The sequence below is a fragment of the Vibrio sp. QJM3NY_15 genome (assembly GCF_057785995.1).
Genome location: NZ_CM173518.1, coordinates 1153428 through 1210781 on the forward strand (window position 1 = coordinate 1153428; position 57354 = coordinate 1210781).

Here is a 57354-nt window from a genome sequence, read left to right on the forward strand (position 1 = left end):
AAGGCCAAGTGGGTCAAGACCTTGTCGATAACACTATTCGTGATGCAGGCGTTCGTATCGTTGGTTGGGCTTATTCTGGTTTTAGGGTTCTGACAAACTCTAAAAAATCAGTGGCTTCACCAGCGGATCTAAAAGGACTAGTGATTCGTGTTCCTCGTAACGAAATCATGATTGCTTCTTACCAAGCATGGGGCGTAAACCCAACACCAATGGCGTGGTCAGAGACATTTACTGGCCTGCAGCAAGGTGTTGTTGATGGTCAAGACAACCCATACATCACTGTGCATGCGATGAAGTTCAATGAAGTACAAAAGTACGTCACAAACCTTCGCTACATCTTCTCTCTTGAGCCGCTAATCGTCAGTGAAACTGTCTTCCAACAACAGACGCCTGAAATGCAAAAGATCATTCTTGAAGCGGGTCAGGAAGCGACAGAGCACAGCTTTGCATACTTAGAAAATACTGAAAACAAGATCCGTGAAGAACTGCAAGCAAAAGGCATGGTCTTCACTGACCCAGCAGACAACGAGCAAGAGTGGATCAGTAAGGTCACTAAGTCAGTTTGGCCTAAGTTCTATTCAAGCATTGGGGGCAAAGACAAGCTAGATGACGTTCTTGAGTTACTAGGTAGAAAGTAACGATTAGATTCGCCCTATCTGCTGTTCTTCGCGACTTAATCACCTAGCGATAGAACGGTTAGATAGGGCATTTACATGGCTTTACTCGTTGATCTGTCCAGTACCTGATCTTTTTAGTACCGCGAGCGACTGGTTGTCATGTGGAAATCAACATTGGAGGTTATATGTCAGTCGCTAAAACAATAAAAAAGCACCTTAACAACATTGAGGAATATACATGTTGTTTGTTGTTAGCAAGCTTTGTCCTATTGCTGTTCACACAAATCCTTACTCGTCAGCTTTTCGATTACTCCATACCTTGGGGTGATGAAGTCGCTACTTACATGTTTGTTTGGTTTGCCTATCTAGGGGCTGTTGTTGCGGCCAAGATGTCGGCGCATAACCGAGTCAGTTTTCACTTCAAGTTCTTCCCCCCGATTGTTCAGACCGTCTGTGAAACCATCGCTGACTTCTTATGGCTGCTGTTTAACGGCTACTTTGTTTATCTCAGCTACGATTTCGTGTTCAACAAAATGAATTTGTTCTGGAAGTCCCAGACGACAGGCATCCCAATGAAATACTTCTATATGATTTTGCCGATCGCATTTTCTCTAATGATGCTGCGCATTATCTGGAACAACTATGAGCGCTTATTTAAGGGCGCTAAGAACGAAGATCCTGAAGTCAAAGAACTGCGCAAAATGACGGCACAAAAGTCATCACAGTAGTCGTCACAGAGAATAGCCGTAATAGAGAGATGTAATAATGGAATCCTATTTAACTCTAATTTTATTTGGTGGCTTCTTAACCCTGTTAATTCTGGGTGCACCAATCACAGTATCACTGGCTGGCGCTTCAATGGCGGCCTATATGTTACTCGACAAAAATCCCATCGCTTTAGTACAGATCGCGTTTACTTCGGTGGGTAACTTCCCGTTAATGGCGCTGCCGGCCTTTGTTCTTGCTGGCGCATTAATGGAGGCGGCGGGTATCTCCAAACGTCTGGTAGATATTGCAGAGAGCTTAGCCGGACCCGTGACGGGTGGCCTTGGCGCTGCAACCGTGATGGCGTGTTTGTTTTTTGGTGCTATCTCAGGTTCAGGCCCTGCAACCACAGCTGCGGTAGGCATGCTAATGGTGCCTGCAATGGTTAAGCGAGATTACGATAAGAGTTACGCATCGGCAGTAACGGCCGCATCAGGGGGCTTGGGGATCATCATTCCACCATCCATCCCGTTAGTTATTTTCGGCATCTCAGCAATGGGATTAATGGCACCGCCCGAAGCCATCGCTCAACACGGGCAATTTGCTTCTTTATCTATTCCTAAATTGTTTGTTGCAGGCGTTGTTCCTGGCTTTATCATGGCATCTACACTCGTTGTCACTAACTACTTCATTGCCAAGCGAGAAGGCTATAAAGGGTTGTCTGAGAATTGGTCATTTGGCGAAGTAAGACACGCTTTGCGCCGTGGCATATGGTCGATACTGGCTCCATTTCTGATTCTCGGAGGTATCTATAGCGGTATGTTCACACCAACAGAGTCAGCGGTTGTGGCAATTTTCTATTCGCTGTTTGTGGGTGTGTTTATTCACCGAGAGTTATCGTTCAAAAGCACCATCAAGTCATTATCGACAACCACATGGATTACCGGGCGTGTGTTGCTGATTCTATTCGCTGCAACGGTATTTGGTCGCTTGTTAATCGAACAAAAAATTCCGGTCGTGGTGGCTGAGTCATTGTTAGGTTTCACTGACAATATGTACATGGTGTGGGCACTGACTATTGTGCTATTGCTTTTCGTCGGCATGTTCATGGAAACGCTAGCCGCGATCATGATTATCGTGCCAGTGCTGTTGCCAATCATGTACATGCTCGGTGCAGATCCAACTCACGTGGGTATTGTGGTGGTGTGTACGTTATCGATAGGTTTTGCTACACCGCCGCTCGGTGAAAATATCTTTGTCGCCTCGGGAATAGGTGGAGCCACGGTCGAGCAGATCACCGCGAAGATCCATCCCTTTGTTCTTGCATCCGTGGTGGGCGTATTCGTTATCGCTTTCTTCCCACAAATTACGCTTTGGCTACCGTCCTTAGTGGGCTATTAGGAGAAGTCACTATGAATATATCAAGAATTATTCTTATTGGTTGTGCAGTGTTTGCAGTGATCAGTGGCATTGGATTGCGTGCTGAACATTCAGAAACAGTGAAAGAAAACGAGCCAGTCAATGTGCTCGATATTTCAGAGCCACATGTGGTCAGTGACGCGGAAAGAAGAGCCAAAACCCTGCTTGCGAAAGCTGTAGTGCACGTTCAAAAAGAAGGCGATGAAAGCGTTCAAGACTTCATGAGCGATGCTGAATACATAGATGGTGAGTTGTATGTATTCGCTTTGGGGATTGATGGCCAATTCCTCGCCAGTGGCGGATCTTCAATGGTGTTGGTGGGCGACAGTGTTTTAGACACTCAGGACGTTTACGGTAATCCATTTTTCCGTGAAATGATCACTAAAGCAGTACACAACGGTTTTGGTGAAGTTAAGTATCACTGGACCAATCCGACTGATCGTATGGGGGAGCCGAAAACCACCTTCTTTGAACGAGTGGGCGATGTGATCGTCGCTGTGGGTTATTACCCAGAACGTTCAAGTGCTGCTGAGGCAAAGAATTTATTGGCGAGAGCCATGACAGCGATAGTGGAGTCAGAACAAGAGAGCTTGACTGAATTCAATGACGCTGAGGGTAGCTTTGTTGAAGGAGACTTGTATGTGTTTGTGATGGACATGAGCTCCGGAAAGCTACTTGCACATGGTGTATCCCCTGAGCTTGTTGGACGTTCACACAACGAAATTCTAAGCCCTGACGATAAGCCAATTCTCACTGAGATGTTAAATCTCGCCAAAGAAAATGGCCGTGGTGTTTACACCTATCGATGGCTAAATCCCCTGTCGAGCAAAGTCGAAACCAAGCACACCTACTATCGAGTGATCGACAATAAATTGGTTGGGGTCGGTTATTACACAAAATCAAACAACACGTAAAAGTGTGTCTAATGAGCTCTCAGCCCAATTAGATAAAGGGCTGGGGGCGGAAATTCCGGTTTGTGTAAAAAATCAATTTAGTAAAATTCACACTGTGAAATTTTTGTTGTGAAATTGTTTAAAAAATACAAGTAGTATGAAATACATGGAAGCCACACAGTAAAGAACACATTTGAAAAGGGTCAATCAGGATTTTTGACCTACATGAAATTCAAAGCCGTAAGAGGGAAAGATTATGAATATGCTGACACTAGACAAAACAGAACTTCACAGAAACCATTCAACATTTATTGCTGAAGCTGTCTTTGCCGTAGAAATGGTGAAAGCAGACAAGCAACTCGAAAAACAAAAAATGGCGAAACAGTTGCTTGATACTCTATTCCCTCTAGAGGCGGGTTCACACGAAGATGCAGTGAGCTACGAGATTGATTATCGACATGTTCAGGTTTATTTCAAAAACGGCGAGCACACTGGCCTGAAAAGAGCGAAGCACTTTGTCGCTTATGCGGGTGATAAATCTAAACCATCGTCAATTCTATTTCGTGACGAGAGCGGTACCCATGTTGAAGTAACAATAGGTGCTCGTAAAGGCACTGGCAACTTAGAGTTGGTGAACATCGAAGACATTCAATTAGAGACATGCACCACGTTTGGCCAAACTGAAGCGAACCTCTCTTCTGGTATTCGCCACTGGGTTAGCTTAGTGAAGGGTGATGAAAGCGGCCGACCAAGCGCATCGAGTGAAGATAAAGAGTTCACTGAAAAGAATGGCGAAGATTACAACCTAGGCTTTTGCTTCGCGATTTAATGTACTGCCTTTGAAATGTGCAGTCTCTGTGGCGAGAAGCGTAGCAAGACATAGCACTGACATTTGAATACTGATTTCTCTTTTACCTTTGGTAATTTCCCCGCCCCTATAGCGGGGCTTTTTTATTAGAGCTATAAATAAATCAGGTTGTTGTTAATATTATCTGTAGAAAGTTTGCATGAGATTTTACGGTGCATCATTTTAATTTAACGTATTGTATTTTAAGATTTTTGTCTGTTTATTTTATTCTGTTTTTATTGGGTTAACTATCACTATCAACGGTGGTTTGGGTAACTATTGAGCTAAAACTCAGTCAAAATGCTTCGACCTGTGCTATAATACGCGCCTTGGGATTGAGCCAGTAAGTCCATTTATCACCAATCATTGTGATTTTTATCGCCTTTATTTAGGTGGTGCGGCGAGCCAATCAAGTAGTAATTGGATATGGAGAGCGTCCTTATATTCGTTGATTCGGATATGTGAACATCATAATTTATGAGTTTTAAATCAAAAAAATACAGTATCGATTCTACTGACTATCAAGTTGGTCAAGATAACGTCAGTAAATGGGGCATGGATGTCCACAACACCGTCTTCATAGCCTCAGTAGGCTTATCTCTTCTCTTCATCATCACTCTTCTTGCTCTTCCTCCAGCAGACGCTAAAGCTGCTATTGATTCTATTAAGGGTGCTGTTTTATCAAAGTTTGACTTCCTGTTTATGTGGGGAGCTAACATCATGCTAGCGTTTGCTGTTGTTCTAGCATTTTCACCGTTGGGTAAGATTCGCCTAGGTGGCGAAGACGCGACGGCGGACTATTCGATGTCATCTTGGATTGCGATGTTATTCGCAGCCGGTATGGGTATCGGGCTTATTTTCTGGGGTGTTGCTGAGCCAACCGCGTTCTTCACTAACTGGTTCGGCACACCATTAGATGCGGAACCTTTTACAGAAGCAGGCCGTGAACTAGCACTAGGTGCAACCGTATTCCACTGGGGTTTTCATGCATGGGCTATCTATGGCATGACGGCGCTTTGTCTAGCGTACTTTGTTTACAACAAAGGCTTACCGCTATCAATGCGTTCTGTGTTTTACCCAATACTGGGTGAACGAGTTTGGGGTAAAACAGGTGATGTGATCGACGTACTAACGGTACTGGTTACTCTGTTTGGCCTTGCGACTTCATTAGGCCTAGGTGGTACGCAAGCAGCAAGTGGTATTAGCCACGTGTTTGGCTTGGAAAACAACATCTACCTTCAGCAATCTATTATCGTTTTGATTATGGGTTTGGCGATCATCTCTGTTATGCGTGGCATGGACGGTGGTGTTAAGTTCCTAAGTAACCTGAACATGGTTATTGCGTTCGTATTCCTTGGTCTTATCGCTGTATTGAACTTTACGACAGTGCTTGATTCTGTGGCGACTGCAGCAACGGGCTATGTGAAAAACATCGTAGCTTTAAGCCAAAGTGCGGGTCGTGAAGACACAACATGGCTGCATGGCTGGACTGTGTTCTACTGGGCATGGTGGGTTGCGTATGCACCATTCTTCGGTATGTTCGTAGCGCGTATTTCTAAGGGCCGTACGGTTCGTGAGTTCCTACTTTGCGTACTGATTATCCCAACATTGGTAACGTCGGCTTGGATGTCGATCTTCGGTGGCGTGGCTATCGAGCAAGTAATTAACCATGTGGGACAACTTGGCCTCGACCAAGGCATTACAGACGTATCTCTAAGCTTGTTCTACATGCTAGATGCTTACTCGTTCGGTAGCATTCTGTCAGTTCTCGCAGTCGCATTGATCATTGTGTTCTTCGTTACAACGCTAGACTCAGGCTCTATCGTTATCGATGGCATGACAGCGGGTGGTAAACTAGAAGTGCCAGTGAAACAGAAAGTGGTTTGGGCGGTTATCTCAGGTGCTATCGCGATGGTGATGTTGTGGATTGGTGGTACTCAATCTATTCAAGCTCTGCAATCGATCACGATCATTGCTGCACTGCCGTTTACGATCATTCTTCTTATTGGCTGTTTTAGCTTGTTGAAAGGTCTACTGACTGAAGTAGATAAAGGACAAGAAAACGTTAGCGAAACCGCTAAATAAAGTAATCGAGTATGGGGAGTATATAGTTCGCTAATTACTCCTTATTCAGTGTTATTTCAAAGCTCTCTTGTACTGTGTGCAAGGGAGCTTTTTTATGCCCAAGAAGAAATCAAAGACAAGTAGAAAAGACAAAAAAAGAGCCACAAGTGAATCGTCACTTGTGGCTCTTTTTAGTTTTATGGAGCAGCTTTAGCTAATAGCTAATAGCTAATAGCTAATAGCTAATAGCTAATAGCTTACGCGTTCAGTTCGTGCTGAATAACGTAATCCAGAGCACCGACTACAGCAGCAACTTGAGCGTCATTACACTCTTCGTCAGTCACTTTGTCGCTGTCTGGGTAAACCTCTGTGGTTGTTCCGTACTTACAGTCGGTCACGCCGCCACATAAGCCAAGCTTCTTCATTGGGTAGTTGATCACACCGTGTTGAGTGACGTCTGAACCAATGATCTTGCCTTCGTCATCCGCAGGCGCAATGTGCGTTACTTTTTCTACTGAAGCAATTACTGCCGCTTGGAATTCTGGTTGCGGGTTTTCTGTATCGCCAACCGTGTAGAAACCATCTGGGATCATACCTTCGATGTACTCAATGCCATCACGAGCAGCGAGTGCTGGTCGGAATTCAGTTTCATCAGAATCTGTCGTCTCATGCAGGTCAACGTGAACCAATACTTCTGGCAAAGAGGCCACTAAAGCACGCAGGTTTGCTGATTCCTCTGCTGGCGTACCGTCATAGAATGAGCGGTTTGGATCAACAGCATTTGGATTCCAGCGGTTGATCACTTCGTAACCCCAAGGGCTTACACAAGGTGCTACTACAATGTTGAAGTGCGCTGCGTATTTCTCTGCTTGTGTCGCTGCAAATTTGATAGCGCCATGCACGCCACTGGTTTCGTAACCGTGAACGCCACCTGTAACGAGAATGGTCGGCTTTGACTCATCCCAGTTTTTGCTCTTAATTGCGAAAAGTGGGAAGCGAGCTTCGTCGTAGCTCAGTGCACCGTATTGTTCGATATCAAAACGGTCTGCAAGTGCTTTAATCTTTGGCACAACTTCTTGTTGGTATTCACGCTTAACCGTTCTTTGAGCTAACCATGCTTCACGTTCTGCTTGTTGCCACTTTTGTCCTGGCTTACCAATTGGGTAGGTAGATTCACTTTTCATCTATACTTTTTCTTTTATGTTCGTGAAAGATTAAGACAGATTATTCCTGTCTAACAGAGACAGCAATAGAAAACACAACTTGTGACTTTATTTTTTACAGACTCATAACTTTGATGAGTGAATTGATGATGTTACATTTCATCGATGGTTCAATCCTTTAAAAAGAGACAATAAAATGGCTGGAGCAAGTTTATTAACACTGCTAGATGACATTGCAACCGTGTTGGATGATGTCGCACTGATGTCTAAGGTGGCAGCTAAAAAAACCGCAGGCGTATTGGGTGACGATTTAGCTCTTAACGCTCAGCAGGTATCCGGTGTTTCTGCTGAAAGAGAAATCCCAGTGGTATGGGCGGTCGCAAAAGGCTCATTTAAAAATAAGCTGATTTTGGTTCCGGCGGCATTATTGATCAGCGCGTTCATCCCTTGGTTGATCATGCCACTACTCGTGATTGGTGGTCTGTTTCTTTGTTTTGAAGGGGCGGAGAAAATCTTAGAGAAGCTCTTTCCTCATGCTCATCAACATGACGAGAAGGAAGAGGATACGAGTAATGGCGAATCCATAGAGGAATATGAGAAGAGAAAGGTCTCAGGCGCGATTCGTACCGACTTCATATTATCTGCGGAAATCATTGTGATTGCGCTAGGTACCGTAACGGGTACAAGTATCCTTACTCAGATTCTTGTCGTGAGTTTGATAGCCGTTGTGATGACGATTGGTGTTTATGGCTTAGTGGCAGGGATCGTTAAGCTGGATGATTTAGGTTTCTATCTCCAGCGCACATCGAATGGGAGTATCATTAAAACCAGATTGGGTAATGGGTTAGTCGCCTTTGCACCAAAGCTGATGAAGATGCTTGCTGTGGTCGGTACAGCTGCGATGTTCTTGGTTGGTGGCGGTATTGTGGTGCACAACGTTCCTGCGATTCATCATTTAATTGAACCGATTATTATGGATTTTAGGGGACATACGATTGCGACAGCGGTGGTACCGACGTTATTAAACGGTGTGATTGGGATTTTAGCTGGCTTGATTGTCGTTGCTGTTTGGACTGCGATTGGAAAAATGCGCGGTAAGTAATCGTTAATTATTTCTTATAATAAGACAGTCTTTCATCGAAACAAAAAAGGGTCACCATAATTATATGGTGACCCTTTTCGTTAAATGGAGGGCGTTTACTTAACAGCCCAAGCGCTTATTTTACAGACCAAGCAATCGTCTCGCCGCCACGGATTGGCACAACAATGTCTGAACCGAAAGGCATCGTTTCAGCAACATTCCACTCTTCTTTAACAAGAGTGATGGTGTCTGCATTACGTGGCATGCCGTAGAAATCCGGACCATTGTGGCTCGCGAACGCTTCTAGGTTCTCTATCTTGCCTTCTAAATCGAATACTTCAGCGTACAGTTCAACCGCAGCGTGTGCTGTGTAAGAACCTGCACAACCACATGCTGACTCTTTAGCACCTTTAGCGTGTGGCGCAGAGTCTGTACCCAAGAAGAACTTCTTGCTACCGCTTGTTGCCGCTTCGATAAGTGCTAGCTGGTGTGTGTTGCGCTTAAGGATAGGTAGGCAGTAGAAATGTGGCTTAATGCCGCCAACCAACATGTGGTTACGGTTGTAAAGCAAGTGGTGAGCTGTGATGGTTGCCGCTACGTTCTCGTTAGCGTTCTTAACGAAAGTCGCTGCATCTGCAGTCGTGATGTGCTCTAGAACGATCTTCAGGTTAGGAAAGTCGTTAACAATCGGTGCTAGAACTGTGTCTAGGAACTCTTTTTCACGGTCAAAGATATCAACATCGTGAGCCGTTACTTCACCGTGTACAAGCAGCAACATACCCACTTCCTGCATCGCTTCTAACACGTGGTAAATCTTTTGAGCTGAAGTTACGCCTGAATCCGAGTTTGTCGTCGCGCCAGCAGGGTATAGCTTCGCCGCTACAACAGCGCCAGATTCTTTCGCTTTGCGAATTTCGTCAGGTGTTGTGTTGTCTGTTAGGTAAAGTGCCATTAGAGGCTGGAACTGTTCACTTGGCTGCTCTGCCATGATGCGTTCACGGTAAGCAAGAGCCATTTCGGTATCGGTTACCGGTGGGATGGTGTTTGGCATGATTAACGCTCGACCATTGTAGCGGCTGATATCGCGGACTGTATCTTTTAATACTTCGCCATCGCGTAGATGAACGTGCCAGTCGTCAGGACGAGTAATCGTAAGTTGTGTCATTGAAGGCTCCCACCATTTGAAGTGTTATGTAGTTGGAGCCTAAACTCAGCGAAATCTGTGAAAGCAATCGCTTACGTTTAGGCGACAGGATGATAGTGGAAAAGCACTTTCATTTCATCCTATTTTTAACTCTTCAGGGTTAGGAGCTTGTTTTTATGGATATTTTATTCGGTATCTATTTGTTAATAAGGGTTAGCGAGTGGCTACCCACAGACCATGGATCATTCCAGGAACCCAGAAGAAGAAAGTAAGAATGATATTAATCACCAAATCTTTCCCGGCGCCGCGAGCGAAGAACACACCTACAGGTGGAAGCAGTACACATAAGATGATAATGACGAGTTTGTTCATGATAAATCCTTTTTATTCAATGAAAGTTCAATGCGGTAATCGTGTTCATATTATAGAACGTCTGGAGAGTGTTACTGCATTGCTGCCTTAATGTATCAAGATAGAAAGCTAAACATCTCAAGATACTAGCTTAGTATCAAGTGTTTAATGCCTGCCAGTTTATCTATTTATAACCATTTGTTAGCATTGGGACAAACAACAAAACATTGGAATCGTTATGTCGCAGTCACCTTTGGATCAAAAGGCTTTGGAGCAAGAGCTTTCAGGTCAACAGCCCTCCTTATCTCAAATTAATGTGTTTCCGGTTAAATCAGTGGGCGGGATCGCACTCTCTTCTGCTTGGGTCGAAAAACAGGGTCTTACTTTCGACAGACGTTTTATGTTGGCACTGGCTGACGGGTCAATGGTTACAGCGCGTAAGTATCCGAAAATGGTCAAGGTATCTTCAAGCTTGCAGCCTGACGGTTTGATCTTCACTTATGAAGGCAAAGAGCCTTTGCGTCTAAAGTATGCAAATTTCAAGATGCAAGAAGCACCAGCAACGGTTTGGAAAGACAGCTTCAGGGCTTACACCACCAATGATGAAGCCGATGATTGGTTCAGTGATGTGCTTGGAGTTCGTGTTGAGCTATTGTTCTCTGGTGAGCAATCGAATCGTGTTCGAGAAAAACTCGGTCAGAATGTCAGTTTCGCTGATGGTTACCCAATGTTAGTGATCAGCCAAGCCTCTCTAGATGAGCTTAATCGCCGCAGCCCTGAAGCTCACTCGATGGATCAGTTCCGCACCAACTTTGTTGTTTCGAATACCGAAGCCTTTGCTGAAGATGGTTGGAAGCGTATCCGTATCGGTGAGGTTGAGTTCGAAGCGGTGAAGCCTTGTGAGCGTTGTATCCTAACGACGGTTGATGTTGAGCGTGGTGAATTTAGAGCAACAAAAGAGCCTCTTAATACCTTCTCTACATTCAGAGCTAACGAGCGTGGTGGCGTTTTCTTCGGTCAGAATCTTGTGGCTAAAAATGAAGGTTTGGTTAAAGCGGGTGATGTGGTTGAAGTACTCGAAACCAAAGAGAAAGAGCACTATGAAGACAATTGGGTTGAGTCATTACATTTAACGTGTGTTGAGCGAGAAGAGATCGCTCGTGACTTTACGACCTTTTGGTTAGAGCCTGCCAAAGAAAACCATTCATTGCCAAGTTATCAGCCAGGGCAACATCTTCCGATTGAGATGGTGATTGATGGCGAGAAGGTTTCTCGTCGTTACACGTTATCTTCTAGCCCTTCACGAGCGGGTCGTTTAGCGATTTCAGTGAAGCGAGTGGACGATGGTCAAATCTCTAACTGGTTAAATGATCACTTCCAAGTGGGTGATACTTTGGTTGCTCAAAATCCAGATGGTGCGTTCTACTTAGAAGCGAATCCAACTCACCCGTTATTGCTTTTGTCTGCAGGCAGCGGTATTACGCCAATGCTGTCGATGCTTCGCTACCTAGCCGACCATGGTCAAATTGATGACGTGGTTTTCTATCATCAATGCAGCAGCGAAGAAGACATCCCTTATCAAGCTGAGATTGACAAGATCGCCAGTGAGCACGCGGGACTTCGTGTGATTTATTCATTAAGCCAACCAACCAAAGAGTGGGATGGTTTATCTGGGCGTCTAAGCGTGTCGCATGTCGCTAAAATTGAAGAACTACACAAGCGCCAAGCGTTCGTTTGTGGCCCTGACGGCTTTATGGATAATGCGAAGAAACTGCTGATTCAAATGGGACTCAACCCTCAGCATTATCATCAGGAAGCGTTTGGTGTGGCTCAATCGACCGAGGAAGCTGTGAAGCAACTTCAGTTGAGTGTGAATGGCTACTTGTTCGAAGGTAATAATCAGTCAACCTTGCTAGAGCAAGCAGAGTCGGCCGGGGTATCTATTGCTTCAAGTTGTCGCGCGGGTTTCTGTGGCGCTTGTAAAGTGACCCTTGAGTCAGGGCAAGTTCACCAACCTGATGTACCAGCGCTGCAAGAGCATGAACGTAACATGGGTCAGATATTGGCGTGTTGCAGTGTTCCGCAAACTGATATCGAAGTTGTCGATTAACGTCTCGTTAGATCATTAAGAAAAACGCATTAAAAAACACTAAATAGAAAAGGCCGGAAGTTCGCAAATGAGCTTCCGGCCTTTTTGATTCTGAGACTAATTTAAAAATTAATCGTAGATCGTTGGGATTGGTTGACGCTTGTGCTGAGTTGCTTTGTAGATGCCAACTAAGCGATCGGATACGTCTTGAGGGACTTCTTTGCCTTCAAGGAAATCATCAATCTGATCGTATGAAAGGTTCAAGGCTGCTTCATCGGCTTTCTGTGGATCAAGCTCTTCGAGATCAGCTGTGGGTACTTTCTTAACAAGTTGCTCTGGAGCGCCCAGCGTTGCTGCAAGCTCACGAACTTGGCGTTTGTTCAAACCAAACAGTGGTGCCAAATCACATGCGCCGTCACCGTGCTTAGTGTAGAAGCCAGTGATGTTTTCCGCTGAGTGGTCAGTACCAATCACAAGACCGCCAACGTAACCAGCAATTTCGTATTGTGCGATCATGCGAGCACGAGCTTTCACATTGCCTTTCACAAAGTCGATTTTTGCAGAATCTGTTGGTAGTAAGCCTGTGCCTTCTAAAGCCACGTGAGAGGCTGCGTGAAGCCCGTCAACACCCGCTTTAATGTTTACAGAAACTGATTGAGAAGGCTCGATGAAAGACAAAGCAAGTTGTGCTTCGTCTTCATCTTTTTGCTCGCCATAAGGTAGGCGAACCGCGATGAATTGATAATCGTTGCTGCCAGACGTTTCATTTAGGCTGTTAACGGCCATTTGCGCTAGGCGACCACATGTCGTTGAGTCGACACCGCCGCTGATACCTAGGATAAGAGACTTACATCCAGATTGTTGAAGTTTAGTTTTGATAAAATCCACGCGACGAGTCACTTCAAAGTGAGGGTCGATAGAAGGTAGTACGCGCATTTCGTCACGAATTAACTGTTCCATTCGTATTCCTTTCCTGCAAGCAAATTAAAAATCTAGTGTTATCATACCTAAATCATCCGATTTAAAAACCTCTTTGCACAAGCTTAGAAAGAGAAGGCAGCAATAAACCATGGAAAAAATAGCCATTTTCGGTAGTGCGTTTAATCCACCGAGCTTAGGTCATAAAAGTGTGATTGATTCACTGGCTCACTTCGACAAAATTCTACTCGTTCCAAGCATTGCTCATGCTTGGGGAAAAGAGATGCTAGACTTTGATACGAGATGTCAGTTAGTTAACGCATTTATTAGCGATCTTTCACTGGATCAAGTTGAGCTTTCTTTGATCGAAAAGAGTTTGTTTACCCCAGGTGAAAGCGTGACCACTTATGCTGTGCTCAATGAGCTTCAAAACTTACATCGTGACGCGGAACTCACGTTCGTTATTGGGCCTGACAACTTCTTTAAGTTTTCTTCTTTCTATAAATCAGATGAGATTACCGAGCGATGGTCTGTGATGGCTTGCCCTGAAAAAATAAAAATTCGAAGCACCGATATACGCAATGCTTTGCAAAATGGGAGCAATGTTGCAAAACTGAGTACAAAGTCAGTTACAAAGATATTGCAAGACAGTGGACTGTATACAATAATGTAAATTCACTAATTCAAGAGGTCTGATGACTATGCTAAAGCGCGCGATACCAGCGACGATGATCATTGCAGCATGCAGTATGCCTGCTCAAGCTGATTGTGATTTCTTTAGTTTAGATTCGATCATGCTGACTTCTGATGATGAAAACAGCTGCTTAGACTTTTCTTCGAGTATTGAGTCTTTTGGCCAACGCATGATGGAAATCAGCGGGCTAAGTGATGAAGAGCCTGAAGCTCCAGACTATTGGTCTGATTGGGTTCTTCAAAGCAAAGACACGCCACTGTTAACTCAGAGCCTTGAATCCAACTATGTTGGTTTGGGTATGTGGTTCCCAGAAGATCTTGAAGATGAGCAGTATGATATGTCGACTGAAGAGTGGTTGATGAATCATGGCCTTCAGCTGAGCATCGGTTTTGGCGAGAAAGTCGACGGGCAACCTCGTATGCGTTTTGATTACCGCTGGCATGATTCACGAGATGCAGACCTTATGATGCAGGTTGAATTGCCATTCTAGATAGCTAGTCATTAATCTACGTTTAAATGCTAAGAATTAAAAAAGCCGCAAAAACTGAGTTTTTGCGGCTTTTTAGTATCTAGTTTGTTGCTTTCAATATCACCTATCACCAAGCTATAAATCTTCACCGAAAACAAGCATGCACAGTTGTTCGAACTCTTCTTCTTTCCCTGAGAACAAATCATCAATCACAAGCGCACGTTTTTGACCTGATTGCATGCGTTTCTTCGCTTCGCGCATGACCATCACCAAGGTGTGTTCTTGTGGCAGATTCGAATCATCAATGTTCCACTGATTGAATCGCTGAGACAGAGCACTTTCACAAAGCAGTGGTTTAAACGACAACACTTCTTGCTTCAATACAGAAAGCATATCTTTAAACGCTTGTTCCGTATTATTGGCATTGGAAGTACGAGCTTTGGTTTGCTCTAGCTTTTCTAGTAGCGCCGAAGAGAGGTTAGTTTGCGTGATGTAACCCGCTTGTCTTGGGAATGAATCCGTCAAGCGAACAGAAAAATCGACACGATTAACCTGTGTATTCGGGAAGTAGGTCAGTGAAGTTAAGCAGTCATAAGGAACCCAAATGCTTTGACCGGGTTCAACTGCGTACTCTTGTTTACCGAGCTTTATTAAAACCAAACCACTCTGAACCGATACAAGGCTATGTTTTAGTACTTTCTTGCGAGGTGTAATCACCAAGTGTGAAAAGTAAGCCGATGTATATTCAATAGCGAAGTTCATAGATAGTACCTTAGTTTTGGGACGTCAAGATTACCGCTAATCTTAAAGAATGCCAACAATAACAGGGGATTTTCAATCTTTCTGGTCTGACCTTGTCAAAAGTATGGGTTCTGTAGCTGCGAGAAGTCAAAACAACGCGTAGAATGAGCCAGCTATTTATTATATGAATTAAAAAATGACCTCTCCGACCGATCCATATGTTGATATTCGTCCTTACGGCGATGATGAAATCCCAGCGGCACTAAACCGTCTTATTAATGATGAAGAATTTATCAGTGCGATCCTGCACTATCGTTTTTCAAACCATGCGTCTTGGTTTAAAGCATTAATGAGCCCGATCTTACGCGTTTACTTGAAAATGAAATGGAGCAAGCTGACCAGCGTTGAATCCATTCAGATTGAAGTTAAAAAGTACTTACGCGACACGCTAGCTAAGACGACCAATGGTGTGACATACACTGGTGTAGAGTCACTGGATGCGAATCAAGCTTATTTGTTTGTTTCTAACCATCGTGATATCGCTATGGATCCTGCACTTGTTAACTACGCTCTGCATCAAAATAACCACCAGACTTGTCGCATTGCTATTGGTGACAATCTGCTGAAGAAGCCATGTGCGACTGAATTGATGCGTCTGAACAAAAGCTTCATCGTAAAACGTTCTCTAAAAGGGCCACGTGAAATGATGAAAGCGCTAGGGCAGTTGTCTTCGTACATTAAGCACTCTTTAGAAACAGGTAACTCTATTTGGATCGCTCAGAAAGAGGGTCGTGCAAAAGACGGCAATGATTTCACAGAGCCAGCAATTCTGAAGATGTTCCATGTTGAGGGGCGTAAGCAAAAAATCGCATTTCCTGAGTACGTGAAATCATTGAAGATCGTTCCGGTGGCTATTTCATACGAAAACGATCCATGTGACACAGCGAAAGCAATAGAGCTTTTTGAAAAAGACGTAAACGGCAGTTACGAAAAAGGTGAGTTTGAAGATATCGAAAGTATCATTCAAGGTATCATCGGTAACAAAGGACGTGTTCATGTCGGTTTCGGTCAAGTTATCGACCAAGATTTTGAAACGCCAGAAGCGCTTGCTGAAGAGATCGACCGCCAGATCCATGACAACTACAAACTTTTTCCTGTGAACCTGCTGGCTGCAGAAAAAGATGATGAGTCTATTACAGAAGTCGTTAAGAAAGAGTTTGAAGAAAAGTTATCAGGCTTACCTAAAGGTGCTCGTCAGTACTTAATCGATAGCTATGCGAATCCAGTGAAGAACATTGGCTAGTTCGCTATTGGTTAGTGCGCATAGCCGCTAACCAACAAAAGATTGAATTGAAAAAGGAGCTTTAGGCTCCTTTTTTGTATCTGTGTGTTGGTATTTTTCTCTAAACGCCAAAAATAAATAACCAATGAGTCGGGCTGAACTTAGCGAGCAACCGCTCCACCAAGATCTAAGTTGGTTGGCCACGTGGTAATGGTATTACCACCGAGGTAGATGTTTCCTTTCACTGTCATCGTATCGGGAAATTCAGTAATCGCAGAACCGCCTATATATAAGTCCCCATCAATGACTATCCCATTCGGGAGCTCCGCCAAAGGAGTGCGAATCACACTGAGGTCGCCTTTCACTCGAAAACCGTTAGGCAATCTTTGAAGCGGCGTATCGGTCAGGTTAATAAACCCTCCAACTCTGACACCTCTCGGCCAACTGGTGATTTGGCTGCCAATCAAGTCGGCATAGCCTTTAATCTTTACTCCCGACGGAACTCGGGCGAGTTGGCTGTTCCCGCCTTTAAGGCTGCCGTTTACTTCTAACCCTTTGGGTAGGCGTGTTATCGCAGTATTTTCTATATTGAGGTTGCCATCGACCACTAAACCCGTAGGAAGCGACGTGTAAGGTTTATTTCGTAAATATAAGTTTCCGTAATTATCGAGATGGTTCAATATTTGATACTGATCGAGTGGTTCTGCGGCTACATTTGTTATGGTTAAAGAACCAATAATAAGTGCAATTATTCGGAGCATAACAAGCTTCTTATTACGAAAGACGTTAACACTATAATGAAAAAACTATTCTCGCATAGTGTTTTACTCATTTGTTGGTAGGTAAAAAGGTATAGAGCACAATGAAAGGTGAATCTGTGATTGAAATAAAGCGTCAAATTCTAAAAGGTTTTGTGATTTTAACCTCTGTGTTTTGTTCAGTATCAGCGAATGCTAATAAAATAATATCCACGCCGGCTAAGGCTGCTGTCGTTGTCACTCAGAGCGATTCACAGCAACGAGTTTGTTATTATGATGATAAGGCATATAGTCTTGGTGCTGTCGTTGAAGTTTCAGGTGTTTTGATTCGATGTGCGGCTGAAAATGATTTTGAGACCAATGGTGCACTAGGGTGGATTGAAATTATAAAAAAAGACGAGTAATAAACTCGTCTTTTAGTGATATGAATATTAGTGCTTAAATTAACGCGCTAGAGAGCGAGTCTTAAGTTCGAAAATAATCTTCTCGGCACTTACTTCAAATTTAAAGCGTGCATGTAATTCCGTGCTCTCTTCTGTCATCTCTGAAGCTTCAAACTCGACATTGCTAGACACTTGCTTAGCTAACTCAACGTACTTAGCAAACTCAGTTTCAATAAGGGCTTTAGAGCTACCGTAAACAGTTACCTCAGCAACCTCATCGCCTTCTTTAATGATGAAACCGATCTCACCTGCGCAGCCGCAAGCCTCACATACATCATTGTTACCAACATCTTGGCTCATAAATAATCCTCTTACAAAATCTGAGGTTATTCTAACGAGCAATTTGATCTGTATCTACAAAAATTAAAATCTTTGAACTAATTTACACTGGTATGCTATGTTGTTTGAACAGAGGTGAAATTAATATGAACATTCGCGGCGCAAAATATCTATGTGATCTTGATCATGTTTTGCTGAAGATTAATGTTATTAATTTGTCAGAATATCATTCACTTAGTTGCGTCAGGAATGATTTTATAAGACTATCTATCGCTTGATAGGTATTTATACAATGAATTTTTCGTTGGGTATTTCATATTCTAAGTCGTTATTTAAAATTACCGGCTTAGGATCGTAAGGTGGTTATTCGAAGAATAATTAGACTAAGCGTCCAAAGAGGCGTCACTGTCGAATTGTTCGTACATAGTATTTGTGTGAATGTAGTTATAAATACTTGCGATAAAACACCTTGCTCACATAATGCTGATAACGATTTGCATTCTGACTTCAATTGACTGAGTTAGATGGATTTACAAAGAGAAGAGCCTGAATATGCCAAAGCGTAGTAAAGAAGATACAGAAATCACTATCCAGAAAATCATGGATGCCGTTGTAGACCAGCTATTAAGATTGGGTTACGACAAGATGTCATACACGACGTTGAGTCAGCAAACGGGCGTTTCTCGTACAGGTATAAGCCACCACTTTCCAAAGAAAACAGACTTTACAGCAGCGCTAGACGGTCGAATCTTCAAGATGTTCATGGAACACATTGATTTCGAAAATGGTCTTGATGCATTCTCTGCTAGCTGGGTTACAGCACTTGAAGACGCTGAATTCCTAGCAATCTTACGTTTACTTTTCCATCATATCGTTACTGCTGAAAGTGCACATGAGTTTGCGGCAAACGGTATTGATCGTCTTTACAAGCTAACTGAAACTCAATTTGGTGATACTAGCGGTAAAGAACTAGAGTGGTTGATTGGTAAATCATTGATTCGTATGAGCCAATAATCAACACACAATGAAAGAAGCTCCTGAGGGAGCTTTTTTTGTGCCTGTCATTTCACTTCTCCTATCACTTCTTTTCGTTTTTCTGCCGTACGTATACCGTTGTACCAATCTTTGCATTGGTGTTGAATGGAGTTATTTCTTTTCTTTTTATATGCTTACGTTCACGCCTTATACTTTCACTCCAAGGCGAAAAGCTAAGTAACACCAATTGATAATGTTGATTTCTAGAGCCTCAAACGTTCAGGGTGAGACGTTTTAGGAGTTATTGCTGTGGTAACTAACAAAATTGAGTTTAAGACGAGAGAGGGGCTATGAGCCAATAAAAAGCCTCGAACAGATCGAGGCTTAGAATGACGTCATTGTTACTAGGAACGGATACTCAAAATGAGAAGATCCTAAACCGAACTTATTGGGCGGGGTGAATTTGAGGGAAGCTCATGGTTGGGTGCTTTTCTACAATACTTTTGTAGCCGTACACATCTTCAATCATCGAAGGTTTAAGCGCATCCCAAGGGTTGCCATCACACACCAAATTGCCATCTTTCAATACCACTAATCGATCGGAATACTGCGCGGCTAAGTTGAGATCATGCAAAACTACGATAACCGCGGCATTGTGGTTATCGGCTAACTCTCTCGCGATCTTTAAGGTGTTGTGCTGGTGGGCAAGATCCAGTGCTGATGTAGGTTCATCAAGCATTAAGATGCATTGGTCACCAGAATAGTGAAGCTGGGTTAGCACTCGAGCCAAGTGAACACGCTGTTTTTCACCGCCAGATAGCGAAGGGTAGAGCCTTTCACTTAAGTGAGTCACATCAGCAATATCCATTTTTTGGCTAGCGATGTTGGTGAGGTTCTTGTTGGACTCTTGCAGAGGAATACCACCAAGCTCGACAACTTCATGTGCCAAAAATGGGAAGGTCAACGTACTATGCTGAGGAAGCATAGCTAAGTGCTTTGCCAACTTTTGAGAAGGCCACTTGTCTTTGGTGTGTCCAAAATATTGAATATCACCGGTGCTCGAAATCTCTTGGCATAACGCCTTAAGCAGCGTGCTTTTCCCTGCGCCATTTGGCCCAAGCAGTGTGGTTACCTTTCCGGCTTCAATCTCAATAGAAACACCATCTAATATCACTTTACTACCGAACTTTACTTCGATGTCGGTCGCTTTTAACGCTGAAGGAAACATTAAAGGATTCTCCCTTTCTGTTGAAATAGAAGGTACAAGAAGAATGGAGCACCGATAATCGCAGTGACAATTCCCACTGGTAGCTCTGCTGGTGCAAGTACCACGCGTGAGAACATGTCTGCAGCTGTTAATAGTAATGCACCTAATACCGCTGAGAGGGGCAACAAAATTCGGTGATCTGGGCCAGCTAACATGCGACCTAAATGAGGGATAACAAGGCCGATGAAGCCAATCATGCCAGATAGGCTAACGGTGACGCCAACGCCTGCGGCCGTCAGTAGAATCAATCTTCGCTTAAGCTTCTGTACTGGGATACCAAGATGCTGCGCTTCTGATTCCCCAAGTAGCAGCGCGTTCAGTGACATAGCTTGACGATAGAAAATAACAAACAATCCAACGAGCGTGACAGCAGCAAGCAAAATGCCAGACCACTTAGCACCCGCTAATGAACCCATTGACCACAATGAAAGATCACGCAGCATTTGGTCATCAGCAATGAAATTCAAGAAGCCAATACCTGCGCCTGATAGTGCACTGATCGCTACACCCGCTAACAACATGATGGTGACTGAAGTGCCGAATTTGCCTGTACCTAGCTTATAAACGAGCAGCGTGGTTAAGGCTCCGCCTAGAAAGGCAAATATAGGCACAGCTGCAAAGTTCATGAAAGCGGGGTATTGCAGTGAAAGCTCAGAGAAAAGCACGATGGCTAATGCGGCACCCAATGAAGCTCCGGCAGACACGCCGATGATTCCTGGTTCGGCGAGTGGGTTTCGAAATAAGCCCTGCATTACCGCGCCACACAAAGCGAGAATTGCGCCGATTAGCATGCACAATATCGTTCTGGGTAAGCGAATTTCTTGAATCACCAAATTGATGTGAGGTGCTAAGTCATTATTTGGTTGGAGCAGGCTGGCTGCGCTGTCAGCCAAGCTAATGTTCATTGGCCCAACAGTGATCGAGTACAGCGCGACGAAGACTAAGGCAGCTCCTAAGCCTAACATCGATGTTTTCAGTGGGACGGATCGTAGCAACATAAAGAGCCTCAATGTCTATCACCAACTTCAATACTTATCACCGACTTCGCAAAAAATGAGACGGTGATGAGCATTAAGCAAGCAACAGTAGAAATAGGGTAGTCGAGTTATAGCGGGTAGATAAGTTATAACGGATAGATAAGTGCGTTTAATCGCTTCGCTTCAGAAAGGCTTTCAAGGCCAAGCCCTCCAACTAAAGCGCTGCCCTTCACAGTAATGATTTGCTTGTTCATGCCTGCTGGCGTCGCCGCTAGCATAGGTAACGATTTAAGAATGGCATCAGCGCCGCCCATTTTCTGGTAGCTACGGCCGCTCACTAAGATGACATCAGGCTGCATTTCTACCAGTGATTCCATCGACAGTGGTTTGTAAGACGTTAGGCTTTGAGCAGCAGGGTTAACACCGCCAGCCAATTCAATGATCGCGTTGGGTGAAGTCTCACCACCGGCAACGTTCGCAGGACGACCTTCATGCAACAACAGGAACAACACTTTCTTCGCTTCGTTGTTGGGTACTTGGTTTGCTTTCAGTGCCGCAATCTTCTGATTTACTTCTGCTTTAACTTGTTCTGAGTGATCTTCGGTATGGGTAATCTTAGCGATTTGGTCGATACGCTTTAGTAGCCCCTCAACGTTCGCTTCAGTGTTTACGATCTCGACATCGATACCCACAGACTTCAATTGAGAAATGGCGTTGTCTGGCCCCATCTCATCTGAGCCGATGAGTGTCGTTGGTTCTAAGGCAATCAAGCCTTCAGCAGACAAGTTTCTGTGGTAACCAATCTTCGGCAGATTCTCTGATTGAGGGAAATGGCTTGTCACATCAATCGCCACTAACTGCTCTTCAGCGCCTAATGCCAAGACCAATTCAGTAACGGCACTGCCTGCACTTATGATTCGAGGTTGTTCTACGTCATTGGCCATTGCCGTTGGCGCAGTCAGTACCAAACTCATTGCGGCCACTGAAAGGAGATGTCTCTTGGTCTTTAATTTATTGAGCACGTTTAATTTGTTCATAATCATTTCTTTATATTATCTATTTGTTTCGCGAAGATTCTCAGTGAGCAGTCCGTTCGCATTGTGAGTTCGAATCTATAGAGGTCTAGCTCTGGCTATTTGTTCTTAGTAACTAGAGCTTAACCTCATGAAAATAGAGCGTTGTTCTAGCCATCTTCGGTGAGCAATTGGGTTGCGGGTATTCCATTCTCTTGAAGAAACGACAGCAACTTCACTAGGTTCTCAACATTGGCAGCTTTATCTGCGCCAATGATGATCGGCTTTTTATCCGCTGAACCTGTTTCTTCGAGTAATGCAATTTTGAAGTTTTCCCAGTCGATGTACTCTCTGCCGTTAATCGCCCAGTAAGGTTCGCGATCTAAGATATTGACGCTTATCGAATCTTTATGAACTTCAGAAACGTTCTTAATATCAGAGCTTGGTAGTTCGACTTCTAGTGACTCCAACTTCACCGATGCTGTCAGAAGCAGGAAAACCATCACGATAAAAATGATGTCGAGCAGCGGTGTTAAATCTGGCGCTAAACTTTGTGTTTGAGATGAGTGGGGCGTTTTAATCATGCTTGGCTCACATCACCGACTTTGTTCACTGATGAGCCTTTAGTCTCGTCAGAGTGATTGGTTTGAATCGACATGCCTTCTAGCCACACATTCACATAGTTCAGAGTATGTTCTAACTGAGCCAGTACTCGGTCGGCCCATAGCCCAAGTAGTTGAGCGCCTGAGATCGCAGGAAGCGCAATCATCAAGCCTGCCGCTGTGGTTCTCATTGCTAAGCCAAGGCCGTCAGCTAGATCGTTCGGTGTAATACTGCCGGTTGTAGCTGCAACTCCTTTGAACATCTCAATAAGTCCAAGAACGGTACCAAGTAGACCAATTAGAGGGCTAATCACGCCAATCAAACCAAGCAGCCTTAAACCTGCATGCAGCTGGTGGCGTTTTTCTTGTAGCCAGATGCCTGCTGCATCTTCACGTAGTCCTTTTGAGAAAGAGTGGTGAGCAAGCAACATCGAGACGCCCTTGTAAAGTAGTGGTCGTTTACCTGAAATCGAATGAGCAAGTGCTTCGATCTCTTTGCTGTTGGTTGGTGAGATCTGGTTGAGCTCACGACGAATGGCGCGTTTGCCAACACCAATGCTTAACATCACTTGGAAGACACGTTCAGCGATGATCATTGCTGTTAGTGCAGAACAGATGAGAAGAGGCCAAGTCATTAAGCCAAGTTGATCTTGTAAGTAACTGATTTGTTGCATGATTAATCCAACCTAAAACGAACAGGTATTTGTACACGGTGAGCAATCGCTCGTCCATTGACAGTGTGAGGTGAGAATTTCCATTGTTTAATGGCGTCTAAAGCGGCGTTGTCGAGCATTAGTGCGCCTGATGAATTTACTAATGCTTGTTTAATTTGTTTGCCTTCTGCGTCTAACCAGACCTCATAAGTTGCGACACCTTCAACGCCACGACGTCTAGCTTGGCGTGGGTAATTCGGTGGTGTCGGGCGTGAAGAAAAAGAGGGCTTAGTCACTAATACGGGCTCTTGGTTTGATACGCCTTGGTTTACTTCCTGAGGTTGGTTGGCAGACTCGGCCAGATTTCTATCGACTTTCTTGTCGGCCAGTTTTTCTGGTTGAGGCGTTGGTTTGGATTTTGGATCTGGTTTTAGTTCTGGGCGTTTTTTCTTAACGACCTTTTTCTCAGTCTTTGGTTTCTTTTGAATCGGCTTCTTTTCAACAACCTTTTTCTCTACTTTCTTAGGTTGAGGCTTATTGGTGATCGCTTTTTTCTTTGGCGTCGGTTTGGCTTGTTTTGGCTTAACGGCCTTGGGTTCGACAGGTTTAGGTTCAGCTTGTGAGACGGTTTCTTTGATTGGTTCTGGTTCAACCGGCTCTGTGATGGTTTTTTGTTGAGCCGGGGAAGGCGTGTTCTTAGGCGTGAAGTTGATCGATACCGTGTTCGATTGGCTACCTGCAGGCATCGCAAATACTTTGGATTCTTGAGCGACAAACAATAGCGCCGCATGAATCACTAACGATGCACCGCCTGCAATAACATATCTAGGAACGTTCACATTCAATCCTTTACCAAATCTAAAATCTGTACCGGATTATTGCTTAGAATCTAAATAAGATCAATTATCAATTGCATTATCATTTGCGTCTATTTATGATTCTCTCAGTTTTTAGCGAATAGTCTTCCAGACTTTGCTATGTAAGTGTTTAGAGAGATTATATGAGTCTTGATATCTATAAGTTTGACGAATCAATTCTGGGTGTTTCTAGCCCTGATCCGCTTCGTTTTGCGTTTGCGAAAAAGCATTCTGCACATGCCGGAGGAAGTTCAATTCCGGTCGATCCGAGCAAGAAGTTGGAGCTCTTTGATGAACTGATGCTAAGTGAAGGGAAAAAACAGGATAAACGTTGCTTGTATATCCATATTCCTTTTTGTCGTGTGCGTTGTACGTTTTGTAACTTTTTCCAAAATGCTGCAAGTCGCAAATTAGTGGATGAGTATTTCGATGCGCTGATGGTTGAGTTGAAGCAAAAAGCCAAAACCCCTTGGGCTCAGTCTGGATTGTTTCATGCGGTATACATTGGTGGTGGAACACCTACCGATTTGTCTCCTCAACAAGTAGAGCTGTTAGGCAAGGCTATTCGCCAATATTTCCCACTAGCAAACGATGTGGAAATGACCTTAGAAGGGCGCATCAATCGCTTTGGCGACGAGATGTTTGATCGTGCGCTTGAAGGTGGTTTCAATCGCTTCTCATTCGGTATTCAAAGTTTCAATACTCAGGTTCGACGCAGCGCTAAGCGCCTAGATGACCGTGAAGTGGTGTTGGAACGTATCAGTGCTTTGAGCCGTACCGAGCAAGCCCCCATCGTTCTGGATTTGCTGTACGGATTGCCATACCAGTCTATGGAAGTGTTCCAACAAGACTTAGAAGATTACATGTCTACTGGTGCTCACGGTATTGACCTCTACCAACTGATTGTTGGGGGTAATGCTCCAATGCTTAATCTCGTTGAGAAAGGAAAAATTCCACCACCAGCGAACACGCCAGATAAAGCGAGTATGTACTTGGCGGGCGTCGAGTTCATGGTAAAAAATAAGGTCAAGCAACTGAGCGTGAATCACTGGACTCGAGATAACCGAGAACGCAGCATTTACAACAGCTTAGCGAAAACTTATGCCGAAGTTCTGCCGATTGGTTGTGGTGCTGGTGGCAACATCGGTGGTCATGGAGTGATGCAACATCGAACTTTAGACAGCTACATGGAGTCTATAAAGCAAGGTCAATTACCTATTGCGATGATGACGAAGCAAAGCTCACTAGAGCCAATCTTCTCGACATTAAAGGCAGGCTTTGACTCTGGTGTTGTTAGAAGAAGTACGTTGCCGACCTTTATGGGACAAGACACGTTCGATTACTTGAAGCCTCTGTTCTCACATTGGGAGAAGAATGGTCTGGTTGAGCTTTCAGAGAATTACCTGAGCCTGACTATTGCTGGTAGCTTCTGGGCAGTAAGCCTCGCTCAGAGTGTGATTCAAGTGCTTAACGCTGAATATCAAGCGATGCACCCTGCACCGAAAGCATCAGGTTCAGGCGTTCACCCGCATGCAAGTTTAAAGCACGCTTAATATCGAATTTTTAGTTTATACCTAGGGCGTGTTGACCTTTCGAGGTTAAATTTTGTTCGAGATAAAAGCGTTTTAATCGCGGCGAGGGGGAAGTAGCCTAGTCATTCTAAGCAAATCTCCCTCAACAAAGAGTAGAACGCTTTTAGCCGAACCCTTCGGGCAGCGTTTGCTGGTCATTTCTACTACGTTATTGGCTTCTCATGTAGGCTAGCTACACATCAAAGCCTCTGCCTTGTATAAATACCCAGCAACTCGCTGCAAAAATCAGCTCGATAGATCAACACGCCCTAATGTCAATTACTCGTTTATACGGACACATATTCAATGACAGATACAACATTAGAAATGACAGAAACTCTAGAACAACGTGTCGCACGCATTCTAGAAGAAGAACCAAAACTGCTTCCTACTGCGATTGCTGAGAAGCTAGGTGTTTCAGAAGTTGAAGTAGTGGCTGCTTTTCCAAATAACATGGCAGTGATGCTAGATGGCAGCAGTGCTCAAGAGATTCTAGAAGGTTTGGTTGGTTGGGGCCCGGTGACCACAATTATGCATTCATTCGGCTCAATCTTCGAAGTAAAAGCGCCTTTCCCTAAAGGTAAAGTCGCACGTGGTTACTACAACCTAATGGGCAAAGAAGGCGAACTTCATGGCCACCTCAAACTCGACAACATCAAACATGTTGGCTTGGTGAGCAAGGCGTTCATGGGTCGTGAAAGTCATTACTTCGGTTTCTTCAGTGAAACGGGCGAGAACATTTTTAAGATCTACCTAGGTCGCAATGAAAAGCGTGAACTTATTGCCGACCAAGTTGAACGCTTTAAAGCACTAAAAGAACAAGCTTAACGGCAAGCTTAAATAAGGTTGTCTACTCGCTTAAACAGTACATCAATGCTCGAGGATCGTTTAGTTCGCTAATGATCGCTCAATCTCGAGCAAAAATAATAAATCAGAGAAAGTGAAGAAAGGAATTACCCATGGAACAGCAAGTAAAACAAGAACGTCTACAAGGTCGCCTAGGTCCAGAAATTAAAGAGTTTCGCCAAGAGCGCCGTACCCTTCAACTTGCAACGGTTGATGAAGAAGGTCGCCCGAATGTAAGTTACGCACCTTTCGTTCAGAACCAAGAAGGTTACTTTGTTCTAATTTCTGATATTGCTCGTCATGCTCGTAACTTGAAAGCGAACCCTCAAGTCTCTTTGATGATGATTGAAGATGAAGAGAGCTCGAAGCAGCTTTACGCACGTAAGCGTTTAACGTTTGATGCGCAAGCGAGTGTTGTAGAGCGTGAAACAGAGCTTTGGACTCAAGTGATCGGCCAGATGCAAGAGCGTTTCGGCGAGATCATCGATGGTCTGAGCCAGCTTCAAGATTTCTCTCTATTCAATCTTAAAGCAGAGAACGGCCTGTTCGTTAAAGGCTTTGGTCAGGCATACCAAGTGTCTGGTGATGATCTGGTGGATTTCGTTCACCTACAAGAAGGCCATAAAAAAGTGTCTAACGAGTAATCTCGTTTAACCGATTTCTTCAGGAGCCCTCCAATGCGAGGGCTTTTTTATGTCTAAATGAAAGAGTTTGGTATATTGGCGTTTGATTAACATTTATGAGTAAGGATCGGTACGTGAAACCAGTAAGTCGAGATTGGGATGAGTTCTGTTACCCGTTTATTTATGAAGACAGTCCTATCTGTGATTTTGAGATTCTGTCGGACGAACTTTGTTGTCGAGTTGGGTTGGTGCTGTCTTTGGAATTGGAGCCTCAGGTTCGCGAGATACTGCAACGCCTGCAGCCGAACCTCTATCACTTGAATGGTTCTGTACGTGGGAAATTAGCGATCACCGAGTCTGAATTGGTCGAGCTCAAGCAAGATTATCATCACATTCGCGATCAGCTAGAAGGTGGTTTCAAAGGGTTTGTTTTGCCCGGTGGGCACCGAGTGTCCAGTGAGCTTCACCTATGTCGCTGTCAGGCTAAAAAAGTCGTGCGAGCCTTGGTGAGTATTGAACATCATGAAAGCAAAAAATCGCCAGACCCGATTCTTTTTAAATACGCTAACTTAGTGGCAAACACACTCTATGCATTGGCGTCTTTTACCAATCATGTCAATGAAGTCGAAGAAGTGGAATTTGTAAGTAAGAGCTACTCTATGCCAAAGAAATCGTAAGGCAGAGTTCTACATTGATTCATTTCTAATGCCTAAGAAGCTAAGAAGCTAAGAAGCTAAACCATTAAGCATGATGCTAGGTTTAGCTTCCAAAACAGAGCTTAAGCAGCGGTAGAGGCTTCGTTTAAGACTTTTGCACCGCGTAGCATAGCTTCGATTAGCTCGCCCGCATTGAACTTTTCAAGTGCTTCATGTGCTCCTACCTGATTGGCGCGGTCGACACAGATCTCACTCGATAGTGAGGTATGTAAAATACAGTAAGCATGACTCAGTGCGCTGTCGTTTTGCACTTCAAACGCTAGCTCATAACCATCCAGTCCCGGCATCTCAATATCACTCACTAGAAGATCAATCGCATTGCCTACGCTGGCTTGGCGTCGCATCAGGTCAATTGCATCTAAGCCGTTATTACAAATGCTGTAAGGGATGTTGATGCTGTCTAAGGCATCTGATAGCTGTTTACGCGCAATCAAAGAATCATCCACCAATAAGATATTCAGCGCTTTGAGGCGTTCCCTTTCGACATCAGTCAGCATTGGAATATGCGCGTTTTCATATGCAGGGTAAATCTTAGAAAGCAGAAGCTCCACGTCGAGCATTTGCACGATACGATCTTCAAAGCGAGTAATTCCTGTCACAAACACATTGCGACCGACACTCGCGGGTGGTGATTCAATACTCTTCCAATCACATTCAATGATTTTATCGATTGAGCGAACCAAAAATGCCACGACCGTTCTTAAACAATCGGTCACGATGAGTACACAGTCATTGTATTCAGCAGGGGTGATCGGGCGAAAACCAATCGCAGCAGACATATCAATGACAGGAACCGTAAGGTCGCGGATGGTCACCGTCCCAATCACATGGTGATGAGAGTAGGGGATCTGGGTCATTGGCTGGAAAGGGACGATTTCTCTGACTTTAAGCGTGCCTATCGCAAAACTTTGAGTAAGGGATAATTTGAACATCAACATTCCCTGAGACTGACTCGCTTTACTGATCGGTTTGGCCATAAGAGGCTCCTACTTAATACGCGCTTAATTTATAAGGATTAATTTAAAGGGAAACGGAAGCCGCAGCAAGTCACTATGCGGTTTTTAAAGGGCTTTAAGGCAGTTGTTTTCGGTTATAGAGTGAAGAATGGCGGTTCTTGGGTTAAAATCACGCTAAATACTCGCTGTCGATGAATCTAAGTCGGCAAGCAGACAGCAACAAACTGAGAATTATCATGGCAAGAACAGCAGCAGCGCTTCATATTTTGGTGAAGCATAAAGAACTAGCAGAAGACATCATCACGCAGCTTAAAAAGGGCGCTAAATTTCAAACGCTAGCGAAGAAGCATTCAACGTGTCCATCGGGCAAAAAGGGCGGCGACCTTGGTGAGTTCAAAAAAGGCCAAATGGTGCCTCAGTTTGATAAGGTTTGTTTTTCTGGCGAGACGCTTGTACCACATCTTGTAAAAACAAAATTCGGTTGGCACGTGGTTAAGGTTCTTTACAGAACTTAGTAATAAATATGTGTTAGATTGAATAAAAGGAGCGTATATACGCTCCTTTTTTGTGATCTTTTGGCGCATTTAAAAGCACAATGGCTGAGTGTTCATCCCAGACGTTATGCGATAATTGTCGCTACGCCCTCAACTATCCGCCGTGACTAATCGGTGGGAGGAGGAGGGTTTTTAATGAGTAACTCATATAATAAATACCATTCTTAAGGAAATTTATGCAGCTTTGCCTTTTAGCCTTTGTCTTTATCTAGAAAGCTGTAAACGAGTTTGGTAGGAGAACAACATGGAGAGTTCAGCTATGTTAAGCAACCCAGCGACAGATGTCATATTGCATGCTTTTGACTGGTGCTACGCTGACGTAATGAAGAACGCCCCACTGATCCAAGAGTTGGGCTATAAATCGGTTTTAGTATCACCGGCGATGAAGTCGTTACGCGGACCTAAAGGCTGCGACCGTGATTCTGGCACCCAATGGTGGCAGCGCTATCAACCACAAGATTATCGTGTGATCGATAATCAGTTGGGTGACACGCAAGATTTCACTGCGATGGTGAACACGTTGAAGGAGCATGGGCTCCGAACTTATGTAGACGTTGTGTTCAATCACATGGCTAACGAATCGAGTATCCGTGGCGATTTAACATATCCCAACCAACAAGACATGGCGTCTTACCAACAAGATTCTGAGTATTACGAATCGATACGCCTGTTTGGTGATCTTTCTAAACCTTTATTCGATGAAAACGACTTTGTTGAAGCGTTTGGCATCAAGAACTGGAAAGACACTTGGGAAGTGCAAAACGGACGTATTACTGGTGGAGCCAGCGATCCTGGCTTGCCAACACTGCTAGACAACGACAATGTAGTCGCACAGCAGCGAGCGTACCTAAAAGCTCTGAAAGCGATTGGTGTTAAAGGTTTCCGCATTGATGCTGCGAAACACATGACATTGTCACATTTGCGTAAGGTGTGGACTGATGATATCTGCGAAGAAATGCACATCTTCGGTGAGATCATTACCGATGGCGGCGCGACGAAAGAAGAGTACGAGCTGTTCCTTGAGCCTTACCTCAAACACACTCGCTTAGGCGCTTACGATTTCCCTCTGTTCAATACCATCTTCAAATCCTTTGAAGAGCAGGGCAGCTTTAAATCTCTGATCAACCCTTACTGTTTTGGTCAGGCGCTATCCAACATGCGAGCGATCACGTTTGCCGTCACTCATGATATTCCAAACAACGAGGTGTTTTTGGAGCATGTGATGGATGAAGTCGACGAACGATTGGCTCACGCCTTCATTTTGGGCCGAGATGGCGGTGTGCCACTGGTTTACAGTGAACTCAGCACCAGCGGTATTCTGGATCAGAACGGTCAGCCTCGTTGGCTTAACGACTGGCAAGCGCCTTACATGAAAAGCATGATTCAATTCCACAACCATGTTCATGGCGAAGCGATGCGTGTGGTTGAAGCGAATGATGATTTGCTGGTGTTTGTCCGTGGTGACAAAGGCATTGTGGTAATTAACAAGTCTAAACGAAGCAAAACAGCCTCATTAAATTGGACTGGCGCAGTAACGGATCTGTTGTCTGGTGATGTATTTGAATGTGTTGGTAAGGACTTAACCATTAAGGTTGAATCTAATCAGTGCATGATGCTGACGACGAACTAGTTCGAGCCTGTTTCAAGCTAACTTGCATTGCTCAAAACGAAAAGCCCCGCTTACTAGCAATCAGTAAGCGGGGCTTTTTATTTGAAGCTGTTTATTGGTTACTAAGCGGAGCGTTAGTTAAACAGACAGGCTATTAAACCGTGAACTTGTTCAATAGTTCATCCTGTGCACGAACATTGTCAGTTTGTACCTGCATTGCCGTGTTTGCTTCTTGAGCTGCGTTGGATACTTGTGTTGAAAGGTCTTTGATCTTAACAGTGTTGTTATTGATCTCTTCCGCTACCAAGCTTTGCTCTTCTGCTGCTGAAGCTATCTGAATGTTCATATCAGAGATACGCTGAATCGCGTCACGGATTCGGTCAAGTGAAGAGTTCGCTTGCTGAGCACGTTCAACGGCGTCAGTAGCTGTGTCTTTACTTTGATTCATCGCGTTAGATACCGAACTTGCACCCGCTTGGAGCTGCTCGATCATGTTACGGATTTCAGTTGTTGATTCTTGAGTACGTTGCGCCAGAGTACGAACTTCGTCGGCTACGACTGCGAAACCACGACCTGATTCACCCGCACGCGCCGCTTCAATCGCTGCGTTCAATGCCAGTAAGTTCGTTTGGTCTGCAATATCGTTGATTACCTTAAGAATCGTTTCGATGTTCGCAGTCGCTGATTCCAGTACTTGTACTTCAGCTACAGCTTGGTCGATACGCGCTGAAAGGTTATCAATGGCTTGTGTGGTGTCACTGACGACAGATGTGCCGTCTAGCGTTGCTTCATCAGCTTCACGAGCCGCAGCTGCAGCGCCTTGAGCGTTGTTCGCCACTTCTGTTGCAGTCACCGCCATTTCGTTCATTGCAGTTGCTAGCTGCTCTAGCTCTTGAAGTTGCGTATTCATCGCGTTTGCTGATTCGCCTGCACCTTTAACCGTGATTTCAGTACCTCGTTTAATTTCAACACCAATCGCTTTTGATTGAATGATCTGATTTTGCAGGTTTTCGGTAAAGGTGTTGAAACCTTTCGCTAGGTCAGAGAACTCTTGGTCTGTGTTGGTATCTAGGCGCTTAGTTAAGTCACCTTGACCACTCGCCACATCTTGAATGGCTTGGTTAAGCACATCCAGTGGACGCATTAACACACGAATCAAAACAGTCAGTGCAATGATGCTGAGAATAACCGCAATCAACGAGTAGATCATTGAGCTGTTTTTCAAATCTTCAACGGTTTGGTAAGCAATTTCTTCATCAAGGATTGCGCCTATGTACCAATCTTCACTTGGGATGTGAGTGAAGTTCACTAGGAACATCTTGCCGTCGACCTCAATTTCTTGAGAGCCTTCACGAATACTTGCTTGTGGCATGTAGCTTGAGAGCATTTCGCCATTGTTTTTCGCATTCGGGTGAGCAATTGTTGTGCCGTCAGCAGTGACTAGGAATAGGTAGCCTGCATCAAACAAGTTCACTTGGTTTACCAATGTTGCAAGGTTGGTCAATTCTAGATCGTAGAACATACCAGCAGTGAAGCGACCGTTGTCTTTAACTGGCGTACCCACTGAGATGATGACTTTCTTACTTGATGCATCCACATAAGGAGCGGTAACAACTAAACTGTTTTTGGATTTAGCATCAATGTACCAAGGACGAATTCGAGGGTCGTAATCTGGACCCGCTTCCCAACCGTCATCATTTTCAATGACGAAACCGTTTGCTTCGTAGCCAAAGCCAACCGCAAGAAAGCTGTTTTTAAGTTTTGGTTTCTCTAAGATTTCTTTTACGTATGTACGATCTTCAGGGTTGATCTCGATGACTTCAGTCGTCGATTGAGCCAACGCTTTCTTGGCGTTCATCTCGGATTCGACGGTATTCTTAACGCCAGAAACCATTTCTTTCAGGCTCGCATTGACGTGGTTTTCTACAGCACTTCTTACAGTGTAAAGTTGTTGTATTGAAAGCAATGATACTGTCACTAGCAGCAAGGCTGATGATGCAGCAACCACCTTATGGCTAAATTTCATTGAGTGTTCCCCTTCTCACAGGCTTTGCGAAGTCTAAAGTTAATCGTGTTTTTCTAATTATATATATCGACGAGATTGAAATTTACTTGAATGTAATTTCACAAAATAGACTACAAAAATACAACAACCTAAACAATACAAAATTCACTAAATCACATATTTGTTACTTTTAGTATTTGGTTCAATGAGTTGGAAGATACACGCGAGCCCAGAGCCAGCGGGTATTGATGATTTATTAATTAGACGTTTATGTGTGTGGTTTTCTATTAAAAAACGATGGAGAGGATAAATAGATATGAAATCAAGCGAACTGCAGGTTTTATATATTGGTGGAGTTTTGGGTGAGAAGGTGAATATGTCCAACGAAAATAAAAAGCCCCACAAAAGTGAGGCTTTAATAGAGGGTGTTATATAAGTGGCGTCTAATTTAGAATATTAGATGCGCTACGCCAGCGATAACTGGAAGCGTAATTAAAGTACGCAGAATAAAGATAATAAACAGCTCTAGAATGTTCACTGGGATCTTACTGCCTAGAAGCAGAGCGCCTACTTCAGACATGTAGATTAGCTGAGTTACCGACATTGCTGCAATAACAAAGCGAGTCATCTCGTTGTCGATAGAAGCAGCAAGGATTGCTGGGATAAACATATCCGCAAAACCAACAACAATCGTTTCAGATGCTGCAACCGCTTCAGGTACACCAAGTAGCTCTAGGAATGGAATGAAAGGTTGACCTAGGAATGAGAACACTGAGGTGTATTCCGCAATAACCAAAGCCATAGTACCAAGACCCATAACCACAGGCAGTACGCCGAATACCATATCGACTGCGTTACGGATGCCTTCAGCAAATACTGACTTAGCTGACTTCACTTGTGATGCTTTGTTTACTGCTAGCTCAAGACCCCAAGAGAACGTTGAGTGACCCGCAGGGATCGCGTCAGCGTCTTTGTGTGGCTTGCTGCCATCAATGAAGGTGTCTTTCTTCATGCTTAATGGAGGAAGGCGAGGGATGATTACCGCAGCCACAATACCCGCTAGACAGATTGCTGCGTAGAAAGGCAGGAATAGGTGCTCCAGTTCTACTTGAGCAATAACGACAAGACTGAACGTAATAGATACTGCTGAGAAAGTGGTACCCACAACCGCAGCTTCACGCTGAGTGTAGAACTTCTTCTCGTACTGTTTACTTGTAAGAAGGATACCAACGCTGCCATCACCTAACCAAGAAGCCATACAGTCGATAGCACTACGACCTGGCAGGTTGAAGATTGGACGCATTACTTTGCTTAGCAGCGTACCGAACAGTTCTAACAAACCGAAGTTAAGTAGAAGTGGTAATAGTAAACCTGCAAAGATAAATACTGAGAACAGTGTTGGCAGTAGGCCTTCTAGTACGAGACCACCAGTGTTTTCTTCCCAGATAAACTCAGGGCCTACTTGGAAGAAAGCCATGAATGCAGCAGCACCGCCGATAAGACGAACCAACAACCATAGTGGAGATGGGTTGAAAAGACCGTTTAAGAAAGAGCTTGATGTAATGAATGTAGGTTTGAAAATGGTGCTTAAAACGGAAGCTACAGACATGAAAGCAACGATTGCAGTGATAATAGAAACTAAGTATTCACCAAAAACCGCTTGAATTGATTTCGCTAGAATAGCGACAGGGATCGTTAGATCACCTTGGTAGCTGATCGGAGCCATGAAAAGGAACAAACCAATCAGAGATGGGATTAAGAAAACCCAGAAACTGCCTTTAGATTTCTCTGGTTGAGCAGTATTCGTGTTGTTAGACATGTTAATTGTTCTCGTATTTCTACATGTAAAAAAGCCACATCCTTGGCGTTTTTATTCTCTAAACATCCGTATTTTCTCACTGGCTGCAAGATTACCCAGTATTGATAGTGCTTGCAATACTATTCATCAAATATCGCTAACTATTCACACTGGTTATTCTGTAACTCTTTAGAAGTTTAGAATAAAGTGTTGCGGATGTTACGTATTTTGAGGATATATTGCCAGGTATTTATAAATTCACTGGCGTTTCAGTTCGATAGGTCAGGTAAAGCCAATAGCTAAATGCGATAATGAACGCAAATGAAGCCGGAAAAGCCAGTGCGTTAATCTCAAAACGTTGAAACAGGCAAGCTCCGGTTAAGCCCCCAAACAAAAAGCCAACCACAATGAACATGAGTAGTTTTGCTTTTCGACGGTCAAACGGTGTGCCTTTGAGGCGAGCGCCAATCATGATCCCAAGATCGGTAATGATGCCACTCATGTGTGTGGTACGAATAATCGCACCGCTGTAAGTGGTAATCATCGCATTTTGCAAGCCACATGCGGCTGAAGCGAAGTATTGCCCTGAAGTATAACCTTCCAATAGTGCCCAAAGCGCCAAAAACAGCAATCCACCCTCAATACATAGCGCAACACCGTATCGACGACCCAATTTCAGAGCTTGGTTTTCAATAAAGAATCCACTGAAAGCTGCGCCCAACATAAAACTCATGATGACCAATAGCAGGTGTATTGAAGCACTAGTGGGGGTTAATAAGCTACTGCCCAACAAAGACATAGTGCCGGATATGTGGGAGATGGCTTGGTGTTGGAAACCGAGTAAGCCGATAGCATTAACACTGCCAGCTAGGCCTGCTAACAGTAAGGCGCCGTATTCAACCCAGCGAGGTAGCTTAGAAATCATGTGGTTCACCCTGGGTTAAAAAGAGGAGCAGATTATAACGCTAGCGGAAAGATACGCTAGCGCTGTGGAGCGTTGATATTTGATCTTAGGCAACAGTATTGCAGTTTGTTTTAATACGGTTGCTTTATAAGGATAACGGTCAGTAACAAGCTAGTTGTAATGGCTCATCTGGTGGTCAAACTTGACCCAACCGTGTTTACGTTCTTCATAGACTGAATAGCTTGGTAATGGGAAATCTTGCTCTTTAAATAATCCTAGTGGGACGATATAAAAATCGGCGGCGGCAACGGACTGTAAAAGCATGGTGGTGCCACACTTGGGACAAAACTGATAGGTGACTTCATTGTCAGTATCGCTGATGCGTGAAAAAGAGGTCACTTCTCCGCTTAGCGTTACTTGCTCTATTGGGTATCGAGCCTGAACTCCGAACACACTTCCGGTGCGTTTCTGACATTCATAGCAATGGCAGACAGAAGTTCGTTGAGGCTCGCCTCTGCATACTAGGTTGACTGCTCCACAGCGGCATTCGCAACTTCTGATATTTCTATCTTTAATATGATTGATATCCATCCATGCTCCACTTCCAGTTAACCCTGTATTGATAATTATACTAAAGCCCTTTATGGTTTGCACAACTGGATGAAAATAAAAGAATATAATCGCTCATGAAAAAGAAAATCTTACCTATACCTCTGATTTTACTGATTCCGATTGTCATGCTAGTCGTAGTGATACTGGCGGGTATCTATCGCTTTAGCTTAAGTGACGAAGAGATCTTGGCGAAGTTTCCTTCTTCACAAGTCAGTTATGACCCAGTCGTTGAAACTGTTTTTGATTTGAAGACGACCAACCCATGGACAATTAAAGTTCCTGAGACCAACGCTTACGCCTTTATAAATGAAGTCGATGAGACCAAAGCAATCGCGTTTGGGCGCTATGATTCCGGTGTTGAACGCGGTGTGGCGACAGTAGACACCAAAAGTATTTCTGCAGTGACATTGGGCAAAGCGAGTTTCTTTGTTGCGCCAATGTGGATATCGAACCAAGGCAGCGGCGTATTTTATTACCTTGGGCTGTTTAAACACGATCAGCAGCGAAGCCGTGTTGTGTTAGTCGATCAGCTTTTACTCGGCGATCGCGTGCAAATCCAAACCTTAGATGTGACTCAGCCTCCTGAAGATACGACAAATAGTAAACTTACAGGGAGAGGTTTTATCGGCTTTACACAGCATTCTGCGGAACAATCATTCGCAGAAGCACCGTCTGAAAAGGTGTTAATGAGTTTTTCTTTTGATACGCAATCAATTGGTAAGCAATAACATTTTTGTTCGTATAAGGATCTGTTGTTTATGTGAGCCAAATTACATATTATCGTAGTTAGATGAATGAAATTTAGACACTCCTCAAGGCTGTGTCTGCTTATATTTTTACAAATGGAGCTTGCGAATGATTAATAAACGTTTTTTTAAAACCAAAGATGAAGTGGAAGTGACCTTCGAGCTGGAAGCTCAAGAAGCAAACTCAGTTTCGATTGTGGCTGATTTTCTTGATTGGAAAGCAACCCCAATGAAAAAGTTGGCGAAAGGGAAAGTCTACAAATTCAAAACTCGTCTGCCTAAAGATGGCGAGTTTCAATTTCGTTACCTTGTTAATGACCAAGAGTGGGTGAACGACGCGAATGCGGATCGTTATATCCCCAATGATTTTGGTGGCGATAATTGTTTGGTATCGACGGTTACTGCTTAACCTTAACGTAGTTATTTAATTGCTTAACTGCTGACTCGTGAGACACGCTGTTATACGGGCGTATTTAGTCAAGATTTCACGATCAATACAGCTTGTTTATTAATTAAGCAAAGCGGGATAACCTAAATCAATAGAAAGCAGAAGCTAGGTGTTTCTGCTTTTTTATTTTTAAATTTAGCGATTAATTTTATTTGCGATAAAGTGTTTTACAGGGACGGTAACTCAATGACTTAGGTGCGATGAGTAAGATTCGCATCATATTATGACAATGCATTGATGATTTATGCGTTTGAAAAGCATATCCTATGCCTTTATATCGTAGAAAGACCTGTTTACCGTGTATTCAAAAATATTCTCCTCTCCGTTTTCTGAGCTTTCACCTGTAAAAAAAGCAGCTATTTTAGGGCTGCCACTTATTGCAGTTATCGGTGTTGCTTTACAAACTTCTCAATCAGATCTGACCAAAACGATCGATCTGAATTTACCGGACTCAACCGTGATTGAGTCAATTCTGTCGCCTTCTTCTGTTGTTATTATCGAGCCGCCGACATTTGAGTATCAAATTCAAACGGGCGATAACTTAAGCAGCATTTTCACTCAGCTTGGATTTTCTTATAAATCGATGATGAGCGTGATGGAAACGGATTTAAACTTCCTTGCGCTAGACACGCTTCGACCTGGGAACACATTACGCTTTTGGCGTGACGAGGCGACTGGCGAGCTGTCTAAGATGGAAATTCAATTTAGTGTTGCTGATAAAGCGGTTTACCGACTGCTTGATGACGGTAGCTACGAATTTGAAGACATCTCTATTCCTGGTGAATGGAAGCAAAGACCTCTAGTGGGCGATATTCAAGGTAGCTTCTCTATGTCGGCGAATAAAGTCGGCCTGAACAGTCTTGAGATTGACCATATTGTGACTCTTCTTAAAGACAAGTTGAACTTTAGCCGTGACCTACGTGCTGGCGATCAGTTTGAAGTGCTTCAGAAAGCTCAATTTGTTGACGGTGTTGCAACCGGAAAACGTGAAATTGAAGCGATTAAGATCATCAACAAAAATCGCGTTGTTTCTGCTTATCTTCATACCGATGGTCAATACTACGATGCGGACGGTGATAGCCTACAACGCGCTTTCCAACGTTACCCTGTGAGCAGTAGCTGGCGTCAGAGTTCTCAATTCAACCCTAAACGCTTACATCCTGTGACAGGTCGAATTTCACCACATAACGGTACAGACTTCGCGACGCCAATTGGTACGCCAGTTCAAGCTACCGGTGATGGTAAAGTGATCATGACCCGTAAACACCCTTACGCGGGTAACTACGTGGTGATTCAGCACGGCAGCACTTACAAAACGCGCTACCTGCATTTAAGTAAGATCCTTGTTCGTAAAGGGCAAACGGTGTCTCGTGGTCAGCGCATTGGCTTATCGGGTAAAACTGGCCGAGTGACGGGTGCGCATTTGCACTACGAACTGATCGAACGTGGTCGTCCTGTTAACGCGATGACAGCAAATATTCCGATGGCCGATTCTGTGCCGAAAAAGGAAAAAGCGACATTCGTAGCATCGAGAGATGAAGCCGACAAGCTGCTTAAGAAAGCGTTGGAAGAGCAATCTAACAACAGCTAGTGATAGCGAGTCGGATATCGCTGATGAGTCTAATCGGTGAATAAGCGAATAGCTTGGTCGCTTATATATCTAAACATAGAAAAGCCGCGAGTGCTGATTTGAATACCTAAGTGTTCAATTCTGCCCTCGCGGCTTTTTTGTTGCTCAAGCGACATCCTCTCAAAAGCCAAAAGCCAAAAGCCAAAAGCTCAGAGGCCTGAAGATTTTTGCTGTCATACGCTCAGCGCATTTATATTGCTGACGATGGTTTCTGGGCGGAGTGGACAAGAATAGAGGTAGCCTTGGATACTGTCGCACCCCATTGAGTGGAGTTTATCTAACTGCTCACGCTCTTCGACACCTTCGGCGACGAGTGATACCCTCAGTCTTTGCGCCAATTGAATGATCAACCAAACGACGCTTTCTGATGTGGAGTTGGTTAATAGGTTCTGGATAAAGACAGCATCGATTTTAATACAATCGATAGGGTAGCTGTGGATGTAGTTTAGACTTGAATAGCCAGTACCAAAGTCGTCTAAAGCAATGGTGAAGCCTTGCTCTCGAAGATAGTTAAGAGCGTCTTTGACTTCAGGTGTTGGTGAAAGCAATACGGTTTCGGTCAACTCGATAACAAACTCATTCGCTTCGAAGTTGTACTGTTTGATCGTTTTAGTAAGGTATGCAAGGTAGCGCTTAGAGTCACTAAGCTCGTGAGCTGAACAGTTGATACCCAGTTTGATTTTATAGCCTAAGCCTTGCTCAAGTGTGATTTTTGCTCGGCAAACGAGTTCGATAATACGTTCACCTAACTCGACGATAAGGCCAGATTCTTCCGCGACTTGTATAAACTCTACTGGAGAGATGTCACCGTGTTGAGTTGTTTTCCAACGAGTGAGCACCTCAAAATATTCCCAACGCGTATCGTCTTTGCCTACGATCGGTTGAACCACCACATACATTCCATTGTCTTCAGATGCAGGGGCATTGGCTTGATTGCCATTAGATACCGTTTTACTTGATATTGAGCCTTCAAGCTCACTGCGTAACGCCGCAATCAGTTCGGTTTTTCTTTGATAGCGCGCTCTTAAATGGGTGTCGTAGCATTGGATGTGCGTATCAGTGTGCTGTTTACATTCTTTTAAAGCCAAACTGGTATTAAAGATGATCTGTTCTACATCTTTATTATTTCCATCTGAGCGAGCGATACCAATACTGACATCAAAATCAATCTTCAAATCAACGCTGCAGTAGCCTTGTTTTATTTTGGTTACTATCTGTTCGCAGATACCGATTGGGTCGTTATGATAAGTAATGAAAGCGAACTCGTTACCTGCTGTTCGAAAGGTTAAGTTGTTCTCTGGTAATGTTCTGCGTAGGGTTTCAGCGACATGCTGCAATACCTTGTCACCAATGTAATTACCGTGCATGTCGTTAATGGCTTTGAAGCTGTTTATATCCAACAGAGCCACAGTAAAAGGGGTGACATTCTGTTGAGTAATGGACTCTAACGTATCCGACAAACAACTGCGGTTGAGCAACCCAGTAAGACTATCGTGTGAGACTTCATAACTGAGTTGATTGACCAACTGCTCAGATCGGTCGTTGAACCACATCTCACGTAAGGTATGAATGACGATGTCTGCGAAAAGTTGATGGTGTTTGATCACTTCTTGTTGTTGGTCTGGGCTCAGAGGTGATGTGAAGGTCGAAAATAGCACACCCATGACTTCGCCACTCTGAGTTCGAGTGGGAATCGCGATCGAGTTTTGAGAGGTAATTTCTTGCCTGAACGCTGACGTTGGCAAAGATTTAACAATGTATTGAGCGAAAGAACAATCAGGGTGACTTTGATTAACGGCTTGCTGGTAGATGTGACCATGACGTGGATTGATTTTGTCATGCAGTACGTGGTCAGATTGCGCAATCACCAAAGGTACCATTTGGTCTGGAAAGTATTTTTTCTCAATGATGCTGGTGTATTGAGTACCAAATGTTTGATGCAAAGTAAGCACGGCCGACTCTAAAAGGTCGATACCTTCCAATTTTAGTAAACGGCCAATGCGCTCTGTATCTATCATGCTGCTGTGCGTATGTTGAGTCATAGTCACCATCCGTAGCTAACCAGAATCAGTGTGTAAGCTGTATGTATATGATTTTTATAAGCATAGTTTTTAAGTGTATAGTCTTGTATGCATAAAAACGGCACACATAATCAATATGCGTCTAGTTTATTATTGGTCGTGTTGTGTATTTTTTCAAACTCAGTTGTGACTTATTTCACAAAATCTGAGTGCTACGTTCTCTGTCTAGCCTGTCTTTCAGGTGATCCAAAAATAGCTTTGTTCGTGTATGTGAGTAGTCAAGCTTAGGGTAGTACGCGTAAACCATCACTTCGTCGGCCGTTATATTTGGCAAGACTGGAACTAATGTCCCTTGTTTTAGATCTTCTTTGATCATTGCTTTGATGGTTAAAAGCACGCCCATTCCTCGCTTTGCCGCATGAAACAAAGCCTCAGGGTTGGTAGTCGCGAAGTTTCCATTCAACGTGATTCGTTGACCTTTAGTGAGTGTCACTTCTCGAGTCGGACGCTCTCCCCAGATTAAGGAATTATGCTGCTCTAAATCTTGTTCGCAGGTGGGGTAGCCGTGTTTGGCGAGGTAACTCGGTGCGGCATAGAACCCCGCTTTGTGCTCAAACAAGGGCGTTTTCTTGAAGCTTAAAGAGTTGAGCTGTTCCAATTCTCGACTGATCACAAGATCCAATCCAAGCTCAGGTAACTGTCCTGAAGTGGTGGTGATGAGTTGTACCTTGATATCTGGGTATTTTTCTAAGAAGTCGTCCATGTATTGCACGAGAAACTTAGAGCCAACAGCAATGGTTGCCCCTATTTTTAGCAGGCCTGCTGGTGTTTGGTTTACTGAGCGAGTCTCGTCAATAATCGACTGCCAATTATCGAGCTGATCTTTGGCTCGCAGGTAAAAAAGTGCGCCTGCTTCGGTTTGGCTAATTGAGCGAGTCGTGCGCTTTAATAGTTGAGTGCCAATGCGCTCTTCTAGCCAGTTCACTCTTTTGCTGATCGCTGAACTGGTGGTATTCAGTTTACGTGCGGCTCCATTGAAGCTGCCTTCTTCTACTACTCTTACGTAGCTTTTTACATTAAGAATCCAATCCATATTATTTCCTGCTAGGACTTAATCAAATTCCAATTTGGTTAATTATCAATTACTGGTTTTGAATATAGACTTATATCATGAACAAATAACAAACGAACAGGGAATTTTTTGAGCCAATCGACCTTTAAAAAAACGCCGTTACTCTTAGCGATGATGATCATTGCTACGGGACAAGTGGGTGTGAGTATTTACCTCCCATCATTGCCATTAATTGCTTCTGACTTAAGTGTTACCCAAGTGGATGTGCAACTGCTCGTTACACTGTTTCTTGTGGGTTTCGGTTTGTCGCAGCTATTTTATGGCCCAATGTCTGATGCCGTGGGAAGACGACCTATCTTCTTGTTGGGTCAAGGTGTTTATCTGATTGGTACCATCGTTTGTTTTGCATTTTCTGACAATATGACCGCTTTAGAAGTTGGCCGCTTGTTGCAAGGTCTAGGCGCGGGCAGTGCTTCGGTGCTCGGGCGTAGTGTTCTTAGGGACAGTTATGATGGCCCTCAACTCACTAAGGCGCTGTCTTATATTTCAATAACAGCTTCTATCATGCCGATTATTGCGCCAGTGTTTGGTGGTTGGATCTCGTTTCATCTAGGCTGGCAGGCGGTGTTCCTGTTTGTTCTATTGTATTTATTGGCCATATATATTCTCGGTTACTTTGTGTTGCCCGAGACACTACCTTACGGAAAGAGTCGTTTTGAAGTCAGCCAAGTAGTGAAGAACTACGGGCGCTTGTTGACCAACCGCCAAGTGATCAGCAGCGCGAGTTATAACTGGATGAGCTATATGGCGAGCCTAGTGTCGTTATCTTTGTTCCCATTCTTAATGCAAGAACAATTAGGCCTGACAGCCGCTGAATATGGCTCTTTGATGATTGTTCCTTCGGCAGGATTGTTGATCGGCAGTGTGGCGTTGAACTTACTCAATCGTAGGTTTAGCACTCCGCAATTGATGAGTTTAGCGATTTTGATCGTGTTGGCGTCAGGTACTTGGTTATTAACACATGAACTATCCATCTTTAACCTAGTGTGGGCATTTACTTGGCTAGCGATAGCGCAGGGTATCTCTTTCCCTCTATCGATCAGCATGTTGTTGGAACCGCATAAGAAGCAAGCGGGTGCGGTGTCTGCGCTGTCGGGCTCCATTCAAATGTGTTTGGCGGGCTTGTTAGGTGGGTACTTAGTTGAAAGCTGGGTCACGACTCACCTACAGCTTGGCGTGTTCTACCTGATTATTGGTGCGGGTATGGGTTCTGTATTATGGTCCTCAAGTCGAGCCAACAAAAAAATCGCCTCTGCAGCAATAGAGTATAGCTAGATAGGTTTTATACTTACACGCTCTAGTTAAAGCGTTGTATTTGTGTTGATGGTTTCCTACAATACTTCGGTCCATTTAATAGGTGTAAAACATGCAGCAAAATGAATTTGAAGTACTGGTAAAAGCGATCTGCGTACTGGATGGCTTGCCTCAAGCGCTCGAGCTATTGAAATCCAACGAGGATACTGAAGTCGCTGAGGCTGCAGAATCACTGACTGGTCAATTTGCGTTAGCTGAAGTTGACGGCGAAAAGCGTATTTACCACGTGACGCTTCAAGAGAATGAACAAGGCGAAGAGCAAGAGTACATCGAACACGTTATGAACGAAGGCGATGACTTAATCAAATTTGCAGCTTGGTTCTTCGAGACAATGTTCGAATTAAAGCAAAAAGATACGTACCAGATTGCTGGTAAAACTTACAGACAGCCAAAGCGTAGCTAGTGTTATAACAGCTTCGTTTGAAAGGTATCTTTAGAACTAACGGTTTTTTAGAACTCAGCCTTTTTCTAAAAGCAGCTTATTGAGCTGCTTTTTTATTGCGTTCTATTTATAAACTCATATGTAATCTAGGAATTTAATTACATGAAAGTGTGATGTAAGTCTTGTTTTTGGGCGCTTTAAGTGTAGAATCCGCGCATAAGAAAATTGATTATGTGCGGAGATAAGCATGAATTACGAACTAGGCCACGCATACCTTGGCCAAATGGTAGCAAAAAACATGATGCACGAAGCATTGTATGGCAAGTCAAAGCCAAAAAAACCATCGTTCTTTAAACGAATGATGAAGAAAATGTCTAAGTAAGCATTTTTTAACGGAATTTTAAAAGGCCTTAAACTCAATGAAGTTTAAGGCCTTTTTCGTTTAAGCAATTGATGACATTCAACGCTCTTTTTTATTGTGGATGGACACAAAAAATCTTTTAACTTATTCAGCGATCTTCGGAGATCAACTGGCTGATTGGTTAGATAAATCGACAACGTTGTTTGGAATGGAATCTAGACCATTTTCTTTCATCCAAGCTTCTAAGTTGTCTGCTCCGCCAATGTATTTACCATCAAGCCAGATTTGAGGTACGGTGACTGGTGTTTTTTCACCAATGTGCGCTTTTACTTCTGGGATCATGCGATATAGAGCGGCGCTGTCTTTCACGACATCGTGGTATTGGTACTCAACACCCGCTTCATCAAGCATTTTCTTTGCTTTGACGCAGAATGGGCATGTCGCTTTCCCGTAAACAATGTTGCCTTTCAGGCTGTCTCGTTTCGTCCACTCTTTGATTACTGATTGAACTAACACTCCACGATTGAGTGCTTCGCCTTGGCTAACAACCTTGCCTTCAACGACAAGAATCGGCGCATGCCAAGAACCCAGCTTGAGTGGTTCCCACCAATGAGATAACCAATCTTTCACTTCCAGTTCGACATCGACATCGGCTAATTCATTCTCAAAAGTGTCCTTAAGAATGTCTTTAGTAAGGGTACATTCTCCACATGGGATATTGACTTTAAATGGACCCCAGCTGCCTGCCCAACGGTATAGTGTAATCTTGACTGGTTTCTTCATGGTTACGACCTCGTTTAAAATTCTCTTATCAATATAGAACGGACAGTAGCGTTATTTATTTCACTCGCTTTAAACTTTCTTCGATTTCGACGGTCTTTTTGTTTCCCAGTGGGTAATAAAAGCAACTGACGCAATAATAATAGCGGCTCCTAGCCATAAACGACCAGGTGGAATCCAACTAAATACGATCCAGCCTGCTAATACATTGAGTGGAAGCTTCGCGTGGTCAAATGGTTGAACAAAAGAAGCATCGGCTACGGAGTACGCTTTTACAATTGCCCATTGTGCAAGGGCAGTCATTACGCCAATGACCACTAATATTCCCCAGATAGTGCCACCGCTCGGGGTTTGCCAATCGGGCACAGCAAGAAGAAGATTAAAGGGTGTGATTAAAAGAAGAAGGTAAACCACCATGGTCGATGGGCTGTCTTGCGATGACAGCTTTTTCACCATTAGAGAGTAGCACGCCCAAAAGAATGCAGCGCCAACAGGCAGTAGCGTTGCCCAGCTAAAATCTTCTGCCCATGGTTCCAAAATGACCATAGCACCGATGAAGCCCGCTAAGGTAGCACCCCAACGAGCTGCGCCTACTTTTTCTTTTAAGAAAAGCCCGGATCCGATAGTCGCAAAAAGTGGTGAAGTCATAAGAAGAGCAATACCTTGCCAAATCGGCACAGGGTAAGCCAGCGCCCAAATCCACAGCTGAATACCAATAACTGATAAGAAGACTCGGAACACGTGCAATTTTAGATTATCGGTTTTTAGCGCGCGGCGAATCCCTAACGTTTTAAGGTAAGGCAGAATAGCAAGCAACGCGATAGCGTATTGAATGACGGCGACGGTGGTAGAAGTAAGTCCGAAATGAATGCTAGCGATTTGAGTAAGGCTGTTAATGACAGCAAAGGCTAAACCAGCGGTTAGCATCCAGCTAGCGCCTTGAATCGGATGGTGTTGTGACATGATGCTTCTAATTCTTTGATGTGGTTTGTGTATGATACGGATTTACCACGATGAAACCAGAAAAAGCATTGATGAAGTTGGTCAGAATATTTGAATATGAAAAAAGGTTGAGCGATTGCCCAACCTTTTTAGCGTCTATCTAAAGTAAATTTAGATTAGAAGTCGTAGCGTACACCTAGGCGAAGTGTGTCTTCACCTTCAGTTGTTAGACCTGTAATTGGATTTTTCTTTTCGTCCAAGCCATTGATGTAGTATGCAAGGTATGTACGGAAGTTGCTGTTTAGCTTGTAGTAGCCTGCAAGCTCGATGCCGTCAACAGAGTCTGCTGTAGAGCCGTTTGCTGCTTCGTCTTCTTGGTACGTGTACACTACAGCAGCAGAAAATTGGTTAGTTAATTTATACTGTGCTGCGAATTCCATTGCAGTGAACGACTCAGTATCTGCACCAACTGCTTTATCGTTTGAGTCACCTGTTGAGTATGTTGCGGCTAGGTAAAGGTTATCTAGAGAATATGCTAGGCCCGCAAGGATTTGGTTTGCGCTACCGTTACCTGCACCTAGATCCTCGCCAGAATATGCAAGGCCAAGATCTAGACCGAATGGCAATGAATACACACCAGAAATGCCGTAGCCGTCTGAGTCTTTTTCACTATTTGCTTGGTAAGTCGCTTCTAACTGAAGTGCGTCAAAGCCACCGCGGTATGCAAATACGCTATCTTCTTTGTCAGAAGCTGCGTCGATTACTTGCTGAACACCAGAGAACTCAGTGATATCCGTAAAGTCAGATACTATTACTGAAGCCATGTCTTGGCGACCGACAGAAAGTGCTTGGCCATCGAAATCAACACCAGCGTACATGTAACGGTTATTAAACTCACTGTCACCAGTGCTTTGCTCTGCTTCGTAGAAACCGAATGCTGTTACAGTATCTGTAAGTTCTGTTTTACCACCAAGGTTTAAACGGAAACGAGTTTTATCTTCCATTGTACCTTCAACTTCAGCACCGCCTGAACCAATGAAATCACCACGGAACTCTGCACGACCACCAATTTTAAGCTCAGTACCATCAGAGCTGTAAACCGTTGCTGCTAGAGACGAACCTGAAACTAGTGCTGCTACCACTGCAGAAGCTAGAACTGCCTTTTTCATAATCACTTACCTTGTATTTTAAAATCCGTGAGCAATGTGCTCTCCGTTTCGATATGAAGCTAATTTAGAGCAGATAAATTAAGCTTTCATTTCTATAAAATTACATTTCTGTGAATAGGGAACTTTTTTACATGTTGATTTTATTGCACTTTTATTTCAATCGGCTGAGTAATTAGTGAATAGTTATACAAGTTTAGGCGCTTTTCTATTGGTCCGTTTAAGTTTTGATTAGCGGTTTGTTCGCGGTAGTTGAACTGCAATGAAGGTAGATGGTGAACTCTTGTCGCCGAATAACAGTTTGTGCTGGTGGTTATATCCTCTATGATGCAAAAACTTCAAAGCGAATAGATTCTGATCAACAGGACGGAGAGGTTTCATGAAAACAGAGTACTTAGGTGATGTTTTACAAGGTAGACAGGTTATTGGCTCCTTGAATGTGGACGACCTACCCACTGGGGAACATCAGTTTTGGTTCCAAGTGACCAGCGATGGGTTAGGGCAACCGAAAAATATGCCAGTGTCTGTTTTTAAAGGAAGCCAAGATGGGCCAAAGTTGATGATCACCGCTGGTATTCATGGTGATGAGTTGAATGGCGTGTTGGCTGCTCAACAAATTATCAGAGATCTCGTTGGCAAGAACCTAACTGGCACCGTGACTATTGTGCCTACGGTCAACCTGTCTGGTTTGTTAAATCATAGCCGCGATTTTATCTCTTCTGATCCGGGCTCATGTCCAGCTAATCTTAATCGACTTTTCCCTGGTGATGCACATGGTTTAGCTGCCGAGCGTTTTGTGGCTTCATTATGGGAGCGCTTACTCAAGCACAATGCAACGTTCGCGGTTGATCTTCATACCCAAACGCGCGGCGCGGTTTATCCTCTCTATGTTTTTGCTGATTACCGGATTGATCAATGCTTAGAGATGGCGAGATTAATGCAACCCGATTGCGTGCTCAATGACCCAGGCGACCCAGGTATCTTAGAAACAGTATGGAATCGAAGTGGTATCCCAAGTATCACGGTCGAAGTAGGGATGGGTAAGGTTACTCAACCTGACATGATTCAAAGGGCGGTCGACGGCGTGTTTAATATGTTGTCTTACTATGAGATGTCCGAGGCTGTCGGTGAGAAAATAACAGAGCCTAAGCAACTTCCCGATCTTGATTGGATCGAAGGCAACAATGTTGTGTCTATTCGTGCCGATATCGGTGGTTTTGTTCTACCTCAGGTTGAACTCCTACAAAGCGTAGAACAAGGTGAATTGTTAGCGATTCAATATGATGCATTTGGTAACGAATGCCGTCGCTATCACGCGCCGTCTTCAGGGCGCGTACTTAGCTATAATGTGGATGCATTAAGGGAGCCGGGGGCGCTTGTTTGTCGCTTATTGAGCTAGGCCTAAGTTAGAAAGTCGCTTCATCATACCGTCATTTGAAACGCGTAAAAAAAGACCGAGCAGAGCTCGGTCAAAGGACAGTTGTCTAGAGTTAACACGTCTTTGGACTCTTCGACATAACTGCTCTTAGAGTAACGAGATTAAATTAAGAACCCATTGCGAGATGGTGACACTTCGACTGCTTTTTTGTTTCAAAAATAATATGGGAAAACATCATCTTAAGCTCATGAAAAAGCCGACTTCGAGTTACGCTAGTCGGCTTTTTATTCTCTTCTCTTTCGAATCTTTATCTCTATCTAAACCTGATTAAAAAGCATCATCCACAATATCTTTTAGTCGATCGTAAGGTACATAGCCCGGTAGCACCTGATCATTCATCATCATTGTTGGCGTTCCTGTTAAACCCAGAGCGCTAAAGGTTTGATGGTTGGTCATTAGCGTGTTCTTTTGTTCACCTGTAGTGTCCAACTGGGCTTCTGTTCCTGTTTTCTTCGCCACAGCTTGTAGTGAAGATTTTGTGTGGCTACCACTTTTTGCCATCAGCAGTCTGTTGACTTCAGGGAAGGCTTCTGGATTATCTTTCCATACTTTCATTGCGTATAGAGCCGCATTGGTATCAAGGCCATCTACTTGTTGCTGCTTAAATGACAAGTACACATTGACGATTTTGATATCACTATTTTCAGAAGCTAATTTCACTAAGCCTTTCTCTAAGCGTTTACAGAAAGGGCAGTTGTAGTCAGTAAAGTTAACGATGACTGATTTTCCGTCAGGGTTGCCCGTGATTGGGTGAGCGTCATTGTTATACAACCAATCGTGACTCTCTGCTTGAGCTTTCTTTGCTTGCGCTTGGCCAGCTACGTACTGCTCTAAACTTGTATGCAGCCCTGAAATCGTAGAAGGGTTCTCCTTCAGGAACTGGTTAATTTCTTCGAGTTGCTGGGTTTGTTCTGTGCTTAACTCAGCGAAGGCACTTGTGCTCATTAGTGAGCCTAAAATCAGTGTGCTAATCAGATGTTTTTTCATGTTGTTTATTCTCTAATTCTTGATAATCGTGAGCGCGTTTTGGGTCGCGCTCACGGTATTATTGTTTGTTAAATTGGCTTTAATCGGTTCATTTGCTCTGCTCTGTTTTTCTTAGTGAGCGAGTTATGCAAAGTAGGTTCTTAACCACAGGCCGATAGGGGAAGTAACGCCGGTTGCGATACTGCTAATCTTTCCATCTTTGATGATGACAATACTTGGCGTGACATTGACTCCCCAACTTCTGCTGATCGATCCAGAGAGATCATTGATAACAGGGAAGTCATACTCTTTGGCGTCTAAGAAGCGCTGAACACGTTCGTCTGGGCCAGATGAAAGTGCGACAGAAACTACTTGATGGGAGTCGCTGAAGCTATTAACCGTCGGGCTCACCAATTTGCACGCGCTACACCAAGTCGCCCAAAAATAGACAATAACGGGCTTACCGCTTTTGCTTAGCTCGATAACATCAATATCCTCACCTTGGATCGACTGACCCACGATTGGAATCGCGTCTCCTTGAGGCATGCTTCTGCTGTGGTAAAAATCCATGGCAAACGAAACCACGCCAACGATCAGTATCATTGAAACGAGTTCCTTTCCCCATTTCTTAAGACGGCTTGGCTTTTTGGTTTCAGCCTTTACAGCGTTGTCTTCAGCTGAGCTAGGCCTTTGTTCATTGTTGGGCGTCTTCATCAATTATCTCGCAGCGTCGATGGCTTGAATAACAGTGTCACTGTCTAGAATCACGGGTAATGGAATACCATTTTTATAGCTCGGGCCATAAACGATATTAAATGGCACACCAAATCGCCCATTACTTTGTAAGTATTGAGTGACACTTTCACTTGGTGTTGTCCAATCGCCTTTCATCAAAACAATGTCTTCTTGTTGCAGGTGGCTGTAGACAGGATCTTGAAGAATGACGCCAATTTTGTTGGCTTTACAGGTGATACACCATTCAGCAGTCACGTCGACAAAGACGGTTTTTCCTTCCTCGACCAACTGAGGGATTTGTTTCGCATCCAGTTTCTGCCAATCAAGGTTATCGACAATTGGCGTTGCCCAGTTATCAGCGGTAACACTACCGACGATCAATGCAGCACCAAATACCAAGGTTGTGGTTGCCACGATAGGAATCAGTACCTTGCGCCCTAATTTCATGCCAATCCAAATTAGCACTGAAACAACGATAAACAGTGACAACAAGATGGTTGGGAACTTGCCAATGAATGGGCTCAGTAGGCTTGTTAACCACAGACTGGTGATGAACATCATTAAGCCGAATACCAACTTAACTTTGAACATCCACGCGCCCGGTTTTGGTAGCAATTTAGTTAGGCTTGGGAATAACGCGAAGATCAACCAAGGTGCACTCATACCAATGCCGAGTGCGATAAAGATAGCCCACAACTCTTGGTAGCTTGCTCCAAGCGCATAAGCTACTGCGGTTCCTAGGAATGGAGCGCTACAAGGCGTCGCCAATAGTGTCGCAAACATGCCTTGGATAAAGTGACCGGAATGTGAGTCATCGCCTTTGGTTGCCATCCAAGTGTTTAAGCCTGACGGAAGCCTGAATTCGAATAGACCGAGTAGGTTAACTGAGAACAGTAGGGTAATGATCAGCATGAACCCGATGAACCAAACATTTTGGAACTGGATTCCCCAACCAATCGCATTACCACCCATTTTCAGAACGGTCATACCTAGAGCTAACAGCGCAAACGAAGTGATAACACCGGCAGCAGATGCTAGGAATGAGAGTCGGATGTGGCGATTTGAAGCACCTTGGTTCTGAATGATGCTGTTTAGCTTCATCCCTAACACGGGTAGAACACACGGCATGATGTTGAGGATTAAACCGCCCACTAACGCAAAGCCAAGCATGACTAGAAAGCTGTTGTTGCTTGTTTGGTAAGCTATCGGCTCTGACCCAACTTGCGCGGTCATCTCTTCGGCAAAGTTAGTATCTGAAACGGTAATACTCACTGTGCGATCCGTTAAGTCGACCTCGCCGATCCAGTTACTCACATCGAATACTGCGGTCATTGTATTGTCTGTGATGTGGACGGTTGGTGGAGAGAAGAAGTCATCAAGCACTTCTTGTCCATCAATCAATACCATCGGTTTATCCCAGCCTTCCTTACTTGTTAGCTGAGTCACCAGTTGTTGTTTGCTTTTATCCCAGAATAGGCCGTTCACTGAAGTGCGGTTAGCTTCTCGTGGAGATTGGCTCATGCCTTGATTGAACAAGAACATCGCTTCTTCATCGAGCTCTAATGTTTGCGGATCAATCGGCAGCTCGATGTCGTAATCGGTTAACACACAGATATTGGTACACGACGGAAAGGTGAACGACGCCTTGAACAGTGCTGGCTTTGTGTTGTCTTTCAGTGTCAACGTAACGGGAAAGCTGACGTGTTTTTTGTAGCCTAACGTCATCACGTCGAGTTGTTCGTAGTACTTAGGGATCGGCCAATGCCACTCTACCGATTCTATGTTTGTTGAACCAGACCAATCCCAACTTGGCGGGATACCACCTTCGCCGGGGCTACGCCAATAGGTTTTCCAATCGCCGTCGAGAACGACATCCAGCACGGTTTGAATCTTAGAACCGTCGTCCGATTGTTCACCCGTCGACATCATTCGCATCTTGACTGGTGGATGTTCAGGCACGCTGAGCCAGCCCGTCGTCTGTGCCAAAGCAGTAAATGACGTCATAACCAAAAGGGCAGTGACTAGCGTTTTCGCGCATGTACGCATGCAGAATGCCAACGAATCGACAAACTTAGTTAGTAGTGTGTTGTACACAAATGTATCTCCAAAAAATAAATAAAAGGGTGTAGTAGCCCGGTTATTTACTCTCTAAATATACAGTGCTTTAGATGTAAGCGGTGTTTTGTAGGTCGAGAAGAGCGATGGTTATCTCTAGACAACCTCGATATGTGAGGTGATAGGCTGTACGCAACAGCAATAAACAGGATAAAAGGAATCAGCCAACCTGTTTTAGGTGTCGCGAAGGTGAGCATTTTTGAGCTTAGGCTACACGCGCTAGAGTTTGGCGCTGACAGAGTTTTAGAAGCTTCTGTACCAAAAACGCTAGCATAGAGCTCAGACATTTTATCGAAAGATGCGACGATTGCTTGTGGGTGGCTGGTTTCTGCACCGACAAGTATTGATTGTCCAATTAAGGGAGCTGAAGAGGTTACTTTGTTTGCAGACAGCGTACTCGCCAGACAGGTTACGATAACAAGTCCGGTAAGGAACAGCGCCCAAAGCGAATGCTTTTGTCGGCGGTTCTGTTTAGATAAGAAAAGTAATGGTGTATTCAGCAAATCAGTCAGTATTCGAATCAGTTAGTCGTTAGTCGCTCAAGCGAGCTCGTTGAATTGTGGCTAGCTTAGATAACTTTACTCTGAGCTACAAGTCATAAAATTGTCAAAGCAAAAGGGATGCATAAGTGCCAAACCTTGCGAGTGAGGCATCAAGTATCGGCTTAAGTTCATAATAATTTGTTCTTTTTCTCTGACCGCTGTTTTTCTCATCAACGTGACTCTATTTATCACCAAAGTAGTCGTTTTCTAATCAAGATAACCGTTTTTTAACTAAGGGACTTGTTTCTAACAAAGGTGACTGTTTCTAGCTAAGGTGACTTTTTTAGCCAGATAACTTTTTCCAAGTAACGGTTTTAAGCGCCTGTTGCGCATATGTGAGGGGCAGCTTGGTTCTGTTTGAAAAAGATTAAGTAAATAGCAGGCACAAAAAAGCCCAATTGCTCGTTAGAAACTGAATTGGGCTTTTTCCATCAGAGCTTAGTGCTCGAAACTCAAAGGCTTTGCTCGGTTTACTTAGTGAGTACGACGTGGGCCGTTGCGAACTAAGTCTTTACCATTTTCGAATACTTCTTTAGTGATCCAGCGAGCAAGCAAAACCTTGTGGCTGCTGTTGAATACTGCAACGAAATGACGACCATCAGAGTTATTGGTTGCCATACCTACGCCTTCAACGCCTTCAAGACCTAAGCCACCCGCTTCCACTGAAATTAGGAATTGTTCTAGCTCTTCTAGCGTCTCAATAATATCAAGTTCGTTGTTCATTTTATGCTCTCTTGCTGTGTGCCAACATCGGATTTTAGGCGTTTTAGTACATGCGCCCGAGAAGAAGTATTGGCCGTTGTTCTTTGTTGGTTGCGTACTTTACAGGTCATAAGAGGGGATTGGAACTCTCAAATATTAGATACGAGCTGATATTTTGCGATTTTTTAACATAACATACGTTTAAATGCTTGTTATCCATATTCTTTTTACTACTATTTAGAGGGTCAATTTAGACATTAATAGGAATTAATATGATGAAGGTTTGGCGTTGTCTATTTTTAATGTTGGCGTTTGTCGCATTCGGAAGTTTTGCGCAAAGCGTGGAAAAAATAGCAGTAGCACAAGATCAGTTAATGCTCGATCTGGCAACACTAGAAACGGCGCACGATGCTGAAAAACCCTTTCTTGAAGATATATTAAGGCGTAAGAACCAAGCCTTACGCGAAGAGATCTTTTCACAGTTGTCGTCAGATAAAAAAGAGGGGCTTGATGTCACTCTTGCTCAGCAGGTTGAACTCTTACAAAAATTGCTGTCATTGAATGAAGTTAAAATTATCTCAATGAGCAAAGAAAACCGTTCGGCTGAAGGTGATGTTAAAAAACGTCTTGAGTTACGCATTCAGAAACGAATCGGGATGATGGATGTCTATTATCAGCAGCTTGCTAAGACATTAGATTGGTCGAAAGAGCGCGGTGTGGATGTAGCTGTACCGGAAGGTGAACTTAAAACGGCACTTGTTGGTCGTTCTAAATATCTGACTAATGCCATTCTTTACACCGACACACAGCGACAAGATCTAGAAGCGCGCCTGTCTTTCGTCAGTGAAGAAGAGAAAGCGGTCATTAAAAAGGAGCTTGAACGATTCAGCGAGCGAACCAGTGTTATGGTGGCGAGCTTAGAAGAGACCATCACGTTAATGGAACCGTATGGCGTGGATGTGACCTCTTACAAGCGTGTGCTTTTGGCAACGACGGGTGATATCAACGCTGACGTGTTGGATGTTGATGTCGCACTTGAACTGCTCGATGGTTGGTTACGTTCGTTCAGCTCATGGGCTTTCGAAAATACCCCTTCTTTTATCGTTAAACTCGCTCTGTTTCTCGGTATTTTGTATATAACTCGCCTTATTGCTAACGTCGCTCGCAAGACCGTTCGTAAGAGTGTCTCGCACTCTAAAATGGACTTCAGCGTACTGATGCAGGATTTCTTTGTATCCATCGCATCCAAAGCAGTCGTGTTTATAGGTTTGCTGATTGCCCTGTCTCAAATAGGGATTGAGCTAGCACCACTATTAACGGGTTTCGGTGTTGCGGGTGTCATCATTGGTTTTGCATTGCAAGATACGCTGTCTAACTTTGCGTCAGGTTTGATGATCTTGATCTACCGCCCTTATGATGTGGGTGACATGGTTAAAGTTGCTGGTGTGCAAGGCACAGTAAAAGACATGAGCTTAGTATCGACAACCGTCCAAACCATTGACAACCAACGTTTGGTTATTCCGAACAACAAGATCTGGGGTGACGTTATTAACAACATCACAGCAGAGCGTGTGAGACGTGTGGACATGGTGTTTGGCATTGGTTATTCCGATGATATCGATAAAGCAAAAGCGGTATTGAATGACATCATTATTGCTCACCCTCTAGTACTTAAAAAGCCAGAGCATATGATCAAGCTCCATACGTTGAATACATCTTCTGTTGATTTCGTAGTAAGACCTTGGGTTAAAACCGACGATTACTGGGATGTGTATTGGGATGTGACGGAAACCGTGAAGAAACGCTTCGATGAAGAAGGCATCACGATTCCATTCCCTCAACGCGATGTACATGTTTACAATCACGAAGAGAGCTAATCCAAAAAGAATTAACTACGGCTTAAGGTCGATTTTTTCTTGATGTGAAATTAAATGGACGCTGAATAAGCGTTCATTTTTATTGGCTGTCAGTTTATATTGAGCTTCATTCTTTTATGTCACTTCACCCACCTTAGAATTACGTTATGATGGGGTAGGCTTAGTTTGGACAGTTGAAATCGAATGGATGATTCACAGCAAAAAACGAATACTAGAAATACAACGGTAAGAAAAGCGACCCGAATTGAAAGCGTCATGAACTCTGCGATGTGGCATTTAACTCAGCGAGATATGACGGAAAGCGAGTTGATTGCGAAGCTCAAAGTGAAAACCGACAATCAAGAGTGGATCGATGAAACTCTAGGAACTCTGAAAGGCTTTGGGTATCTCAAATCTGACCAAGTGTTTGCAGAACAATTTGTGGAACAAGCGTTCTCGGGTGAATTTGGTTCTCGATATATTGTCGAAAAACTGAAGAAGAAGGGCCTGACGGACTCAGTGATTTCTGATGCAATCCATAAGGTGTCTTTTGAAAAATCTATTGATGAACAAACTATCTTGATAGACCGAATCAACCATTACTACACAAGCTTTACCATGAGTCGTGAAAAGCTAGTCGCCGCACTGCAAAAGCGTGGTTTTAGCTATCAGCAAGTAAAAGTTGCGATTGACCAGCACTCACAAGCACATGAACTAAAAAGTAATATCCAAATCAAGGCTGAGAAAGCAGATTTGGAGAAAGAAGTACTCAAGTACGCTCGTAAGGGCAAAGGCTTGACCGCGATTCAGCAAGAGCTCAGACAGCGAAAAATCGACACGACTGAATTGCCACAATTGGTCGACCGATTAATTAACGAAGAGCAGCTAGATTTTTACTCTTCTTGTTTAGAACAATTGCAGAAGAAATCTTATGATCTTAAAGATCACAAAGAGCGTTCAAAGGCCTATGCGATGTTGAGCCGTAAAGGCTTCTCTTCTGACGAGATCAAGTTCGCTTTGAGTGAAGGCAACGAGTAGCGGGTGCTATTGAGTTCAGGCATACGTAACGGGATAAGTATCTAGCCTTAAAACACCGAAGCTTCAGACATATCCGTTCAAATATGTAGTAGCTTCAGATAGATAGTTAAAGGCATCTAACACTTTGTTTTAGCGTGTCGCGTGCATGCTTTCTGCAATACCTAGTCCATTACGCAACGCGAACTGAAGAAGGTCATTGTGGTTGTTCAAATCGAGTAATCCAAGCATTCTGTACTTATGTGACTCTATAGTTCGAGGACTTAGGTGGAGCTGTTCCGCACATTCTTTCGCACTTAGGCCTTGGGCAATAAGTGCCAAAACCTTGGTCTGTTTTTTCGTCAGCAATAACAGTTTGTCGCTGTCGTCTTCTAAACGGTTTTCAGTTTGTTTCAGTGTTCTTGCTAAGGTCGAATGTTGCCAGTAACAAAGCCAAACTTCACAGACCAACTTCAGGCGTTTGATATCTTCTAGGTCGAAGTTGGTATCAGTGTCATGGAAGTTGGTGAAAGATAGTGCTCCCCAACGTTGATTAAAGAGCTGTAGAG

The 57354-nt window shown here is 43.9% G+C and carries 57 protein-coding genes (2 of these 57 running past the window's edge); 28 read left to right on the plus strand and 29 right to left on the minus strand.

The genetic code is table 11. The features are described from left to right. The 6 genes from AC3CKG_RS21465 to AC3CKG_RS21490 all read left to right on the plus strand — a co-directional run. On the plus strand, positions 1 to 638 hold the 3' portion of the coding sequence (locus AC3CKG_RS21465; protein WP_488529323.1) for a TRAP transporter substrate-binding protein. The gene continues 364 nt to the left of window position 1, outside the view; the window shows 638 of its 1002 coding nt (coding positions 365-1002); its start codon lies off the left edge, out of view; its stop codon occupies positions 636 to 638. A gap of 164 nt (positions 639 to 802) precedes the next feature. Then, positions 803 to 1345, plus strand: a complete 543-nt coding sequence (locus AC3CKG_RS21470) for a TRAP transporter small permease (protein ID WP_009845769.1) — start codon at positions 803 to 805, stop codon at positions 1343 to 1345. A gap of 37 nt (positions 1346 to 1382) precedes the next feature. Next, positions 1383 to 2723, plus strand: coding sequence for a TRAP transporter large permease (locus tag AC3CKG_RS21475; protein ID WP_009845768.1), 1341 nt, complete (start codon positions 1383 to 1385; stop codon positions 2721 to 2723). An 11-nt stretch (positions 2724 to 2734) separates the two neighbouring features. Continuing rightward, positions 2735 to 3655: a cache domain-containing protein gene (locus AC3CKG_RS21480; RefSeq protein ID WP_017109009.1), complete on the plus strand. Its 921-nt coding sequence runs from the start codon at positions 2735 to 2737 to the stop codon at positions 3653 to 3655. 235 nt (positions 3656 to 3890) lie between these two features. Beyond that, positions 3891 to 4463 carry an aldolase/citrate lyase/malate synthase family protein gene (locus tag AC3CKG_RS21485; RefSeq protein WP_009845766.1) on the plus strand — a complete coding sequence of 191 codons (573 nt, stop codon included), beginning with the start codon at positions 3891 to 3893 and terminating at the stop codon, positions 4461 to 4463. A gap of 495 nt (positions 4464 to 4958) precedes the next feature. Further along, entirely contained in the window at positions 4959 to 6566 is a 1608-nt protein-coding gene (locus tag AC3CKG_RS21490) for a BCCT family transporter (RefSeq protein WP_009845765.1), read from the plus strand. A 236-nt stretch (positions 6567 to 6802) separates the two neighbouring features. Here AC3CKG_RS21490 and AC3CKG_RS21495 read toward each other — a convergent pair whose 3' ends face one another. Next, complete coding sequence (locus AC3CKG_RS21495) at positions 6803 to 7729, minus strand: M14 family metallopeptidase (protein WP_280619334.1); 927 nt, start codon at positions 7727 to 7729, stop codon at positions 6803 to 6805. 175 nt (positions 7730 to 7904) lie between these two features. Here AC3CKG_RS21495 and AC3CKG_RS21500 point away from each other — a divergent pair, with 175 nt between their 5' ends. Further along, entirely contained in the window at positions 7905 to 8810 is a 906-nt protein-coding gene (locus tag AC3CKG_RS21500; RefSeq protein WP_488529324.1) for a DUF808 domain-containing protein, read from the plus strand. Between the two features lie 115 nt (positions 8811 to 8925). Here the strand turns inward: AC3CKG_RS21500 and pyrC are convergent, their stop codons facing one another. Continuing rightward, the gene (pyrC, locus tag AC3CKG_RS21505) at positions 8926 to 9954 is read right to left on the minus strand and encodes a dihydroorotase (protein WP_009845762.1); all 1029 of its coding nucleotides are present in this window, start codon (positions 9952 to 9954) and stop codon (positions 8926 to 8928) included. A gap of 192 nt (positions 9955 to 10146) precedes the next feature. Beyond that, positions 10147 to 10305 (minus strand): YqaE/Pmp3 family membrane protein, encoded by a 159-nt coding sequence (locus AC3CKG_RS21510; RefSeq protein ID WP_017059962.1) that lies wholly within the window; start codon positions 10303 to 10305, stop codon positions 10147 to 10149. Positions 10306 to 10522: 217 nt separating this feature from the next. Between AC3CKG_RS21510 and AC3CKG_RS21515 the strand changes: the two genes are divergently transcribed. Then, on the plus strand, positions 10523 to 12394 hold the full coding sequence (locus AC3CKG_RS21515) for an MOSC N-terminal beta barrel domain-containing protein (protein ID WP_488529325.1): 1872 nt from the start codon (positions 10523 to 10525) through the stop codon (positions 12392 to 12394). A gap of 108 nt (positions 12395 to 12502) precedes the next feature. Here the strand turns inward: AC3CKG_RS21515 and nadE are convergent, their stop codons facing one another. Then, the gene (gene nadE / locus AC3CKG_RS21520; RefSeq protein WP_099165778.1) at positions 12503 to 13333 is read right to left on the minus strand and encodes an NAD(+) synthase; all 831 of its coding nucleotides are present in this window, start codon (positions 13331 to 13333) and stop codon (positions 12503 to 12505) included. 109 nt (positions 13334 to 13442) lie between these two features. On the opposite strand from nadE, the gene AC3CKG_RS21525 reads away from it, so the two are divergent. Together AC3CKG_RS21525 and AC3CKG_RS21530 are read left to right on the plus strand one after the other, a co-directional pair. Continuing rightward, positions 13443 to 13964, plus strand: coding sequence for a nicotinate-nicotinamide nucleotide adenylyltransferase (locus AC3CKG_RS21525; RefSeq protein ID WP_065104521.1), 522 nt, complete (start codon positions 13443 to 13445; stop codon positions 13962 to 13964). A gap of 22 nt (positions 13965 to 13986) precedes the next feature. Next, positions 13987 to 14475, plus strand: coding sequence for a hypothetical protein (locus AC3CKG_RS21530; protein WP_017105614.1), 489 nt, complete (start codon positions 13987 to 13989; stop codon positions 14473 to 14475). 114 nt (positions 14476 to 14589) lie between these two features. On the opposite strand, the gene AC3CKG_RS21535 is transcribed toward AC3CKG_RS21530, so the two are convergent. Further along, positions 14590 to 15216, minus strand: a complete 627-nt coding sequence (locus AC3CKG_RS21535; RefSeq protein WP_017109017.1) for a hypothetical protein — start codon at positions 15214 to 15216, stop codon at positions 14590 to 14592. A 175-nt stretch (positions 15217 to 15391) separates the two neighbouring features. Here AC3CKG_RS21535 and AC3CKG_RS21540 point away from each other — a divergent pair, with 175 nt between their 5' ends. Then, positions 15392 to 16498: a 1-acyl-sn-glycerol-3-phosphate acyltransferase gene (locus AC3CKG_RS21540; RefSeq protein WP_065111429.1), complete on the plus strand. Its 1107-nt coding sequence runs from the start codon at positions 15392 to 15394 to the stop codon at positions 16496 to 16498. A gap of 140 nt (positions 16499 to 16638) precedes the next feature. On the opposite strand, the gene AC3CKG_RS21545 is transcribed toward AC3CKG_RS21540, so the two are convergent. Continuing rightward, the gene (locus AC3CKG_RS21545) at positions 16639 to 17238 is read right to left on the minus strand and encodes a hypothetical protein (RefSeq protein ID WP_102351472.1); all 600 of its coding nucleotides are present in this window, start codon (positions 17236 to 17238) and stop codon (positions 16639 to 16641) included. Positions 17239 to 17339: 101 nt separating this feature from the next. Between AC3CKG_RS21545 and AC3CKG_RS21550 the strand changes: the two genes are divergently transcribed. Continuing rightward, positions 17340 to 17639 (plus strand): YnjH family protein, encoded by a 300-nt coding sequence (locus AC3CKG_RS21550; protein ID WP_102351473.1) that lies wholly within the window; start codon positions 17340 to 17342, stop codon positions 17637 to 17639. Between the two features lie 39 nt (positions 17640 to 17678). Here the strand turns inward: AC3CKG_RS21550 and AC3CKG_RS21555 are convergent, their stop codons facing one another. Beyond that, positions 17679 to 17978 carry a YfcZ/YiiS family protein gene (locus AC3CKG_RS21555; protein ID WP_076666939.1) on the minus strand — a complete coding sequence of 100 codons (300 nt, stop codon included), beginning with the start codon at positions 17976 to 17978 and terminating at the stop codon, positions 17679 to 17681. Positions 17979 to 18509: 531 nt separating this feature from the next. On the opposite strand from AC3CKG_RS21555, the gene AC3CKG_RS21560 reads away from it, so the two are divergent. Continuing rightward, complete coding sequence (locus tag AC3CKG_RS21560) at positions 18510 to 18971, plus strand: TetR/AcrR family transcriptional regulator (RefSeq protein ID WP_017105619.1); 462 nt, start codon at positions 18510 to 18512, stop codon at positions 18969 to 18971. A gap of 406 nt (positions 18972 to 19377) precedes the next feature. Here AC3CKG_RS21560 and AC3CKG_RS21565 read toward each other — a convergent pair whose 3' ends face one another. From AC3CKG_RS21565 to AC3CKG_RS21590, 6 genes are all read right to left on the minus strand, one after another. Then, on the minus strand, positions 19378 to 20160 hold the full coding sequence (locus AC3CKG_RS21565; RefSeq protein WP_065104524.1) for a heme ABC transporter ATP-binding protein: 783 nt from the start codon (positions 20158 to 20160) through the stop codon (positions 19378 to 19380). Then, the gene (locus AC3CKG_RS21570; RefSeq protein ID WP_065104525.1) at positions 20160 to 21197 is read right to left on the minus strand and encodes a FecCD family ABC transporter permease; all 1038 of its coding nucleotides are present in this window, start codon (positions 21195 to 21197) and stop codon (positions 20160 to 20162) included. Before AC3CKG_RS21570 ends, AC3CKG_RS21565 begins: the two co-directional genes overlap by 1 nt. 125 nt (positions 21198 to 21322) lie before the next feature. Further along, on the minus strand, positions 21323 to 22213 hold the full coding sequence (locus AC3CKG_RS21575; protein ID WP_076666934.1) for a heme/hemin ABC transporter substrate-binding protein: 891 nt from the start codon (positions 22211 to 22213) through the stop codon (positions 21323 to 21325). A 146-nt stretch (positions 22214 to 22359) separates the two neighbouring features. Continuing rightward, positions 22360 to 22773, minus strand: coding sequence for an ExbD/TolR family protein (locus AC3CKG_RS21580; protein WP_065104527.1), 414 nt, complete (start codon positions 22771 to 22773; stop codon positions 22360 to 22362). Next, positions 22770 to 23465, minus strand: coding sequence for a MotA/TolQ/ExbB proton channel family protein (locus tag AC3CKG_RS21585; protein ID WP_076666931.1), 696 nt, complete (start codon positions 23463 to 23465; stop codon positions 22770 to 22772). Before AC3CKG_RS21585 ends, AC3CKG_RS21580 begins: the two co-directional genes overlap by 4 nt. A 2-nt stretch (positions 23466 to 23467) precedes the next feature. Beyond that, positions 23468 to 24283 carry an energy transducer TonB gene (locus AC3CKG_RS21590; protein WP_488529326.1) on the minus strand — a complete coding sequence of 272 codons (816 nt, stop codon included), beginning with the start codon at positions 24281 to 24283 and terminating at the stop codon, positions 23468 to 23470. A gap of 161 nt (positions 24284 to 24444) precedes the next feature. Here AC3CKG_RS21590 and hutW point away from each other — a divergent pair, with 161 nt between their 5' ends. From hutW to AC3CKG_RS21610, 4 genes are all read left to right on the plus strand, one after another. After that, complete coding sequence (gene hutW / locus AC3CKG_RS21595) at positions 24445 to 25854, plus strand: heme anaerobic degradation radical SAM methyltransferase ChuW/HutW (RefSeq protein WP_488529327.1); 1410 nt, start codon at positions 24445 to 24447, stop codon at positions 25852 to 25854. A gap of 324 nt (positions 25855 to 26178) precedes the next feature. Next, complete coding sequence (gene hutX / locus AC3CKG_RS21600) at positions 26179 to 26700, plus strand: heme utilization cystosolic carrier protein HutX (protein ID WP_488529328.1); 522 nt, start codon at positions 26179 to 26181, stop codon at positions 26698 to 26700. A gap of 131 nt (positions 26701 to 26831) precedes the next feature. Next, complete coding sequence (gene hutZ / locus AC3CKG_RS21605; RefSeq protein WP_004731858.1) at positions 26832 to 27362, plus strand: heme utilization protein HutZ; 531 nt, start codon at positions 26832 to 26834, stop codon at positions 27360 to 27362. A 113-nt stretch (positions 27363 to 27475) separates the two neighbouring features. Further along, positions 27476 to 28018 (plus strand): ATP:cob(I)alamin adenosyltransferase, encoded by a 543-nt coding sequence (locus tag AC3CKG_RS21610; RefSeq protein ID WP_289886300.1) that lies wholly within the window; start codon positions 27476 to 27478, stop codon positions 28016 to 28018. Positions 28019 to 28119: 101 nt separating this feature from the next. On the opposite strand, the gene AC3CKG_RS21615 is transcribed toward AC3CKG_RS21610, so the two are convergent. Beyond that, the gene (locus AC3CKG_RS21615) at positions 28120 to 29034 is read right to left on the minus strand and encodes a chemotaxis protein (RefSeq protein ID WP_102312667.1); all 915 of its coding nucleotides are present in this window, start codon (positions 29032 to 29034) and stop codon (positions 28120 to 28122) included. A 170-nt stretch (positions 29035 to 29204) separates the two neighbouring features. Between AC3CKG_RS21615 and ppiC the strand changes: the two genes are divergently transcribed. After that, positions 29205 to 29528, plus strand: coding sequence for a peptidylprolyl isomerase PpiC (gene ppiC / locus AC3CKG_RS21620; protein ID WP_102560498.1), 324 nt, complete (start codon positions 29205 to 29207; stop codon positions 29526 to 29528). A 283-nt stretch (positions 29529 to 29811) separates the two neighbouring features. After that, complete coding sequence (locus tag AC3CKG_RS21625) at positions 29812 to 31197, plus strand: alpha-amylase family glycosyl hydrolase (protein ID WP_102295697.1); 1386 nt, start codon at positions 29812 to 29814, stop codon at positions 31195 to 31197. 133 nt (positions 31198 to 31330) lie between these two features. Here the strand turns inward: AC3CKG_RS21625 and AC3CKG_RS21630 are convergent, their stop codons facing one another. From AC3CKG_RS21630 to AC3CKG_RS21645, 4 genes are all read right to left on the minus strand, one after another. Then, positions 31331 to 33202, minus strand: a complete 1872-nt coding sequence (locus AC3CKG_RS21630; RefSeq protein WP_065111416.1) for a methyl-accepting chemotaxis protein — start codon at positions 33200 to 33202, stop codon at positions 31331 to 31333. A gap of 427 nt (positions 33203 to 33629) precedes the next feature. Continuing rightward, positions 33630 to 35000 (minus strand): YjiH family protein, encoded by a 1371-nt coding sequence (locus AC3CKG_RS21635; RefSeq protein WP_065104539.1) that lies wholly within the window; start codon positions 34998 to 35000, stop codon positions 33630 to 33632. A gap of 229 nt (positions 35001 to 35229) precedes the next feature. Continuing rightward, positions 35230 to 35904, minus strand: coding sequence for a YoaK family protein (locus AC3CKG_RS21640; protein ID WP_488529329.1), 675 nt, complete (start codon positions 35902 to 35904; stop codon positions 35230 to 35232). Between the two features lie 150 nt (positions 35905 to 36054). Next, the gene (locus AC3CKG_RS21645) at positions 36055 to 36537 is read right to left on the minus strand and encodes a GFA family protein (RefSeq protein ID WP_488529330.1); all 483 of its coding nucleotides are present in this window, start codon (positions 36535 to 36537) and stop codon (positions 36055 to 36057) included. Between the two features lie 32 nt (positions 36538 to 36569). Between AC3CKG_RS21645 and AC3CKG_RS21650 the strand changes: the two genes are divergently transcribed. The 3 genes from AC3CKG_RS21650 to shyA all read left to right on the plus strand — a co-directional run bounded on the left by AC3CKG_RS21650 (position 36570) and on the right by shyA (position 39280). Beyond that, positions 36570 to 37223, plus strand: a complete 654-nt coding sequence (locus AC3CKG_RS21650; protein WP_488529331.1) for a hypothetical protein — start codon at positions 36570 to 36572, stop codon at positions 37221 to 37223. A gap of 127 nt (positions 37224 to 37350) precedes the next feature. After that, positions 37351 to 37650, plus strand: a complete 300-nt coding sequence (locus AC3CKG_RS21655; RefSeq protein ID WP_102371091.1) for an isoamylase early set domain-containing protein — start codon at positions 37351 to 37353, stop codon at positions 37648 to 37650. A 337-nt stretch (positions 37651 to 37987) separates the two neighbouring features. After that, positions 37988 to 39280 carry a peptidoglycan DD-endopeptidase ShyA gene (gene shyA, locus AC3CKG_RS21660; protein WP_372249656.1) on the plus strand — a complete coding sequence of 431 codons (1293 nt, stop codon included), beginning with the start codon at positions 37988 to 37990 and terminating at the stop codon, positions 39278 to 39280. A 212-nt stretch (positions 39281 to 39492) separates the two neighbouring features. Here shyA and AC3CKG_RS21665 read toward each other — a convergent pair whose 3' ends face one another. Together AC3CKG_RS21665 and AC3CKG_RS21670 are read right to left on the minus strand one after the other, a co-directional pair. After that, positions 39493 to 41361, minus strand: coding sequence for a putative bifunctional diguanylate cyclase/phosphodiesterase (locus AC3CKG_RS21665; RefSeq protein ID WP_488529332.1), 1869 nt, complete (start codon positions 41359 to 41361; stop codon positions 39493 to 39495). Positions 41362 to 41536: 175 nt separating this feature from the next. Then, positions 41537 to 42433 carry a LysR family transcriptional regulator gene (locus AC3CKG_RS21670; protein WP_065104543.1) on the minus strand — a complete coding sequence of 299 codons (897 nt, stop codon included), beginning with the start codon at positions 42431 to 42433 and terminating at the stop codon, positions 41537 to 41539. Positions 42434 to 42541: 108 nt separating this feature from the next. Here AC3CKG_RS21670 and AC3CKG_RS21675 point away from each other — a divergent pair, with 108 nt between their 5' ends. The 3 genes from AC3CKG_RS21675 (at position 42542) to AC3CKG_RS21685 (ending at position 44550) form a co-directional block, all read left to right on the plus strand. Beyond that, positions 42542 to 43747 (plus strand): multidrug effflux MFS transporter, encoded by a 1206-nt coding sequence (locus tag AC3CKG_RS21675; protein ID WP_065104544.1) that lies wholly within the window; start codon positions 42542 to 42544, stop codon positions 43745 to 43747. A 91-nt stretch (positions 43748 to 43838) separates the two neighbouring features. Further along, positions 43839 to 44189 (plus strand): hypothetical protein, encoded by a 351-nt coding sequence (locus tag AC3CKG_RS21680; RefSeq protein WP_017105643.1) that lies wholly within the window; start codon positions 43839 to 43841, stop codon positions 44187 to 44189. Positions 44190 to 44415: 226 nt separating this feature from the next. After that, complete coding sequence (locus tag AC3CKG_RS21685; protein ID WP_017109040.1) at positions 44416 to 44550, plus strand: hypothetical protein; 135 nt, start codon at positions 44416 to 44418, stop codon at positions 44548 to 44550. Between the two features lie 144 nt (positions 44551 to 44694). Here AC3CKG_RS21685 and AC3CKG_RS21690 read toward each other — a convergent pair whose 3' ends face one another. The 3 genes from AC3CKG_RS21690 to AC3CKG_RS21700 form a co-directional block, all read right to left on the minus strand. Continuing rightward, positions 44695 to 45312 carry a glutaredoxin domain-containing protein gene (locus tag AC3CKG_RS21690; RefSeq protein ID WP_017109041.1) on the minus strand — a complete coding sequence of 206 codons (618 nt, stop codon included), beginning with the start codon at positions 45310 to 45312 and terminating at the stop codon, positions 44695 to 44697. 69 nt (positions 45313 to 45381) lie between these two features. Then, a complete protein-coding gene (locus AC3CKG_RS21695) occupies positions 45382 to 46272 on the minus strand; it encodes a DMT family transporter (protein ID WP_488529333.1) in 891 nt (296 codons plus the stop codon). A 155-nt stretch (positions 46273 to 46427) separates the two neighbouring features. Further along, the gene (locus AC3CKG_RS21700) at positions 46428 to 47420 is read right to left on the minus strand and encodes a porin (protein WP_488529334.1); all 993 of its coding nucleotides are present in this window, start codon (positions 47418 to 47420) and stop codon (positions 46428 to 46430) included. 376 nt (positions 47421 to 47796) lie between these two features. Here AC3CKG_RS21700 and AC3CKG_RS21705 point away from each other — a divergent pair, with 376 nt between their 5' ends. Beyond that, positions 47797 to 48816 (plus strand): succinylglutamate desuccinylase/aspartoacylase family protein, encoded by a 1020-nt coding sequence (locus tag AC3CKG_RS21705; RefSeq protein WP_488529335.1) that lies wholly within the window; start codon positions 47797 to 47799, stop codon positions 48814 to 48816. A 306-nt stretch (positions 48817 to 49122) separates the two neighbouring features. On the opposite strand, the gene AC3CKG_RS21710 is transcribed toward AC3CKG_RS21705, so the two are convergent. The 5 genes from AC3CKG_RS21710 to AC3CKG_RS21730 all read right to left on the minus strand — a co-directional run bounded on the left by AC3CKG_RS21710 (position 49123) and on the right by AC3CKG_RS21730 (position 53936). Further along, positions 49123 to 49842, minus strand: coding sequence for a DsbA family protein (locus AC3CKG_RS21710; protein ID WP_488529336.1), 720 nt, complete (start codon positions 49840 to 49842; stop codon positions 49123 to 49125). Between the two features lie 123 nt (positions 49843 to 49965). Then, positions 49966 to 50535, minus strand: coding sequence for a protein disulfide oxidoreductase (locus tag AC3CKG_RS21715; protein WP_102340534.1), 570 nt, complete (start codon positions 50533 to 50535; stop codon positions 49966 to 49968). Positions 50536 to 50538: 3 nt separating this feature from the next. Beyond that, on the minus strand, positions 50539 to 52602 hold the full coding sequence (locus AC3CKG_RS21720; RefSeq protein WP_488529968.1) for a protein-disulfide reductase DsbD family protein: 2064 nt from the start codon (positions 52600 to 52602) through the stop codon (positions 50539 to 50541). Positions 52603 to 52697: 95 nt separating this feature from the next. Then, positions 52698 to 53174, minus strand: a complete 477-nt coding sequence (locus tag AC3CKG_RS21725; protein ID WP_488529337.1) for a hypothetical protein — start codon at positions 53172 to 53174, stop codon at positions 52698 to 52700. A 513-nt stretch (positions 53175 to 53687) separates the two neighbouring features. Beyond that, entirely contained in the window at positions 53688 to 53936 is a 249-nt protein-coding gene (locus AC3CKG_RS21730) for a hypothetical protein (RefSeq protein ID WP_017105653.1), read from the minus strand. Positions 53937 to 54187: 251 nt separating this feature from the next. Here AC3CKG_RS21730 and AC3CKG_RS21735 point away from each other — a divergent pair, with 251 nt between their 5' ends. Both AC3CKG_RS21735 and AC3CKG_RS21740 read left to right on the plus strand, forming a co-directional pair. Continuing rightward, on the plus strand, positions 54188 to 55792 hold the full coding sequence (locus AC3CKG_RS21735; RefSeq protein ID WP_065104550.1) for a mechanosensitive ion channel family protein: 1605 nt from the start codon (positions 54188 to 54190) through the stop codon (positions 55790 to 55792). A gap of 183 nt (positions 55793 to 55975) precedes the next feature. After that, positions 55976 to 56809 carry a RecX family transcriptional regulator gene (locus tag AC3CKG_RS21740; RefSeq protein WP_372175613.1) on the plus strand — a complete coding sequence of 278 codons (834 nt, stop codon included), beginning with the start codon at positions 55976 to 55978 and terminating at the stop codon, positions 56807 to 56809. Between the two features lie 129 nt (positions 56810 to 56938). Here the strand turns inward: AC3CKG_RS21740 and AC3CKG_RS21745 are convergent, their stop codons facing one another. After that, positions 56939 to 57354: the 3' portion of a response regulator transcription factor gene (locus tag AC3CKG_RS21745; protein WP_102313847.1), read on the minus strand. 379 nt of this gene lie beyond the right edge of the window; 416 of the gene's 795 nt are visible here — the last part of the coding sequence; the start codon falls outside the window, past its right edge; its stop codon occupies positions 56939 to 56941.

Coding starts and splice junctions, on each gene's coding strand:
- AC3CKG_RS21470 (WP_009845769.1), top strand. CDS start 803: ATGTCAGTCGCTAAAACAATAAAAAAGCACCTTAACAACATTGAGGAA.
- AC3CKG_RS21475 (WP_009845768.1), top strand. CDS start 1,383: ATGGAATCCTATTTAACTCTAATTTTATTTGGTGGCTTCTTAACCCTG.
- AC3CKG_RS21480 (WP_017109009.1), top strand. CDS start 2,735: ATGAATATATCAAGAATTATTCTTATTGGTTGTGCAGTGTTTGCAGTG.
- AC3CKG_RS21485 (WP_009845766.1), top strand. CDS start 3,891: ATGAATATGCTGACACTAGACAAAACAGAACTTCACAGAAACCATTCA.
- AC3CKG_RS21490 (WP_009845765.1), top strand. CDS start 4,959: ATGAGTTTTAAATCAAAAAAATACAGTATCGATTCTACTGACTATCAA.
- AC3CKG_RS21495 (WP_280619334.1), bottom strand. CDS start 7,729: ATGAAAAGTGAATCTACCTACCCAATTGGTAAGCCAGGACAAAAGTGG.
- AC3CKG_RS21500 (WP_488529324.1), top strand. CDS start 7,905: ATGGCTGGAGCAAGTTTATTAACACTGCTAGATGACATTGCAACCGTG.
- pyrC (WP_009845762.1), bottom strand. CDS start 9,954: ATGACACAACTTACGATTACTCGTCCTGACGACTGGCACGTTCATCTA.
- AC3CKG_RS21510 (WP_017059962.1), bottom strand. CDS start 10,305: ATGAACAAACTCGTCATTATCATCTTATGTGTACTGCTTCCACCTGTA.
- AC3CKG_RS21515 (WP_488529325.1), top strand. CDS start 10,523: ATGTCGCAGTCACCTTTGGATCAAAAGGCTTTGGAGCAAGAGCTTTCA.
- nadE (WP_099165778.1), bottom strand. CDS start 13,333: ATGGAACAGTTAATTCGTGACGAAATGCGCGTACTACCTTCTATCGAC.
- AC3CKG_RS21525 (WP_065104521.1), top strand. CDS start 13,443: ATGGAAAAAATAGCCATTTTCGGTAGTGCGTTTAATCCACCGAGCTTA.
- AC3CKG_RS21530 (WP_017105614.1), top strand. CDS start 13,987: ATGACTATGCTAAAGCGCGCGATACCAGCGACGATGATCATTGCAGCA.
- AC3CKG_RS21535 (WP_017109017.1), bottom strand. CDS start 15,216: ATGAACTTCGCTATTGAATATACATCGGCTTACTTTTCACACTTGGTG.
- AC3CKG_RS21540 (WP_065111429.1), top strand. CDS start 15,392: ATGACCTCTCCGACCGATCCATATGTTGATATTCGTCCTTACGGCGAT.
- AC3CKG_RS21545 (WP_102351472.1), bottom strand. CDS start 17,238: ATGCTCCGAATAATTGCACTTATTATTGGTTCTTTAACCATAACAAAT.
- AC3CKG_RS21550 (WP_102351473.1), top strand. CDS start 17,340: ATGAAAGGTGAATCTGTGATTGAAATAAAGCGTCAAATTCTAAAAGGT.
- AC3CKG_RS21555 (WP_076666939.1), bottom strand. CDS start 17,978: ATGAGCCAAGATGTTGGTAACAATGATGTATGTGAGGCTTGCGGCTGC.
- AC3CKG_RS21560 (WP_017105619.1), top strand. CDS start 18,510: ATGCCAAAGCGTAGTAAAGAAGATACAGAAATCACTATCCAGAAAATC.
- AC3CKG_RS21565 (WP_065104524.1), bottom strand. CDS start 20,160: ATGTTTCCTTCAGCGTTAAAAGCGACCGACATCGAAGTAAAGTTCGGT.
- AC3CKG_RS21570 (WP_065104525.1), bottom strand. CDS start 21,197: ATGTTGCTACGATCCGTCCCACTGAAAACATCGATGTTAGGCTTAGGA.
- AC3CKG_RS21575 (WP_076666934.1), bottom strand. CDS start 22,213: ATGAACAAATTAAACGTGCTCAATAAATTAAAGACCAAGAGACATCTC.
- AC3CKG_RS21580 (WP_065104527.1), bottom strand. CDS start 22,773: ATGATTAAAACGCCCCACTCATCTCAAACACAAAGTTTAGCGCCAGAT.
- AC3CKG_RS21585 (WP_076666931.1), bottom strand. CDS start 23,465: ATGCAACAAATCAGTTACTTACAAGATCAACTTGGCTTAATGACTTGG.
- hutW (WP_488529327.1), top strand. CDS start 24,445: ATGAGTCTTGATATCTATAAGTTTGACGAATCAATTCTGGGTGTTTCT.
- hutX (WP_488529328.1), top strand. CDS start 26,179: ATGACAGATACAACATTAGAAATGACAGAAACTCTAGAACAACGTGTC.
- hutZ (WP_004731858.1), top strand. CDS start 26,832: ATGGAACAGCAAGTAAAACAAGAACGTCTACAAGGTCGCCTAGGTCCA.
- AC3CKG_RS21615 (WP_102312667.1), bottom strand. CDS start 29,034: ATGGCCAAACCGATCAGTAAAGCGAGTCAGTCTCAGGGAATGTTGATG.
- ppiC (WP_102560498.1), top strand. CDS start 29,205: ATGAATCTAAGTCGGCAAGCAGACAGCAACAAACTGAGAATTATCATG.
- AC3CKG_RS21625 (WP_102295697.1), top strand. CDS start 29,812: ATGGAGAGTTCAGCTATGTTAAGCAACCCAGCGACAGATGTCATATTG.
- AC3CKG_RS21630 (WP_065111416.1), bottom strand. CDS start 33,202: ATGAAATTTAGCCATAAGGTGGTTGCTGCATCATCAGCCTTGCTGCTA.
- AC3CKG_RS21635 (WP_065104539.1), bottom strand. CDS start 35,000: ATGTCTAACAACACGAATACTGCTCAACCAGAGAAATCTAAAGGCAGT.
- AC3CKG_RS21640 (WP_488529329.1), bottom strand. CDS start 35,904: ATGATTTCTAAGCTACCTCGCTGGGTTGAATACGGCGCCTTACTGTTA.
- AC3CKG_RS21650 (WP_488529331.1), top strand. CDS start 36,570: ATGAAAAAGAAAATCTTACCTATACCTCTGATTTTACTGATTCCGATT.
- AC3CKG_RS21655 (WP_102371091.1), top strand. CDS start 37,351: ATGATTAATAAACGTTTTTTTAAAACCAAAGATGAAGTGGAAGTGACC.
- AC3CKG_RS21665 (WP_488529332.1), bottom strand. CDS start 41,361: ATGACTCAACATACGCACAGCAGCATGATAGATACAGAGCGCATTGGC.
- AC3CKG_RS21670 (WP_065104543.1), bottom strand. CDS start 42,433: ATGGATTGGATTCTTAATGTAAAAAGCTACGTAAGAGTAGTAGAAGAA.
- AC3CKG_RS21680 (WP_017105643.1), top strand. CDS start 43,839: ATGCAGCAAAATGAATTTGAAGTACTGGTAAAAGCGATCTGCGTACTG.
- AC3CKG_RS21685 (WP_017109040.1), top strand. CDS start 44,416: ATGAATTACGAACTAGGCCACGCATACCTTGGCCAAATGGTAGCAAAA.
- AC3CKG_RS21690 (WP_017109041.1), bottom strand. CDS start 45,312: ATGAAGAAACCAGTCAAGATTACACTATACCGTTGGGCAGGCAGCTGG.
- AC3CKG_RS21695 (WP_488529333.1), bottom strand. CDS start 46,272: ATGTCACAACACCATCCGATTCAAGGCGCTAGCTGGATGCTAACCGCT.
- AC3CKG_RS21700 (WP_488529334.1), bottom strand. CDS start 47,420: ATGAAAAAGGCAGTTCTAGCTTCTGCAGTGGTAGCAGCACTAGTTTCA.
- AC3CKG_RS21705 (WP_488529335.1), top strand. CDS start 47,797: ATGAAAACAGAGTACTTAGGTGATGTTTTACAAGGTAGACAGGTTATT.
- AC3CKG_RS21710 (WP_488529336.1), bottom strand. CDS start 49,842: ATGAAAAAACATCTGATTAGCACACTGATTTTAGGCTCACTAATGAGC.
- AC3CKG_RS21715 (WP_102340534.1), bottom strand. CDS start 50,535: ATGAAGACGCCCAACAATGAACAAAGGCCTAGCTCAGCTGAAGACAAC.
- AC3CKG_RS21720 (WP_488529968.1), bottom strand. CDS start 52,602: ATGCGTACATGCGCGAAAACGCTAGTCACTGCCCTTTTGGTTATGACG.
- AC3CKG_RS21730 (WP_017105653.1), bottom strand. CDS start 53,936: ATGAACAACGAACTTGATATTATTGAGACGCTAGAAGAGCTAGAACAA.
- AC3CKG_RS21735 (WP_065104550.1), top strand. CDS start 54,188: ATGATGAAGGTTTGGCGTTGTCTATTTTTAATGTTGGCGTTTGTCGCA.
- AC3CKG_RS21740 (WP_372175613.1), top strand. CDS start 55,976: ATGGATGATTCACAGCAAAAAACGAATACTAGAAATACAACGGTAAGA.